At 62.1% G+C, this 41,146-nt stretch carries 35 protein-coding genes and 5 pseudogenes; 27 read left to right on the top strand and 13 right to left on the bottom strand.

Annotated features, from left to right (window positions below; genetic code table 11):
• From RT424_RS11875 to RT424_RS11865, 3 genes and pseudogenes are all read right to left on the bottom strand, one after another.
• Positions 1-136: pseudogene (locus RT424_RS11875) on the bottom strand (glutathione-dependent formaldehyde dehydrogenase); the annotation flags it as partial.
• Entirely contained in the window at positions 136-711 is a 576-nt protein-coding gene (locus RT424_RS11870; RefSeq protein WP_313438122.1) for an SRPBCC family protein, read from the bottom strand. The gene RT424_RS11870 and the pseudogene RT424_RS11875, both read right to left, overlap by 1 nt.
• A gap of 329 nt (positions 712-1,040) precedes the next feature.
• The gene (locus RT424_RS11865; protein ID WP_313438119.1) at positions 1,041-1,286 is read right to left on the bottom strand and encodes a hypothetical protein; all 246 of its coding nucleotides are present in this window, start codon (positions 1,284-1,286) and stop codon (positions 1,041-1,043) included.
• Positions 1,287-1,573: 287 nt separating this feature from the next.
• Here RT424_RS11865 and RT424_RS11860 point away from each other — a divergent pair, with 287 nt between their 5' ends.
• The gene (locus tag RT424_RS11860) at positions 1,574-2,344 is read left to right on the top strand and encodes a histidine phosphatase family protein (protein ID WP_313438131.1); all 771 of its coding nucleotides are present in this window, start codon (positions 1,574-1,576) and stop codon (positions 2,342-2,344) included.
• Positions 2,337-3,278, top strand: coding sequence for an NAD(P)H-hydrate dehydratase (locus RT424_RS11855; protein WP_313438117.1), 942 nt, complete (start codon positions 2,337-2,339; stop codon positions 3,276-3,278). The genes RT424_RS11860 and RT424_RS11855 overlap by 8 nt, the downstream gene beginning before the upstream one ends.
• 199 nt (positions 3,279-3,477) lie before the next feature.
• On the opposite strand, the gene RT424_RS11850 is transcribed toward RT424_RS11855, so the two are convergent.
• The 5 genes from RT424_RS11850 to RT424_RS11830 form a co-directional block, all read right to left on the bottom strand.
• The gene (locus RT424_RS11850) at positions 3,478-3,969 is read right to left on the bottom strand and encodes an SDR family oxidoreductase (protein WP_313438114.1); all 492 of its coding nucleotides are present in this window, start codon (positions 3,967-3,969) and stop codon (positions 3,478-3,480) included.
• A gap of 142 nt (positions 3,970-4,111) precedes the next feature.
• On the bottom strand, positions 4,112-4,234 hold the full coding sequence (locus tag RT424_RS11845; RefSeq protein WP_313438112.1) for a hypothetical protein: 123 nt from the start codon (positions 4,232-4,234) through the stop codon (positions 4,112-4,114).
• The gene (locus RT424_RS11840; RefSeq protein ID WP_313438109.1) at positions 4,231-6,474 is read right to left on the bottom strand and encodes a hypothetical protein; all 2,244 of its coding nucleotides are present in this window, start codon (positions 6,472-6,474) and stop codon (positions 4,231-4,233) included. The genes RT424_RS11845 and RT424_RS11840 overlap by 4 nt, the downstream gene beginning before the upstream one ends.
• Positions 6,467-6,721, bottom strand: coding sequence for a hypothetical protein (locus RT424_RS11835; protein WP_313438107.1), 255 nt, complete (start codon positions 6,719-6,721; stop codon positions 6,467-6,469). The genes RT424_RS11840 and RT424_RS11835 overlap by 8 nt, the downstream gene beginning before the upstream one ends.
• Positions 6,714-6,941: a hypothetical protein gene (locus tag RT424_RS11830; RefSeq protein WP_313438104.1), complete on the bottom strand. Its 228-nt coding sequence runs from the start codon at positions 6,939-6,941 to the stop codon at positions 6,714-6,716. Before RT424_RS11830 ends, RT424_RS11835 begins: the two co-directional genes overlap by 8 nt.
• A 304-nt stretch (positions 6,942-7,245) precedes the next feature.
• Here RT424_RS11830 and RT424_RS11825 point away from each other — a divergent pair, with 304 nt between their 5' ends.
• The 5 genes from RT424_RS11825 (at position 7,246) to RT424_RS11805 (ending at position 10,213) form a co-directional block, all read left to right on the top strand.
• On the top strand, positions 7,246-7,773 hold the full coding sequence (locus RT424_RS11825; RefSeq protein WP_313438103.1) for a hemerythrin domain-containing protein: 528 nt from the start codon (positions 7,246-7,248) through the stop codon (positions 7,771-7,773).
• A gap of 104 nt (positions 7,774-7,877) precedes the next feature.
• On the top strand, positions 7,878-8,621 hold the full coding sequence (locus tag RT424_RS11820) for a Crp/Fnr family transcriptional regulator (RefSeq protein WP_313438129.1): 744 nt from the start codon (positions 7,878-7,880) through the stop codon (positions 8,619-8,621).
• Positions 8,621-8,821: a hypothetical protein gene (locus RT424_RS11815; protein ID WP_313438101.1), complete on the top strand. Its 201-nt coding sequence runs from the start codon at positions 8,621-8,623 to the stop codon at positions 8,819-8,821. Before RT424_RS11820 ends, RT424_RS11815 begins: the two co-directional genes overlap by 1 nt.
• Positions 8,822-8,864: 43 nt before the next feature.
• Positions 8,865-9,521, top strand: coding sequence for a DUF6766 family protein (locus tag RT424_RS11810; protein ID WP_313438098.1), 657 nt, complete (start codon positions 8,865-8,867; stop codon positions 9,519-9,521).
• 134 nt (positions 9,522-9,655) lie between these two features.
• Complete coding sequence (locus RT424_RS11805; protein WP_313438126.1) at positions 9,656-10,213, top strand: PRC-barrel domain-containing protein; 558 nt, start codon at positions 9,656-9,658, stop codon at positions 10,211-10,213.
• Here the strand turns inward: RT424_RS11805 and RT424_RS11800 are convergent.
• Positions 10,179-10,559: pseudogene (locus RT424_RS11800) on the bottom strand (transposase); the annotation flags it as partial. The gene RT424_RS11805 and the pseudogene RT424_RS11800 overlap by 35 nt on opposite strands.
• An 815-nt stretch (positions 10,560-11,374) precedes the next feature.
• Between RT424_RS11800 and RT424_RS11795 the strand changes: the two are divergent.
• From RT424_RS11795 to RT424_RS11750, 10 genes are all read left to right on the top strand, one after another.
• Complete coding sequence (locus RT424_RS11795) at positions 11,375-13,507, top strand: TonB-dependent receptor (protein ID WP_313438095.1); 2,133 nt, start codon at positions 11,375-11,377, stop codon at positions 13,505-13,507.
• Positions 13,508-13,542: 35 nt separating this feature from the next.
• Entirely contained in the window at positions 13,543-14,226 is a 684-nt protein-coding gene (locus tag RT424_RS11790) for an ABC transporter ATP-binding protein (RefSeq protein ID WP_313438092.1), read from the top strand.
• Positions 14,223-15,620, top strand: a complete 1,398-nt coding sequence (locus RT424_RS11785) for a DUF3526 domain-containing protein (RefSeq protein WP_313438090.1) — start codon at positions 14,223-14,225, stop codon at positions 15,618-15,620. The genes RT424_RS11790 and RT424_RS11785 overlap by 4 nt, the downstream gene beginning before the upstream one ends.
• Complete coding sequence (locus tag RT424_RS11780; protein ID WP_313438088.1) at positions 15,617-17,110, top strand: DUF3526 domain-containing protein; 1,494 nt, start codon at positions 15,617-15,619, stop codon at positions 17,108-17,110. The genes RT424_RS11785 and RT424_RS11780 overlap by 4 nt, the downstream gene beginning before the upstream one ends.
• A 1-nt stretch (position 17,111) precedes the next feature.
• On the top strand, positions 17,112-19,037 hold the full coding sequence (locus RT424_RS11775; protein WP_313438086.1) for a TonB-dependent receptor domain-containing protein: 1,926 nt from the start codon (positions 17,112-17,114) through the stop codon (positions 19,035-19,037).
• A gap of 101 nt (positions 19,038-19,138) precedes the next feature.
• Positions 19,139-21,208: a TonB-dependent siderophore receptor gene (locus tag RT424_RS11770; protein ID WP_313438083.1), complete on the top strand. Its 2,070-nt coding sequence runs from the start codon at positions 19,139-19,141 to the stop codon at positions 21,206-21,208.
• Complete coding sequence (locus tag RT424_RS11765; RefSeq protein ID WP_313438081.1) at positions 21,205-23,400, top strand: TonB-dependent receptor; 2,196 nt, start codon at positions 21,205-21,207, stop codon at positions 23,398-23,400. The genes RT424_RS11770 and RT424_RS11765 overlap by 4 nt, the downstream gene beginning before the upstream one ends.
• Positions 23,400-24,599 carry an ABC transporter substrate-binding protein gene (locus RT424_RS11760; protein ID WP_313438078.1) on the top strand — a complete coding sequence of 400 codons (1,200 nt, stop codon included), beginning with the start codon at positions 23,400-23,402 and terminating at the stop codon, positions 24,597-24,599. Before RT424_RS11765 ends, RT424_RS11760 begins: the two co-directional genes overlap by 1 nt.
• Positions 24,596-25,630, top strand: a complete 1,035-nt coding sequence (locus RT424_RS11755; protein ID WP_313438075.1) for an iron ABC transporter permease — start codon at positions 24,596-24,598, stop codon at positions 25,628-25,630. Before RT424_RS11760 ends, RT424_RS11755 begins: the two co-directional genes overlap by 4 nt.
• Positions 25,630-26,397, top strand: coding sequence for an ABC transporter ATP-binding protein (locus RT424_RS11750; RefSeq protein ID WP_313438072.1), 768 nt, complete (start codon positions 25,630-25,632; stop codon positions 26,395-26,397). The genes RT424_RS11755 and RT424_RS11750 overlap by 1 nt, the downstream gene beginning before the upstream one ends.
• Positions 26,398-26,437: 40 nt before the next feature.
• Here RT424_RS11750 and RT424_RS11745 read toward each other — a convergent pair whose 3' ends face one another.
• Entirely contained in the window at positions 26,438-26,797 is a 360-nt protein-coding gene (locus RT424_RS11745; RefSeq protein WP_313438123.1) for a MerC domain-containing protein, read from the bottom strand.
• Between the two features lie 250 nt (positions 26,798-27,047).
• Between RT424_RS11745 and RT424_RS11740 the strand changes: the two genes are divergently transcribed.
• The 5 genes from RT424_RS11740 (at position 27,048) to RT424_RS11720 (ending at position 32,953) form a co-directional block, all read left to right on the top strand.
• Positions 27,048-27,692, top strand: a complete 645-nt coding sequence (locus tag RT424_RS11740) for a DUF1826 domain-containing protein (RefSeq protein ID WP_313438069.1) — start codon at positions 27,048-27,050, stop codon at positions 27,690-27,692.
• Between the two features lie 95 nt (positions 27,693-27,787).
• Positions 27,788-28,213: a transcriptional repressor gene (locus RT424_RS11735; RefSeq protein WP_313438067.1), complete on the top strand. Its 426-nt coding sequence runs from the start codon at positions 27,788-27,790 to the stop codon at positions 28,211-28,213.
• A 407-nt stretch (positions 28,214-28,620) separates the two neighbouring features.
• Positions 28,621-29,181 (top strand): PAS domain S-box protein, encoded by a 561-nt coding sequence (locus RT424_RS11730; protein WP_313438064.1) that lies wholly within the window; start codon positions 28,621-28,623, stop codon positions 29,179-29,181.
• On the top strand, positions 29,178-32,597 hold the full coding sequence (locus RT424_RS11725; protein WP_313438061.1) for a CheR family methyltransferase: 3,420 nt from the start codon (positions 29,178-29,180) through the stop codon (positions 32,595-32,597). Before RT424_RS11730 ends, RT424_RS11725 begins: the two co-directional genes overlap by 4 nt.
• Positions 32,594-32,953 (top strand): response regulator, encoded by a 360-nt coding sequence (locus RT424_RS11720; RefSeq protein ID WP_313438059.1) that lies wholly within the window; start codon positions 32,594-32,596, stop codon positions 32,951-32,953. Before RT424_RS11725 ends, RT424_RS11720 begins: the two co-directional genes overlap by 4 nt.
• 358 nt (positions 32,954-33,311) lie before the next feature.
• Here RT424_RS11720 and RT424_RS11715 read toward each other — a convergent pair whose 3' ends face one another.
• A complete protein-coding gene (locus RT424_RS11715; RefSeq protein ID WP_313438056.1) occupies positions 33,312-34,229 on the bottom strand; it encodes an AraC family transcriptional regulator in 918 nt (305 codons plus the stop codon).
• A gap of 60 nt (positions 34,230-34,289) precedes the next feature.
• Between RT424_RS11715 and RT424_RS11710 the strand changes: the two are divergent.
• A pseudogene (locus RT424_RS11710) lies at positions 34,290-35,231 on the top strand (oxidoreductase); the annotation flags it as partial.
• 171 nt (positions 35,232-35,402) lie between these two features.
• On the opposite strand, the gene RT424_RS11705 reads toward RT424_RS11710, so the two are convergent.
• A complete protein-coding gene (locus RT424_RS11705; protein ID WP_313438053.1) occupies positions 35,403-36,332 on the bottom strand; it encodes an AraC family transcriptional regulator in 930 nt (309 codons plus the stop codon).
• A 158-nt stretch (positions 36,333-36,490) separates the two neighbouring features.
• Between RT424_RS11705 and RT424_RS11700 the strand changes: the two genes are divergently transcribed.
• The 4 genes and pseudogenes from RT424_RS11700 to RT424_RS11685 form a co-directional block, all read left to right on the top strand.
• Entirely contained in the window at positions 36,491-37,258 is a 768-nt protein-coding gene (locus RT424_RS11700; protein ID WP_313438051.1) for an SDR family oxidoreductase, read from the top strand.
• A gap of 44 nt (positions 37,259-37,302) precedes the next feature.
• Complete coding sequence (locus RT424_RS11695; RefSeq protein WP_313438048.1) at positions 37,303-37,761, top strand: cupin domain-containing protein; 459 nt, start codon at positions 37,303-37,305, stop codon at positions 37,759-37,761.
• A gap of 46 nt (positions 37,762-37,807) precedes the next feature.
• Positions 37,808-38,254, top strand: a complete 447-nt coding sequence (locus tag RT424_RS11690) for a carboxymuconolactone decarboxylase family protein (RefSeq protein ID WP_313438045.1) — start codon at positions 37,808-37,810, stop codon at positions 38,252-38,254.
• A 466-nt stretch (positions 38,255-38,720) separates the two neighbouring features.
• Positions 38,721-39,788, top strand: a pseudogene (locus RT424_RS11685) (IS3 family transposase); the annotation flags it as partial.
• Positions 39,789-39,936: 148 nt separating this feature from the next.
• On the opposite strand, the pseudogene RT424_RS11680 reads toward RT424_RS11685, so the two are convergent.
• Positions 39,937-41,146 (bottom strand): annotated as a pseudogene (locus RT424_RS11680) (hypothetical protein); the annotation flags it as partial.

The following is a 41,146-nucleotide window of genomic DNA, read 5'->3' as shown; positions in this document are numbered from 1 at the left end:
CGTAGAGGTGAAGGTCCGATCCGCAGATCGCGGTCGAGGTGATCTTGATGATCGCATCGCGCGGGTTGAGGATCTCGGGATCGTCGACGGTGTCGACGCGGACGTCATGCTTGCCGTGCCAGGTGAGCGCGCGCATCAGGCTGTCTCCTCTAGAAGCTGGGCGCGGGTACGCGACGAGGTGGCGATTTCTCCCGTTTCCATGAGTTGCTTGAACCGCCGCAGGTCGCGCCGCGCCTGAATAGCGGGCTCACGCTGGAACATTTTGGCGATGAGCTTGCCCACCACGCCCGCCGGAGGATCGTAGACGATCGTCGCGGTGACGATCGTTCCCCGCTCGCCCGCGTCACGAAATTCGATACGGCCGCTGTTGGGGACGTCAGCGCCCTCGGTCGAGGCCCAGGCAATCAGTTCGCCTTCGGTCTCCTCAGTGACTAGCGCATCCCATTCGACGCTCTTGCCTCCCGGGGCCTTCACCACCCAGTGCGAGCGGGTCGGCGAAAGCACATCAACCCGCTCGACGTTGTCCATAAAGGTGGACAGCCGCGCGAAGTCGCGCCAGTAGGCGTAGAGTTCTGTACGGGGGCGGTTGATCGTTACGGTCCGCCCGATCAGCGCATCGCCCCGAGCTTGGGGAAACGTATCCACCGCAGCGTCGCGCGTCTCTCGCGACTTCGAGGTATTGGGTGGCGCGTCGTCGTTTACGGTTGCCATTCCTGCTCTCCATGTTTTCGGATGGGCCGCCGATCAAGTCGGACTCGGCTGCATTCAGAAATGAAACGATTGCCGCGCGCATAAAGACCCAGCACAGCCGAAAGATAATCCCGCTGGGAACACGTCCGGACGCAATAGGCCGTCAGTGTCCGAACGCGTTGAGCAGGCTTTCGACGCGCGCGATGCGATCAGCGTCGGCGGAAAGAGCTTCCGCAAGAAGCCAGCGTCCCTTGCTCTTGGCCAAGCCAATGGCAGCGAAGCTAACCGGCTAATCGCGGCGCAGCCCTAGGGCGACCGTCGCGGCCCCGCGATGCCCGGCGCCCGCGCGTTTAGGCGGATGCGGGCAAAGGCTGACAGTTGCGCGACCTTTTCGGGGAGGGAGCGAAGCCAACTACCAGCTCGTCTTCGAAAGCGTCGAGCGTGACCTTTTCCTTGATGCGTGACAGTCGGACGTAAAGCGAGAAGGTTGCCCGTAGATTAGGTCCTTCGCAGGTAGACTCGGTCTTAGCAGGGGTGGAGGGCACGTTCGCCTGGGTTTTGCCTGCAACGCCGCTGAAGTTAATGATGATGCTCAAGTGTATTCCCGCTGGGGAAGGAGAATCCTGAGCGACCACTTGGCTGTCATGTCACTCGCGCGATACTGCTCGGGACGTTTGGAGCGGATGCAAAGCATGAAGTTCGTTTGCGACTTTAAGGAAGGCGATAGAAGCTCGAACGACACTCAGGTCAAAGCGAGTGAGCGAGTGAGGGAGTGAGCAATTTTCGGGGGCCCCGCCGCACCTTGCCACTGGGAGGGTTGATGCTCAACCAAGAGGATGAGGCCATCTCTGGAACCACCCTGCAAGGCCTCCGTTTAGCGAAGATGGAAAGCTCGGCACAATCCCATCGTTGGCCCAGCGTGCTCTGGCTCATCCGCCATGGCCAGAGCGCCGGCAATGTCGCGCGCGATATGGCGCATGCGAATGGATTGCCTCGCATTGCGCTCGATCATCGCGACGTCGACGTGCCTCTTTCTCCTCTTGGTATGGACCAAGCCCGAGCGCTTGGACACTGGTTCGCGGAGGGCGAAGAAGGGCTGGGCCCCGAAGTGATCCTCTCCAGTCCATACTTGCGCGCGCTTCAGACCGGAGAGATTTTCCGCGAGGCGAGCGGATGCGCACCCGACCTCAGGATCTGCCTTGACGAGCGACTGCGGGAAAAAGAGTTCGGGATACTCGACGGGCTGACCACTGTGGGCATTCGCGAATTGCAGCCGGAGCAGGCGAATTTCCGCAAGGTACTGGGAAAGTTCTACCACCGTCCACCGGGCGGTGAGAGTTGGGTGGACGTGATCTTCCGCCTCCGCGCCCTGCTGGACACGGTTTCGCTGCATTACGCCGGGCGGCGGGTAATGATCATTGCCCACCAAGTGGTGGTGCTGTGCATGCGCTATGTTTTGGAAAACCTAAACGAAACGGAAATCCTGGCGATCGATGCGGAAGGGGACGTAGCCAATTGCAGTGTCACGCAGTACCGTTTCGATTCGCAAGCCGGACGTCTTGCATTGGAGCGATATAATGCCGTCGCCCCGCTGGAGCGCGAAGGCACTCCGGCTACGCATGAGCCTGATCCGATGATAGCAGCCCGTGGCTGAGCCGGTTGAGAACGGGTCGGATTGCGCCGCGCTCGACGCGTCTTGGCTGCGCGCACATCCCTTCCCGATGCCTTCCAACGAAGTCGATAAGAACGAGCGTGGGCGAGTTTTGGTTATCGGTGGCGGCCTGCAGGTACCGGGCGGTATCCGGTTGACGGCGGAGGCGGCCTTGCGGGCAGGCGCGGGCAAGGTGCGTATCGCCACCGTGGCTTCGGCTGTCATTCCCATCGGGACGATGTTTCCCGAAGCCGCCATGTTGTCTCTGCCCGAAGGGCCGACCGGCGAGATCGACGTCAAAGCCGACATGCTCACTCCTCATCTGGCGCGCTGCGATGCGGTCGTCGTCGGGCCAGCCATGACATGCGAGCACCACGCCTCGCGTCTGATGGGAGCGGTCCTCGACGCGATGCCGGATTCAAGGGCCGGCTCTGGGATGAAGGCCGGGGATTGCGGGCTGGTGATCGATGCATCCGCGCTGATGACTCTGGGCGATCACGCCGTTCGGTTGCGGGCGCGCGCGGCGCCGTGCGTCATCACACCCCACATGGGCGAGATGGCGGCCCTTCTCCAGTGCGACGTGAAGGATATCGAGCGCGACAGGGTCGCCGCCGCACGTCAGGCTGCTGCTCGGTTCCATGCCGTGGTCGTGTTGAAGGGCGCCGCAACGCTGGTTGCGGAACCGGATGGCAAATGTTTCGTCTACAGCGGGGGCGATGTTGGCCTTGCGACCGGCGGGTCCGGAGATGTGCTGGCGGGAATCGTCGGCGCTTTACTCTCTCGAGGCTCGCCCGCGCTCGAAGGTGCGCTTTGGGCGGTCTGGGCACATGGAGCGGCTGGCCAACATTGTGCGGAGACGACCGGCCCGGTGGGCTATCTTGCCCGCGAATTGCTGGTGGCCATCCCACGAATAATGGCGTCACCGCCCGACGCGTAAGTCTGTCTGGTCGATGATTTCGGTTTCCCAGCGAATGGCATGGACAAGGTCGCCGCGGATAGCACGTCGCGAGGCTTACGCGACCCGCATCATGATCAGCAGATTGCCGTTCGCCAGCCGCATCATGCCGGGCGTGAAGGAGCCGAGCACTTAGGCCCCGACACCAAAGTGTGTGGCAATAGGTAATTGATGTCGAGGTTCATTCCTTGTCCTGCATGCGCGGAGCGATGGTCAGCTGCTGGACGACGGCTCGCCGCGGCTGGGTCAGGAGATAGTGGACGCCAACGGCAACATCCTCGGCGCGCAGCATCGTCTCCTCCTCGATCATCTCGCGCTGCTTTTCTGCGGGGATATCGGGATACTGGAAGTCGGCACCGGTCTTACCGGGCTCCACTAGCGCCACCTTGATGCCCTTGGGGCCAAGCTCCTTGCGCAGCGCTTCGGAAAAGCCTGCGATACCAGCTTTCATTCCGGCATAAACGGTGGAGCCGGGGCCAAGGATGTGCGCGGACATCGACCCTATCAGCACGATGTCGCCCTTATCCTCGAGCAGTTTCGCTCCGGCATTGGCGCTCATGACATAGGCGGTGAAGTCGGTAGCGAGTGAATAGCGCAGCTCCTGGTCGGTCATTTCCGTCAGGCCCTTGGCGGGAACCGCCGCATTGACGACAACGATATCTGCCTGCGGCACATATTCGCGGGCTGCGCGAAGAACCGGTCCACGCCGTCGGTCTCGGCGAGATCGAGCGCAATCCCGTTACCTTCGCCGACCTCTCGGATTCGCGCGAGCGCATCGTCAAGGTGTTCTGGCGTGCGGCCGCAAATGAACACTTTCACGCCTCACTGGCGAGCAGAGCCGCGATGCCGCGGCCAATCCCGGTCGTGCCGCCGGAGATGATCGCCTCACGCCCTTGGAGGCTTGGCATTGCGGTGTGTGCGTCTCTCGTCTCGATCATGTTTGGTCCTTTCCTTTGGTCCAGCGGATCGTCACGCGGCCGCTGGCCGGGATGGTGAAGTCGATCTGATCGATGGCCTTGTGCGAAGCCCGGACACGGTCGCCGCCTGAGGCTTCGACAATAAATTCCGGCAGCGGCTTGCGGCCGCGGCGCACGAGCGCGAGCCGCGCTTGGCAGCCCTCGCCGCCATCGAGGCGCACGGTCATTGATGAGGCACTGTTGCGCTCGCTCGCCATTAGAAAATGATCGCAGTATATCTGGAAGGTCTCACCCTCGACCGCGTGGAAAGCGCGGCTTGCGAAAACCAAGGCTGCGCCGGCACCGTAGATTTCCTGGCCAACCTGACCTGCGGGCTGGCCGTCGTGATAGAGATCTTCGAGCGGGAAGGAGAGCGCCGGGTCGATATGGCCGTTGCGGATGTCCTTTGCGATGATGTCCTGGGGTAGCGCGTCTGGATAATAGAACCACGCCCGGTGCAAGGCGTAGCGACAATACTCGCTGATCAGCATGCGTGCGGCAGGATCAAGGTCGGGCCCGCTGTCCTTCAGATATCGCTCGAAGGCAGTGAAGCTGTCAAAGCATTCGTAAATAGCCATATAGGGAGCATCGTGGAGGCAGGTGACGCCCAGGAAATTGCTGTAGTGCGGGGCAGCCTTGATCTGCGATTCCCAGATCGCCGAGTTGTGAAAGAAGCTCGCCAGATAGACGTAGCTGTGGCGCAGATAAAACTCTTCGGCCGTGATCCGCCATAGTCGCATGCAGGCAGCTGCGCCCCAGGCGGTGAGGTTGGCCTGATAATTGAGTTCGAACCGCATATCCTTGGCGGCATCGATTGCGGCGCGTGCCTCACGCAGATATTGCTCCTTCTTGGTCAGCTCATAGGCCTGGAGCATGACATAGGCGTAAAGGCCGCCGACGTCGGTCTGGCCCAGACCATCATCGTTGCGCGCCTCGACGATCACGGAAAAGTCATTGACCTTGAACTGGATCGGCCAAGCGTACCGAAAATGGTGTGCAGCCTTCATCGCATAGCCCAGCGTTCCGAGAAACATCCGCTTGGCGCGGGCTTCGCCGCCAAGCGCGAGCCGGCCAAGGTTCAGCATCGGATGATAGAGATACCAGCTATCGACCGCGTTCTTGTCCTTGTCCTTGCCGACATTGGGAAGGTAGCGGCGCAGGGTCTTGAGCTTGGCATCGCGGAATTTGCCCAGGCCGGCGAGAAACTCCGCTTCGAGCGGGATCGGCTTTTCCCGCCAGACTGCGAAGTCGTGCAGCGCCGCGATCAAGGACATCTGCACCATGATGTCGGGATATTCGGCTTCCGTATAGGGATGGGCGTATCGCTTGCCATAATGGCGGATTGTGGCTTCTTCAGCTTGGTCGAGGTCTCGCAGCGTGCGGTCGGCACGGACGACCCAGTCGCGAAATTCCGTGGCGGGCAGTTCGAGCCGGCGATAAGCAGCGCCCAGCATCTGGATGAAGCGGCGGCCCATGTCTTGGCCATCGGCAGCGACAGCGTCATGAAAGACGATGAGCGCATCCGAGATCGTTGTTTCGCTGCCTTCAGTCAGCGGCTTGTTCGGCGGCGTACCGCTTTGCGGCGGCGTGGGCGGCAGATAGCCGAGTTCGGGCCATTCGCCGCCGACCGCCCCGTCGGGCGTTGTATCGGTTGCTTCGAAATAGTCGGCGAGCGCGGTGAAATTCTGGAAATAGAGTACGCTGCCGAAGGCAGGCTCATCGAGATGGAAATAGGCGAGGCCGGTATTGAGGCCGCGCTGCGCGGCTTCGACGCGGCCGACGGCGCGGATCGGATCATTCTTTTCCCCTAACGGGTAGAGATCGCGGGGAAGGAAGGGGACCAGCAGCGGCGTAGCGGGGGTGAGCTTAGTCGTTATGCGCAGGGTGGGGAGCTCTGCATCCACCACGTCGAACGAGACGGTTTGCGCGCCGATGGGGCCTGCAAGCGCGACGCGGCAAGTCTCAGTCTGATGGGCGCGAACTTTCCGCACTTTCGTCGCGCCGCCGGGGAGATGCGCCGCGCGGATCGCGAGGCCGCCCTTGCCGTTGCGCCGCACGATCGCCCAGAGGGCGTCGCGACCTTCCAGAACCTCGACCGAGCGGCCAGCCAGCACGAACGTGGCGACTTCGCGCATCGAACCCCGGACCATTTCGTCTCGCAGTGCGAGAACTTGCGGGCTGACGCCTGGCGGGGCCTTGGTGAGGATGCCAGCTTTAACCATCGAGTGCTTTAACTGACGAGGTTGCGATATCAAGCAATACTATCGCCGCGTTATTCCGGCAGTCGAGCGAGTTCGGACCGTTTCCGGACGCATCGGTGCACTCGATATCGGTGCCTGCACTCGCCAGTGCCGGGATCATGTTCGCGCGAGCTATCCGCGCCGCATCGAACAGCAGTTCCTGCAATGGCTCGGGCTTGAGGAGCAGGCGCTGCGCCCTGCTCGGCATGGGTTCGTCATGTTCAGGCATCGGGCTGCGCGAGGCGATTGATGGGCAGCTGGCGCGGCCAGTCGCGCACCTGCGCGCAGGCGGCGATGAAGGCATTGATGTCCTTGGACGAACCGAGCGGAAGATAGGCCTGATCCTGCGGCACGGTAATTATGGTTGCAAGTTCGGGTGTCGCTGATAGCTGGAGCGCCTTTTTGGCCGTCTCGCCGTCGGCTCCGAGCTTGTTCCGGCTTTTCGCCATTGTCGATCCTTGTCGTTCGGGTCAGATCGGTCTGGGCCAGTTCTGGCAGAAGGTCATATCGACATCGTTCTACACTTGCACCAGCAAGCGCCGAGGGCGCCGGAGGGTTGCTCCGGGCGTCGCAAAACTAATCTCGGTCAGGTCGATTGTTGACGAACGTCCGCGCAAGGCGACTTCGAATGCAGCGAACCTGCCAAATCGACTTGACCGAGATTAGTTCTCGTCTCGGCGCTGTCTCGAACAGGACGCTGGGCCGTTGTTGCAACGATCGATCCGCACGAGGTTGACCGACAAGGAGCGTCGCATGGCCGAAACCAAGACTGCAAGCAAAGCCAAGCCGAAGACCGGCTCGAAAACCACCCGGAAGACCCAGCGTGCTGCCGCCAAGCCTGCCGATGCGATCAAGCTCCTGAAAGCAGATCACCGCGAGGTGGAGGGCTATTTCAAGGAATATGAAAAGCTCGAGGACGAAAGCGAGAAGAGGGTGCTCGCCGAGCGCATCTGCCTGGCGCTTACGGTTCACACCCAGATCGAGGAAGAGATCTTCTACCCCGCCGCGCGCGAAGGCATCGACGACGATGACCTGCTCGACGAGGCAGAGGTCGAGCACGCCAGTGCCAAGCAGCTGATCGCCGAAATCCTTGCCATGGAGCCGGTCGAACCGCTGTACGACGCCAAGGTAACGGTGCTCGGCGAGTACGTCTCGCACCATGTCGAGGAAGAGGAGAGCGAAATGTTTCCCGAAGCCCGAGATAGCGACCTCGATCTCGAGGCGCTCGGCGTCCAGCTCGCCGAGCGCAAAGCCGCGCTGATGGCGGAGGCCGGACAGTAACCGCGAAGGTCGCGCTTTGCCGGGAACCCCTTGGGCGCCCCTGCTTTGTGGGGGCATCACAAGCGGCGCAATTTGCGCCGATCGGAAGAGCAAGTGAGGCGGTCATCTTCACCGAACGCTTTCTGAGAGACCGGCGCGGCATCGACCTGGAACCTGAAGAGCGCGCTGTGCTCGAAGCCGCCATTACGGAGGTGAGAACTGTCGCACCGCGCGAGACGATCGTGCGTGCCGGCGAGCCGCTCGAACAAAGCACGCTCCTCGTCGAGGGGTTCATGTCTCGTTATATCGATGATCGCCGGGGATTGCGCCAGCTGGTTGCTGCCCATGTGCCGGGCGACTTTGTCGATCTGCATGCCTATCCGCTGAAGACCCTCGATCATGATGTTGCAACGATGACAGCCGCCACCGTGGCGATCGTCCCGCACACCGCGCTCGATCGGATCAAGACCGAAATGCCCGCGCTGGTCGTCAAATTGTGGTTCGCTACCCTCATCGACGCCGCTATTCACAGGGCCTGGCTGTTCCGGTTGGGCAGGCTTGACGCGCTAGGCCGGGTCGCCCATTTCCTCTCGGAAACGAATGCCCGGCTCATATCCGCCGGGTTGAGCGATGGCAGGCGCTTCGCACTAGGACTCACTCAAAACGACCTTGCCGAAATTTGTGGCCTCACCAGCGTCCATGTGAACCGGATCATGCGGCAGTTGCGCGAAGAGCGGCTTTGTACGTTTCGATCCTCGCTCGTCGAGATCGCCGATCCCGAAAGGCTGGCTCGCCGCGGCCAGTTTGACCCCGCCTATCTCTATATCACGCCCGCGCTCGCGCCGGGCCAAGCATCGAAGGGGCAATGATGCGCGTTCCCGACAATGTTCCTCAGCCCGAAACCGAACCCGGCGTCGCCACAGCGGAGGCCGGCGTAGTGATCCTGGAAGGCCCCGACGGGGTTGCGGTCACGATGACGCCCGATGCCGCCAGCGGAACCGGCCAGAGCCTTCTGTCCGCCGCCGAAGCTGCGCGCGGCCAGAGCCGGCGAGTGAGCGACGACACTTGAACTGTCCGCCCTTCGTCGGTGAATGAACACAGAGAGGCCCGATATGCGGTTCTTCAAGAATAACGGGCTCACCGTCATTCTCCTGGCCTTGTTCGCGGGATCGATCCTTGGTCAGTGGCTCGCGGGCTGGCACGTTGCGATGGAAGACGCACGGCGTCACGGTCAGACCGTCCTCAGCCTATTCGCCTACACGGGCAGCCCGGAATTTCTGTCGAGCGTCTTCGAGAATTGGGAGAGCGAATTTCTGCAGATGGCGACTTATGTCGTCCTCACCGCTTGTTTTATCCAACGCGGCTCAGCGGAATCCAAAGATCCGGACGCGCCGAAGCGCGACGGCGACCTCGAGACGCAGGCGTACGAACCCGGGGCGCCTGCAATCTTGCGCTGGGGACGGTTTTGGCGGGCAATTTACGCGCGGTCCCTGGGGATCGCACTGGCAAGCCTGTTCTTGATCTCGTTCGTCATCCACTGGACCCAGAGCGCCCGGGTCGCAGGGCAGGACGCAATCGAGCACGGCGAAGCCGCGTCAACGGTCTGGGCCTATCTCGGCGACGCGCAGCTCTGGTTCGAGTCCTTTCAGAACTGGCAGAGCGAGTTTCTTTCGACAGCGGTGCTGGTGGTGCTATCGATCGTCTTGCGCCAGCGGGAATCTCCAGAATCGAAGGCCGTGGCAGCGCCGCACAGCCAGACAGGCGACTAATAACGTGCCTCGGCCAATCCCTGCTCTTGTTTGCGGCCAAGGCTCATCGCCACCACCGACCTCGCTTTGGTCGTCCGGAATGAAAGGATTTCAGTTTGGAAATGTTTGCTGGCTGGGTCGCTCCGGTCGCCACGATGATCGCCGCCATGATGACGGCCGCCAACCTCGGGGCGCGTGTAACCGGCTGGGGGTTCGTGATCTTCGTGGTCGGATCCCTTGCCTGGTCACTCCTGGGGTTTTTTACGGGACAGACCAACCTGCTGGCGACCAACGTTTTCCTGACCCTTGTCAATCTCATCGGTGTCTGGCGGTGGCTTGGCCGTCAGCGGGCCTACGAGGATGGCGGCAAGTCGGCTGAAACGGCCAGTCGTAACTCGCGTTATCCCAACCTTTTCACGGCCACAGGTATCAGCGGCATGCCCGTAGTAACCGCCGACGGTCGCCCTGTGGGCAAAGCGGTCGAGGCGCTCGTGGCTTGCGATACAGGATATGTCAGCTATGTCGTGGTGGCATCCGATGGCCTGGCTGGCATCGCCGAGACCCTGCGCGCGGTCGTGCGAGAGGATATCCGATTTACTTGCGAACGGCTTGAGTTGGTCTGCGATCTCGACCGCTTCGAAGCGCTGCCATCGCTAGGCGACGGCGACTGGCCGGCAGCGCCTGCCGGGCTTCAGGGGGCTCTATCGCTATGACGCAGGCGCGCGGCCTTGGCGAAACAGCCCTCATCTTATGGCAGGCGTTGACGTCGTGGATCGTGCGAAACAGCAGTCGGCGCACGAGACGGCGAAACCACCAATACACCGTCTGCCAGGGCGGGAAGTCGTTCGGCAACATCCGCCAGCCACCACCTGTTCGGGCCAGATAGCGCAGCGCATCGAGTACGTCACGCAGGTCCGTTTCTGGCGTGCGACCGCGCTTGGCTACACGCGGAAGAAACGGCAGAATGAACAGCCATTCTTCGTCCGTCAGATCGGTCGGGTAACGCTTCGATCACTTTTCAAATCCTGCCATCCGGCTACGGCTCGCTCGGCTCAACATTCCTAGCTTGAATCACGCCCGCGCCGTTGCATCAACCTATTCTCAAACGGGCTCTGAGTGTAGAATGCCTTGAGCTATCTCGTGACGCGGCTACCATCCGCTCGCATCTCATGCGCCAGTGCGTCGAGCCGGCCACGGGATATGTCGCTCGGATGAGCGTTTCGGAAAATCTGGCGTCGCTTCAGGCCGATTACCGACGCGGCAGCGTCAACCCGAAGCTCGCCACGTTCCACGCGCATCGTAACGAAGACGGCGATAGCTGTCCGTCATAAAGCTTCCTCTGAGAGGGCATACAGCCCGGAAATTTTCGGAATTCATACTTTAATTTAGAATCACCGATCGAGCCGATCGGCAGGTGTCGACCACCTCAAACCGTTCCGCGGCACGCACCTAAATGACCGTTCTCGCCGGAACGCGTCATCCCCATTCTTTTGAGCGGCCGGGCGGTAGTGCGCCCATCCAAGTCGTTCAAGTGGGCAAACGGCGCGCCTATAAGCGGTCAGTCCACTTATGACCGATCCAGGCCGGGGCTGGGACAAACCCGCCGTTCTCGAAAGCAGTGTCTAATGACAGATCCTGCCGAAACCCGCCTTTCGCCGTCTCTCGCTAAAGGAGACTGAGCGAAGATTGACAGCCGTTGTCCGGTAACGTTAGTGATGTAGGAGACGATATATCATCTACTGACTCGGGGGAAATTCATGACACACGCGGCCTTGACAGGTCTTAGCGCCATCGCGCCTGCCGAGGGCTGGTCGCCTACTGACCAAGTGAGCCGTGGAGATGGCAAATCTGCGAGCACCCGAATGGAAGTCGGGATGCGAACCGCGCTGCTGGCAAGTTTGACGTGCTTCCTATTTCCGTGCCCTGCTCTCGCGGAGGACGCTGACACCAGCGACGAAATCATCGTAACTGGTGTGGCCGACCGCCAGCTTCTGCTTGACGCAAAGACCGAGACCGGCAGCCGTCTCGGGCTCACCGCACGCGAAACTCCGGCCATCGTCGACATTCTGTCCGAGCGGCAGATGCGCGAATTCGGGGCACGTACCAATGTAGAAGCTCTGAACCGCGCGCCTGGTGTCACATCATCGGTCCCGGCGACCAGTCCCGGCGCTCCCACGATGCGCGGCTTCACAGGTGGATCTGTCGGTCTGCTTTATGATGGTGTCCGCGTCGCCACGCCCGGCATCTTCTCGCGCGCCAGTGACAGCTGGCTTTATGAGCGGATCGAAATCCTCAAGGGGCCGGCCTCTGTCCTTTATGGCGAAGGCGCGCTCGCCGGTGCGATCAACATGGTGCCGAAGAAAGCGACACTGGGGGAAAGCAGCGGCTCCGCACTCGCGAGCTACGGCAGCTTCGACACGCTACGCTTGGGCGGTGATCTCAACCTAGCGCTCAGCAAAAAAGCCGCCGTCCGCGGAGTCGCCAGCTATGCCCGGACGAGCGGCTACGTGGACGATACCGATTCCAGGCTCTTTGCTGCCAGCCTTAGCACGGAGGTCAGGCCAACAGAGCGTCTGACAATCAATCTGGCGGTCGATTACAGCGAAGACCGCTACGACACGGCCGACCTCGGCACGCCGCTGGTGCCGCTGGCGTCGGCTCGCGATCCATCGGACGCGGCGACCGGGCCAGGCGGATTGGTTATCGACCGGGCGCTGCGAAAGACTAATTTCAACGTTACCGATGCGGTGCTCGATAGCGACACGCTCTGGCTGCGCAGCCATGTTCGTTACGAACTGAGCGATGCGCTGACGTTCACCAACGATCTCAGCAAATATCATTCTGACCGTCAGTTCATCAACGCGGAGATGTTCACGTTCAATCCGGCCACAAGCCTGATTGATCGGACCACGGGCATCGTCACTCATGATATCGATTATTGGATCGAGCGGCCGGCGATCACAGGCGATTTCACCATTGGGGGGGTGCGCAACCGCTTCACCCTGGGCGGTGAGTTCAGCACGCTCGATTTCGCGACGCGGCGCTATTTCGCAACCACGACCTCGGTCGATCGGTTCAATCCAGTACGAGGCACCTTCCCTGGCGGCACGACGGCGCTTCCGCCGCCCAATTCCAACGCACGGGTGAAGACATCGTCGATTTTCGGCGAAGATGCGCTCAACCTGACCCCCGACTGGCTGCTGGTCGGCGGTGCACGCTATGATTGGATCGATTTCGATAGGAATATCGCCCCATCAACCGCTTTCGACAGGAATTATGGGGCGCTCTCCTGGCGAGTAGGCACTGTCTATAACATTCTGCCGAAGACGCAGGTCTTCGCCCAGTACAGCAAGGCGATTGTGCCGGTTGGCAACTTCTTGCTGCTGTCATTCGCCAATTCACAATTCGATCTGACCAAGGGCCGTTCGGTCGAAGCTGGCATCAAGAGCAGCTTCTGGGACGATCGAATCGACCTGACGCTGGCTGCCTATCACATCGCCCAAAGCGACATCGTCACGCGCGATCCAGCCAATCCCCTCAACAGCATTCAGGGCGGCAAGCAATCCTCACGCGGCGTGGAGCTCTCCCTGTCGGCTGCGGTGACGCGGCAGCTGCGCATCGACGCCAACTGGACCTGGCTGGATGCAAAGTTCGACGAATTGATCGAAGCGGGCGGCGTCAGCCGGGCGGGTAAGACGCCGCCTCGCATTCCCGAAACCGTCGCCAACCTGTTTGCCTTCTATAGCTTCGAGGGCCTGCCGCTCACTCTCAGCGCGGGACTGCGTCATGCCGGTCGCTTCTACACCGACAATGCAAACAGCATCCGCGCGCGCGGCTACACGACCGTCGATGCCGCCATCGGCTACAAATTCGGTTTTGGGGAGCTGACACTGCGCGGTCGGAACCTCACCGACGCCTTCTATGTCGACTACACCGACATGCTCCCCACCCAGTTTCAGGTCGCGGCGCCGCGCAGCGTTGAGCTGAGGCTGCTCACCCGCTTCTGAGGAGAACACCCATGTCCGCTCTTCGGATCGACGATGTGTCGATCGCCTTCGACGGCCATCGCGCCGTCAATGACCTCTCGCTCAAGCTTGAGCTTGGCGAGGTCTATGCCCTGCTCGGACCCAATGGGGCCGGTAAGACGACGACGCTCAACATGATCCTGGGCTTCCTTCAGCCCGACAGCGGATCGATCCATGTCGATGACGTCGATGCGACGACCGATCCGCTCGCCGCGCGGGCACGTACCGCCTATTTGCCCGAAACAGTGATGCTGCACCCCGCGCTCACCGCGATCGAGAATCTGACCTATTTCGCGCTACTCGCCGGACGGAAGCTCGATGCGACGACGGCCCGCGGACTCCTCGGCGATGCTGGTCTGCTGGCCAATGCCCATGATCGACGCGCCGGCGGCTTCTCCAAGGGCATGCGGCAGAAGGTCGGCGTCGCCATTGCGCTGGCCAAGGATGCCCGGCTGCTCCTTCTCGACGAGCCCACCTCCGGTCTCGATGCGAGCGCGGCCAATGATCTTTCAGATGTGATCCGCAACGCCTCGCAGCGCGGCCTCGCGGTGTTGATGGCCACGCACGATTTGTTCCGCGTGAAGGATGTTGCCCACCGGCTCGGCATCCTGCGCGCCGGGCAGTTGGTCGATGAGCGCGATGCAGCGAGCATCGGCCCGGTGGAGCTGGAACGGCTGTATCTCGATCGGCTTGCGGCATGACGAGATCGCTCGTCAGCCTCGAACTCGCGATCCTGCGGCGCGATGCCAGGGCCTGGTGGTCGCTGATCGCGCTTGCCCTGCTTGTCTTGCTGTCGTTCGCCGCGATCACCCATGATGCGGCGCGCGCCGATCGAGAAAAGCAGAGCGTGGCAGCGGCTGAGCGCGCGCGCTGGGTCGGACAAGGCGAGAAGGATCCGCACAGCGCGGCGCATTACAGCATCTTCGCGTTCAAGACTGCGCCCGCACTGATCGGCCTCGACTCTGGCGTAGAGTCTTTTGTCGGCCAGACCGTCTGGCTTGAGGCGCACCACCAGAACGACATGCTCTATCGGCCGCAGCAGAACGCCTCACTGCTCCAGCGGATCGGCTTCGCCAGCCCCTCGGCGCTAATCACCAGCTTTGGCCCACTCATCGTCTTCCTGCTCGCTTTCACCCTCGTGGCGCAGGATCGCGAACGCGGGACGATGCGCCTCGCGCTTGGAGCAGCGGTGCATCCGCGATCCATTGTGCGGGCAAAGGCGCTGGCGGTCTGGTCGGCGGCCTTCGTTCTGCTCGTCACGCCAGTTACGCTGGCAGCGCTGCTCTGGGCGGGCATCAACGGCGGCCTGACCGGGGACGTGCTTCTGCGAGCGCTGCTCTGGGCAACGCTGATGGCGGGCTATCTTGCCCTGTTGTCCGCCATCGGCGTCGCTATCTCGCTGTGGATGGGCAACGCCCGCATGGCGCTCGCCGCACTGTTCGGCCTGTGGATCCTGTTCGCGCTTGCATTGCCGCGCGTCGCCAGCGGGACGGTCGATGTGCTGCGCCCACTGCCGTCCAGCCAGTCGATCCGGCAGCAGATGCTGGAGGAGGCGCCAAGCTTCTGGTCCGACGCTGACAATGCCCGCAATCGAGCGGCATTGCTGGCCCGCTATGGCGTGAAGCGGATGGAGGACATTCCCAATCCGCGCATGGCTGAACTCGATCTGCGCGAACGGCACAGCCATCGCGTGTTTGACCGCATCCTCGGCGGTTTCTACGGCAAAGTGGCGGGCCAGGACCGCCTCTTCGCGACGTTGGGCTTCCTGTCCCCGGTCATCGCTGCGCAAGCTTCGTCGGCTTCTATCGCAGGGAGCGATTTCAGTCATCATCGCGCCTTCATCGATGGCGCGGAGCAGTATCGGCGCGATCTGGTCAATGCGATGAACGCCGACGGAATGGCGCACAGCGCGCATGGCGCCGAGCGTCACAAGAACGATGCCAGGCTCTGGTCGGAAATACCGGAGTTTTCCTATAGCTCACCGCCGCTTGGCGCACTTTCCGCCACCGCGCTTCCCGCGCTTGCGGCGCTGCTCTTCTGGCTCGGTCTTTCCGCCCTGCTTCTCCATTTCGCGTCCCGGAGGCTTCGCCCATGAGCGGCCCGCGCTTTCTGGATCTCTTCGCCTGGGAGTGGCGACAGGTCGGCCGTTCGCGGCTGCTGTGGCTGGTGCTGGCGATCCTGTCGGCGAGCTTCGTCTGGGGTGCGCTCAATACATCAGCGCTGCATGACAGCCAGACCGCCGCGCTTGAACGCGCCCGCGCTGCGGACATCGCCTGGGAGCAGCGAACGGCACAGCTTGCTCGCGATTTCCACGGTCCGTCGACCCCAGCGAATGGGCAGGTCGCCTATTGGCAGGACCCGACCAATATCGGCGGCTACAGCGAGTATTTCGTTCGCAAGACCGCACTCAAACCGCATCTGCCGCTCTCTCCGCTCGCCGCGGGTGTCAGTGATCTCGCGCCCAGCCGACTAGAGATTAAACTGAACACCCCGTTCGGTTTCGCCGACACCTACGACTTCGAGAACCCGCGTGGCCTCGCGCTCGGCCGCTTCGATCTCGCCTTCGCGATCGTCTTCGTGCTGCCGATCGGGTTGCTGCTGCTGTTAGCGCTTCTCGTCACCTTCGAAAAGGACCGAGGCATGCTGCGACTGGTTGCGGCACAGGCTGCGAGTCCGCGGCTCTGGATCGGCGCGCGGGTCTCGGCCATCCTTGCGTGGGTCGCGCCGATCGTGCTCCTCGCTATAATGCTTGCCCTGGCGACGGCAGGCGTACCGATCGGTGCGGTGCCGGGTGCGCTGGGTACGGCGCTGTTCCTGACCTTGCTCTACATGCTCTTCTGGTCGGGTATCGCGCTGCTGGTGCTGGGAGGACAGCCCGGTGCGGGAACGGCGCTTGGCCTTCTCGCCGCGATCTGGGCGGGTATCACCATCGGTCTGCCGCTTGCCGGATCGGCCCTGGCCGGCGCACTCGACCCGGCGTCCTCGGCCATCGGCTATGTCGATGCACAGCGCCGCACCAACGATGCCATCCAGACGGATGCCACGTCGATTATCACTCGCGCCATGCAGGCTCGCCCCGACCTGCGCGCTCATGTCGATCGTATCGCGACGATCGACCATGCGACCAAGCTCAGCTTCCTCGTGCCTGAAACGGAGCGGCGGCTTGCGTCGCTGAAGACCGAGATCGAAAATCATCGCGTCCGGCAGGAGGCGACGGCGCGGACCGCCGGTTATCTCATCCCGCCGCTCGGGCTGGAAGGCGCTCTCGCATCGCTCGCCGGCACCGACGCCGAGCGCCAACGCGCCTTCGAAAAGCAGGCGCGCGAATATCAGCACCGGTTGCGCGAACGGGTCCAACCACTGGTCCATCAACGGATCACGCTGCCGCCTGCGCCTGAGAAGCGCGCCACGCGGGGAGTTCTGGACCTACCGCAGCCACTGAAGCTGCCGAGCTTTGCCCAGGCCGAGCGGCCGGCCTCGGATATAATTCGCGATGTCCTGCCCTTCGCCGGTTGGCTGTTCATTCTTGCCGCTCTAGCGATCGGGCTTGGTCTCTGGCGCATCCGCAGCTGGAGGGTGATCTGACATGCACCGCTATGCCATAGTTGCCGCTCTCGGCGCGGCTAGCATGCCCGGCGTGGCACACGCCCAGCGTGCCAGCGACAATGCGGTGACTGCCGCAGAAGACGCGTTTGGCACTTCGATCGGCAATGAGACGATCGGCCTCTACAGCGCCAGCCAGGTACGCGGCTTCTCGCCGGTGACGGCGGGCAATGTGCGCATCGAGGGCGTCTATCTCGACCGGCAGGGGTTTATCGCGGACAGGCTGGTTTCGGGTTCTGCCATCCGTGTCGGACTCACCGCGCAAGGCTACCCATTTCCCGCACCGACCGGGATCGTAGATTACAAGCTGCGTGGCGTGGGCACGCGCCCGCTGGTCAGCGTGGTGGGCGGGATCTTTGCCTATGGCGCACCATCACTGGAGGTCGATGCGCAACTGCCGCTGGGAGAACGCTTCGGCGTGGCCTTCGGCGCGTCGTATGATCATGAGGAATATTATGACGGCGCGGACGCTCATTATGTCCGCGCCGCGATCATCCCGCGCTGGCGGCCATCAGACACGGTCGAGATCATTCCTTTCTGGTCAATGACCATCGGGAAGGACGAGGAAGTCGCGCCGACCGTCATATCGGCCGGCGCCTTTGCACCGCCGGAGGTCCGCCGGCGGCATTACTTCGGACAGGATTGGGCGGCCAAGGACAGCCGCAGTATCAATGCCGGCGTGATCGCCAAGGCACGGATTGGCGAGCATTGGGCGATCGTGGGCGGCGTGTTCCGTTCGACCTTCACCAATGAGGAAAATTTCGCGCAGAACTTCGTCGAGACCACGCAGGATAGCCGTACTCGCGCGGAAGTGATCGCCGATCCGGGTCAACGCTATGCGTCGACCAGCGGCGAACTGCGCGTCAGCCGCAGCTTCACCGATGGGCCGCGGCTGCACACGCTTCACGCCTCGGTGCGCACACGTCGGCTCGACAATCGCTATGGGGGCGCGGCAACGCCGATCGATCTTGGCGAACGACAGCTTGGTGAGCAAATTCAAACGCCTGCGCCCGGCCAATTCGCATTCGGCGAGCGCACGCAGGACCATGTCCGCCAGACAACCCTCGGCCTGGCCTATGAGGGGCGCTGGAAGGATGTGGGGGAAATCAGCCTCGGCATACAGCGCGCGGACTACAGCAAGACGATCGACCTGCCTGGCGATCTTCCTACCACCCGCGCCGTCGATAAGCCCTGGCTGTTTAATGCCGGAGCAGCCGTCCATCTGACGTCCAGCGTCGCGCTCTATGCCGGCTATACGAAAGGTCTGGAAGAGAGCGGGCTGGCGCCCAACAACGCGGCCAATCGCAACGAGGCACTGCCTGCGATCCGCACGCGCCAGATCGATGCCGGAATGCGCTGGGCCATCGCACCGCGCGTTAAACTCGTCGCGGGGGTTTTCGATATTAGGAAGCCTTATTTCAACACCGATGAACGCAATGTTTTCGCGGTTCTGGGGGACGTGCGCCATCGTGGCGCGGAAATCAGCCTTACAGCCAATCCCACCGACCGACTGAACGTGATCGCCGGCGCCGTGCTCATGGAGCCGCGCGTGACAGGCGAGGCGGTCACGAGCGGCCGGGTGGGGCGCAAGCCGTTGGGTCAGTCGGCGGCGATCCTGTGCGGGAATGCGAACTATAAGCTGCCTTTCCTTGAAGGCGTTTCCCTGGACGTCGCGGCCTCCTGGTTCAGCAAGCGCGCCGCCTCTCGCGATAATCTGGTCTCGCTTGACCCGTATCTGCTGATGGATGTCGGCGCGCGCTATCAGTTCAAGCTGGGTCGATCGCCCGCCACATTCCGCATCCAGATGCAAAATATCACCGACACCTTCGCCTGGAGCGTCGTCGGCAGCAACAGCTACGGCCTGATGGACAAGCGTCGGTTCAACGCCTTCCTCGCGGTGGACTTCTGATGGCCAGCCCGACCCGGCATTCTTTCCAAGGATTTACCATGACATCATCCCCAAGGGCGCGTTTGCGTCCGCCGCCGCTTGCCATTGCCGGTCTGTGCGCGATGGCGCTCACATCCGAAGCTGCGTTCGCGCAGGAGACGGAGGACAGTCGTGAGAACGAGATCATCGTTCTGGGCACGCGCGAGCAGGGCTATCGCGCCACCGTCGCTCCGCAGACCAACAAGTCGGACACGCCGATCAAGGAAACGCCATTCTCGGTACAGGTGGTGACCCGCGAGCTGATCAAGGATCGCGGCATCACCACGGTCGGGGAGGCCTTGCGCTATGTTCCCGGTTTCAGCCCGCAGGTGGGTTTCGGCGCGTCGAACGACCGCTTCTACATCCGTGGCTTCATCACGCCCTATAATCTGAAGAACGGCATGCGGCGCTCGGCCTATGCGCCGGACGAGCAGCTTCAGAATGTCGAACAGGTCGAGGTGCTGAAGGGCTCGGCGTCCGCCCTTTATGGCCGCTTTGAGCCGGGCGGCGTGGTCAACTTCGTCACGAAAAAACCGCTCGATCGAACGTTTCTCGAGGCAGGAGCCCTGTACGGTTCGTTCGACCAGCGGCGCTTCACGCTCGACGTATCAACCCCGATAACCGACACGATCGGGCTACGTTTCAACGCCAGCCATGACGATCGTGACGGATTCCGCGATTTTACCTGGACCCGCGACACGTTCGTCGCGCCTGTTCTGCAATGGAAGCCCTCGGCAGACACAACCGTCACTCTGGAAGGCGAGTATGCCTGGAAGCGGGGATATTTTGATCGTGGCTTCGCCAACGACCCCATCTTCCTTCAGGCACCACGCGAGCGGCAGTTCGGCGAGGCCGACGCCCGATATGAGAACGAGGGCGGTGTCGCGAGCCTTTTCGTCGACCATCGCTTCTCGCAGGCCGTCTCCGCGCGTCTGGCAGTGGGCTATTCGGACTTCACGAAGGACGCCTTCTACTATGCATTCGGGTTCCCGTCGATCAATGCCAGCGATCCCTCGCGTCCACAGGTAAACCGACGGCCGAGCCTCGCCTACGACCGCCAGAAGGATCTGACGGCCCAGGCCGAAATCTATGCACGGTTCACGACCGGCACGATCGAGCACAAGGCGCTGGTGGGCGTCGAATATGGCTATGACCATTGGCGCTTCAACGTCATAAATACGCCATTCGGCGTCAACATACCGGTCGACTTCTACGCGCCTGTCTATGGTCAGCGCGCAACGCCGAGCGTGCTGACCGCCGACGGGGCGTGGAACAGCGATACGGTCGCCATCTATGCGCAGAACGAGGCTCGGCTCGGACAGGTCCGGCTGCTCGCGGGACTGAGGTATGACTGGAACGAGCTGGAGAATCGCGACTATCTCTTCGGCACGCCCGTCGAGGCGACCCGGCGGGGCGCGGCCAGTCCGCGAGTGGGCATAACCTGGACGCCTGATCCTGCAATCTCGCTCTACGCCAGTTGGGCCCGGTCCTTCCGCGCGCAGGTCGATGTCGGCCGACTTCGCGGCGGCGCTCTTCCCAAGCCGCTTATAGGGGAGAGCTGGGAGGCAGGCGTCAAGACCAGCCTGCTCGGCGGTCGCCTGACCCCGACGGTAGCGCTGTTCGATATCGAGCGCCGGAATGTCGCGGTTTCGGATCCGGTCGACTTCGATCTGGTGATCCAGATCGGCAAGTCACGATCGCGCGGCGTGGAATTCGAGGTACCGGCCGTCCTGTCGCCACGCTGGCGCGTCATCGCGAACTACACTTATCTGGATGCGAAGGTGCTTGAGGACAGCTTCGCGACGCCCGGCACCAGACTGGTCAATGCCCCGGAACATTCGGCTAGTCTGTGGACCAGCTATGACCTGGCCGGCCCCCTCAAGGGTGCGAGCGCCGGTGTCGGCGCGCAGCATATCGGTCGGCGCGCAGGCAATACTGAAAATACGATCTTCCTCCCGGCCTACACGCGCATCGACGCCAATCTTGCCTATGAGTTCGACGCGGGCTTCGGACCGATGCGGGCGCAGCTCAACGCGCTCAACCTGTTCGACACATTCTACTACGACAGCGGGGGTGCTTTCATCCCCATGTATCCCGGTGCGCCGCGCGCCGTCACCGTCAGTCTCAACTGGCGCATGGGAGGCGCCCGATGAGCCGGCCATTGAACGGCGCTACCGCGATGTGGCTCGTCTGCTTTCTTAGCGCGGGATCGGCGCAGGCGCAGACCGCCTCTGACGACGCGATGGCTGCCGACACGATTGTGGTGACGGCGACGCGCAGCGAGCAGGAGCTCGTAAACGTGCCTGCCGACGTGACCGTCAAGGACATTGAGCAGCTCCGGCGAGACGGCTTCACATACGGCACCGAGGAGTTCCGGGGAGTACCGGGGGTTTCCTTCCGGCGGGGTGAAGGCGACGGCGACGAATTCCCCTTCGTTTCGATCCGTGGCTCGACCGGCACCGAAGGCTATCTTCCGCTCATCGACGGCATTCCCTTCATCGGCAATGACGAGGAAGGCATCCTCAACATTGTCCCCTATCCGGCGCTGGAACGTGTCGAGGTCGTCAAGGGGCCGGTCTCGGCACTCTACGGCCGTGGTGCCCTTTACGGAGCAGTCAACTACATCACCCGTTCGCCGCGAGAGGACCGGATGGACCTTTCCGTTTCGGCGGGCAGCGACGATTATTATCGCGGCGAGGCGTCGATCTCGCGGAGGCTAGGCGATCGGGCGGGCCTCTTCGCTTCGGCCTTTTATGAGGATTATGACGGGTGGCGTGCGCAAGGTGGGCGCAAGCTCCTCAACCTGTTCGCGAAGCTCGATTTCGATCTCGGCGACAAGACAACCGTGACAGTCTACGGCAACTATGTCGATCGCAAGTCCGACGCGCCGAATGGCCTGCCAGTCGATGCCAATGGCCGGGTCATCGACGTCGCCGGTGGGCCACGCGCTTTCCTCGGGTTCGGATCGCCGCGCGTTGACATAGAGGGCGGCATCGCAGCCTTCCGCGCCGAGCATCGTGCAACCGACAGCCTCACCTTCACGGCAACCGGGCAGTGGCGGCGCTTCGACAGCGACGCCAGCCTCAACTTCTACGACCCCTACGGGTTCGACCCCTCCCGCGGCGTCTATGGCGTGAACGGTATCGCCTCGACGGGCCGTCAGGAGGTCTTTTACGGCGAGCTGACGGCCAACTGGCGCCACGGTGCCCACAATCTGATCGCGGGGATTGCCGGGGAGCGTGGCACATCCAATGCGTTCAAGCGCTGGAGCGGGGTCAATGGCTTCACGCCCGAGTGCGGGTTCAACTATTATCTCGTCGAGATAGACTGGCGAACGGGTCAGATCGCCAATCGTGATCATCCCTGTTTCGTCGTGAATGATCCCCAATCGAGCGACAATTTCACGAACAATTTCTGGGGCGCGTTCATCCAAGATGAGATCGCGCTGTCAGAGCGATGGCATCTGACGGTCGGCGGGCGATATGACAGTTTCCGGCGACGTGTCAGCTTCGACCCAATTACGGGCGTGACTGACGGATCGAATGCGCGAGCCAAGGCCGACGCTTTCTCTCCCAAGGCGTCGCTCTCCTGGCGTTATGATGGCGGACAGATCTATATTGCCTATGGCCGCGGGTACAATTCGAACTTCGGCAGCGGCTTCGAGTGGGACGCCAACCAATATGCCCGCCCGACCCAAAAGCCTTCGACTCTCGACAGCTATGAAATAGGCTGGAAGGGAAAAGCCCTGAACGACACCCTGCATTTCGCAACCGCCGCCTTCTGGTCGTTGCAGAAAAACCGTCGACAGGTGGTTCCCAATCCCGCCGCCGAGAGTGACTTCAGCGCGCCCTCCAATCTTATCACCTATGGCGACCGGTACGAGGCAAAGGGCGTCGAGGTGTCTCTCGACATTCGTCCGCGCGACGGCACCGCATTCCTCATCAACTATTCGCACATCGCCCCCAAGTGGAAGGAGTATGTGCTGGAAACGTCTTCCGGTCCGATCGACCTCTCCGGCACGACGCCTGTCGGGGTGGCACCGAACATCGTCTACATATCAGCAGAGCAAAGGGTGACGCCCTGGCTCACGGGACGGGCCGTCTTCGAATGGTATGACGACTACAAAGTCACGCAGGACAATCGCGTCGCAGCGGGCGGCTATGAGCTTCTCACCCTCAATGCCCGCATTCAACCAGAAACGTGGCGGGGCGTGACGCTTGACCTCACCCTGATGAATGCGCTCGACAAGGAATATTACTGGTACTTCGGTGGTCGAGCGGCGCCCTCCTACGCGACGCCCGGCACACCACGCCAGTTCCGCGCCACACTCAGGACGCAGTTCTGATGCGGGGCCTTTCGATCATGGCCGGGATCGCGCTGGCCATCGCCGCGACGCTGTCAGGATGCGGCGATCATGCGCCGGATGCATCGCAGAGCAGACAAGCGGTTGCCGGTCGCGAGATACCCATGCGCTATGCCACGACTTTCCGGGTCGTAGAGCGCGAGAGCTATCGCGTCATCGATATGAAAGCGACCGTCGTGAACTGGGGTGGTAATGCCGTCGGCGAAGAGCAGTTTCAGCGACTGGTGCTTGTTCCGCGCTCGGCGCCTGCGCCCGCTATGACCGGCGATCTCGCCGGCGCGACCCTCATCCGCACGCCAGTCATGCGGATCGCCAGCAATACCGGCTATCATGAGGCGATCACGCGCGTCCTTGGCATCAACAACCGGTTGGTGGCCGTGGGCGGCATCAAATCCTATGATGACGAGCTGCGGAGGCAGGTTCGGGCAGGCGCGATCCGGCAGATCGGCTACGGATGGCATTCCCCACCGGAGCTGGACGCGCTGATTGCGTCGAAGCCCGACGTCCTGCTCATGTCGCTGGGCGATATGGCCAACGTCGGCGCGAAGCCGCGCATCGAGGCGCTGGGGATCCCCGTGGTCCCCATATTTCTCGACAATGAGCCGCATTATATGGGCCGTGTCGACTATGTCCGACTGATTGGCATGCTCGCAGGCCGGGAAAAGGAAGCGGACGCGTTCGTGGCCATGGTCGCCGACAAGGTCGACGACCTGAAGAAGGCGGCGGCGGCTCAACCAGCCCGATCCGTCATCTCCGCCTGGTTCGCCGGCGGGGACCGCTGGATGCCGACTATCCGCAATGCCGACGCCAAATTACTGCGGGACGCCAATGGCCGGAACCCGTTCGAAGCTGCCGACGATCCGCAGAAGGACAGTTTCAATCGTGTCAGCACCGAGGAGCTGATCGCGCGCGGGCGGGACGCCGACTGCTGGATCATGCGGGATTCGCACTCTCAGCCTTTCAAGGACGTTGCCACCCTTCGTCGTTTCAAGGCCTACCGGGACGGGTGTCTCTTCGCCGCCGATGGGATGACAAAACCCGAGGCCGACGCCTTCGATTTTTACGAGACAGCGGTCATTCGCCCCGACCTGGTGCTCGGTGATCTCGTTCGGATGCTTCATCCCGCCCTACGCAGCGAACCCTTCCGCTACATCCGTCCCGACGGGAAGGTCATTCGATGACAACCAGCCTCCGCGCCTCGAGCGGCAGCGTCCTGCTGCTCATCGCCGTCATCCTTGCCAGCCTTTTCGGTCTCGGCTTCGGCATGATCGGCATCGGTCCCATCGACGTCGTCGCAAGCCTGCTGGGGTCTGGCGATCCGATGCACGCCCAGATCGTCGTCGAGCTCCGGTTACCGCGCGTTATAACCGCCATCATCGCAGGCGGCGCGCTGGGCATCGGCGGCGTGCTGATGCAGGCCCTGTTCCGCAATCCCATGGCGGACGCCTGGTCGCTCGGCCTCACCGCAGGCGGTCAGCTCGGCGTTGCTCTGCTGGTGACGGCCGCCGCTTTCTCCGGGCCGTCCGCCATCGCCTTTCTGCGTGCTTTCGAAGGCATCTCGATCACACTCGGCGCGATGCTCGGCATCGGGCTGTTCGCGCTCGCCATGGCGACGCTCGCCCGCCGGGTGGGAACTGTCACGCTCCTCGTTGTCGGGCTGATGTTGGGGTTTACGGTACAGGGCATCGTCAGCCTGGTCATCCACTTCGCCAACCGTGTGGGCGGCCGCGTCTTCTCCGGCTGGAATGACGGGAACTTCGCCAGTGTCACGTCGGCAGACCTACCCCTGCTGGTCGCGCCAGTGATCGTCGGCATCGCGCTGGCGCTGGTAAACGCCAAGCCGCTAACGGCACTACTGCTGGGCGAAACTTATGCGCGCAGTCTCGGCACCGATGTCACGAAGCTGCGGCGGCTGACGCTCGCCGCCGTGGTGCTGCTGGTCGCGCCAGTGACCGCATATTGCGGACCGGTGACGTTTATCGGCCTGATCGTCCCTCACTTCGCGCGAGCGATCGCGGGGACGGCGCGCATCCTTTCGCTGCTGCCGCTAGCTGCGCTAGCCGGGGCCTTGCTCGCGCTGGCTGCGGATATCGTCGTACACGCGCCTTGGGAGCAGCACTTCCTGCATCTCAACGCCGTACTCGCGGTGGTCGGGGCGCCCGTCGTGATCGCGCTCTTGATCTTTTCGAAATCGATGCGGGGACAGCGCTGATGCTCAAGCTTGAAAACCTGTCTGTCGGATATCCCGCGCCACGCGGCGTCGTCCTGGCGGATTTGGACGTGAAAGTTGAGCCTGGAACCTTTATCTGTGTGCTCGGGCGAAACGGTGCCGGCAAGTCCACGCTGATGCGCAGCCTCGCGGGTCTTCAGCCCGCCCTAAACGGTGCGGCGGTGCTGGATCAGGAGGACATCGCTCGCATGCGGCCGCAGATGCGTGCGCGACGCGTCGCAGTGGTGCTAACGGAGCGCACTGCCAGTCCGGGCCTGACGGTCGATGATGTTGTATCCCTCGGACGTCAGCCATTCACCGGTTGGCAGGGCCATCTTACCAGCGAGGACCGCACTGTTCTTGCCGATGCCATGGAACGCACCGGAGCAAGCGTATTCGCCACACGCCTATTCGATGATTTGTCCGATGGCGAGCGACAGCGGGTGATGGTCGCGCGCGCAATCGCACAAACGTCCCGACTGATGGTTCTTGACGAGATCACTGCTTTCCTCGACCTGCCCGGCCGCGTTGAGATCATGGCACTGCTTCGAAATCATGCACGCCAAACTGGCGCAATCGTATTGCTCTCGAGCCATGATCTCGACCTATCGTTGCAACTTGCGGATGACGTCTGGCTGCTTGACGGAAATGGCGGGCTTATCGTGGGGACACCGGATTCTCTCATCGCGAACGGTCACATAGGACGTGCATTTGATACCGAAGCCGTAAAATTCTCGATCCCGCTAGGCCGCTTTGAACTGGTGCGCTGATCAAACCGCACACTTGGTTGGAGGGGCAGGCACGAAACCCTTATGCGACGGGCTGCGCTCGAGGCCTTATACGTTGGCGCCAGTTCGCGATATGAGCAGCCGCGAGAAGGACGCTGCCGCTCACCGTCAGGACGATCTCTGCAACGTCGTTGCCAGAGAACAGAATGCCGCTCGCCATTAGAAAAAGTCCTAAGGCTCCTGCCACAAGGGGTCGGTGCGCACGATGCTTCCGCCAGCCGGACAAGAGCGCAAAGGCGCTCGTCGGCGTTGCGAGAATGAGCATAAGCAAATGGAAGCCCTCACCAGGATCAATTCGGTCCGCCACTGCCGGAAGCGCAGCCAGTAAGATTGGCAGGCCGAGGCAATGGACCATGCATAAAGTGGAGGCGGAAATCGCCATCCCATCGAGCCAGCCGTGCGTTTCCCTGTCCTTATTTGCGAGCGTCATCCGCGATCGACCTAACCGACTTGACCTTAACCCTCTCGCGGAGGCAATGTAATTGATATGATATCACATCTCATGATTCGCAAGGGCTGAGGATGCAGAAAAACAGCGATTATCTAGGTGATCGCGTTCGCCTTCCAGTCACGGTTCTGTCCGGCTTCCTGTCCTGGCAACCGCAACCGCAACCGGTGCTTGGGGAAGCACGATGAGTGGCGCGATGGTCGCGGACCTATGCGTCGAACCGGTCGTCATAGGATTGCAGGAAAGCATCCTCTCCACAATCACTGATCGCGATGTGCACCTTGCCTTGTGGGACCGAACCCGCCCAGCGGCGCTCGCCTGGCTCGATCATCTCCCATGGGACGAAATCGATGACATCGATCAGGTGGTGGAGAAAGCGGCGGCTCCATCAGCTATCGCGAACGCGCTCGAAGATGCGGGCTACCCGGCCGGCGCTGACCGTCAGGCATTACATAGCGAGATCGTAGATCGTGCGGGCTTCTTCGCGCGCCTCATGGACTGCGAGCGCTTGCGCTGGCGGCTCGAGGTGATCGAGACCGATGCCTGCCGGAAGTTTCACGCTGATATGGTGATGGTGCGTCTTCTGATGTCGCTGTCAGGGCCAACGACCCAATGGATCCATGCCGACGCGCCTGACGATATTCGCGCGATGCGTCTCGGTGCGGTCGGCTTGTTCAAGGGGCGGCTGTTGGCGGAGCATCCCCGAATCCTACACCGGTCGCCGCCTATCGCGGGCACCGAACAGACCCGGCTTCTGCTCGTCATCAACCCGGCGCTCGCTGCCGATGCGCAGGAGGCTGCAGGATCACCGCCTGTTTGCCGAGCGTGATGCCTTGATCCCTGTGCCAGTCAATATCGAGAGAAATGATTTGAGAAGTTTCGCAGAGGATACCGACAGGTTCGAACTGAGCCGGGGATGAGGCCATGCGCAGCAGGAAGACCGTTTCGAACCCACGACGGCGCAAAGGGGAGATTGACGCTCTTGTCCTCGAGTTTCTCGCTCAGGCCAATGCGCCTCTCAGCGCTTATGACATCTCGGCTCGCGCTGCGCTTGTCGGAATCAGCATCGTCCCCAATCAGGTCTATCGCACCGTCGCCCGGCTTATCAACGAGGGCCGCGTCCGTAGGATCGAAACGCTGCAGGCTTATGCTCTTTGTCAGCCCGATGCGCGCGCCTGTCTGGTTTGCCTCGGATGCCATTCCGTCGTGACCGTAGCCGCCTGGCCGGTGGAGACCGAGTTGGAAAGGGAGGCTGCTATGACCGGGTTTGAATTGCGGCGTGGCACTGTCGAGGCACGAGGCCTGTGTCCGGACTGCCGACAGTCAGATGCCGCGCCGTTACGTTTTTGAAACACGCACGCAACTCCAACCGTTGCCTCTTGGGGGTCAATCGGTGCTTCGTGAGCAGGCGGCTGGCGCCCTGGATCGGCAAGATTGCCCAGTTAGGTATGATACTGCTTTGGTAAGCGGCGAATGACCGATTTTGCAGAAAGCCGCCATATCCTTCCCAAATCTGTATGACGTTGTTTGGTCGGCTGCCGACGCCGCAGGAGCGTCCGCTATCCCCCCGACACGGCTCCGATCCGGACATTCTCCTTACGGCCAATATGTCCTTCCCGAACCTCACTTGCCTATGGGCAATTCCCCTCTCGGCTCGACCTTCGGCAACAGATGGTGCAAAGAGTCGTTGCTGTCTTGCCCGCATGGCCGGAACGAACGACCACCTTACCTCATACCCGATGGCCGGGAGTAACGACTTGTCCGATCTGACTATTCCCGACGAACTGCGCACCTTCTTCGAGAATTCGCCGGTAGCCCTGGCCCTGGGTAGTCCGGATGCGGACAATCCGCTGATCCTGGTGAACGGCCGCTTTGCGGAACTGACGGGCTATTCGCAAAAGGACCTTGCAGGTCGCAATTGCCGCATCCTGCAGGGGCAGGCAGAGGATCATGAAGCCCGAGCTAGACTGCGCACTTTCCTGGGCGACGATGCCGCGGCCAATGTGCGCACCCCGATCCTCAATTTTCGGAAGGACGGAACGCCTTTCGTGAACCTGCTTTACATGTCGAGGCTGCGCACCCTTTCCGGCACAACGCGCTACATTTTCGCGTCGCAGTTCGATGTCAGCCGCGCCCAGCCCGATCGGCTCAAGGCATATGACAGCGACCTTGGCCTGACGCTGACGCGCCTCAGCCCGGTGGCCGCCGAGAGCGGCATCATCCTCGAGGGCACCTTGACGACGATCGCGAATTCGGCCGCGACGATCGCCCAGGCAAGGCTGACCCTGGCCGGTCTAGACGACGGCGCGATCCTTTGAGCAGCGACGAACGGACGCGAGGTATCCCGATCGTCGGGATCGGCGCATCGGCGGGCGGGCTTGAGGCCCTGCGTGAGATGCTCTCGGTGGCCCGACTGCCTACTGAAATGGCATTCGTGGTCGTCCAGCATCTCGACCCCAACTACGAGAGCATGCTGGCCCAGCTGCTGGACCGGGCTAGCCCGCTCGACGTGCTCCAGTGCGAGGGCGGCGAAGAAGTGCTGCCAGACCGCGTGTACATCATACCGCCGGGCCGCGGTCTCGCGCTGCAGGACGGCAAACTGCAGCTGACCGATTTCGCCCAGCCGCGCGGGCTTCGCCGTCCGATCGACGATTTCTTCATCTCGCTCGCCGCCGAGAAGCAGACCGATGCCGCCTGCGTGATCCTCTCCGGTACGGGAGCCGACGGATCGACGGGATTGCGTGCAATCAAGGAACAAGGCGGGGTCTGCGTCGTCCAGACACCGGAAACCGCGCGCTACGATGGGATGCCCGTATCCGCGGTCGGGACAGGTCTCGTGGATTACGTCAAGCAGCCGTCGGAGATCCTCGATTGCCTCGGCGCGTTCTTCGCCCGACGCCGAGGCGAGCCCCACGAACGCGAAGCCGAACTTGTCGCCGATCATGTCGATGACCTGTGCGCCACCTTGCGCAAGGCCGTCGGTCACGATTTCTCGGGCTACAAGCGCTCGACGCTGGTGCGGCGCGTCGAGCGGCGCATGCACGTGCTGAACATCGATTCGGCCAGTGGCTATCTCCAACGCGTGCAATCGGATTCAGGCGAATGCGAGGCGCTGTTCCGCGATCTGCTGATCAATGTCACGCGGTTCTTCCGCGACCCCGAGATGTTCGACGCGCTGCGCGAGAAGGTGATTGAGCCGCTACTGCGCTACCGTTCCAGCGACGACGACATCAGGGTCTGGATCCCGGGCTGTTCCAGCGGGGAGGAGGCATACAGCATCGCCATGCTGTTCGCCGAGACGGCACGGCGCATGAATTTCGCCAACCCGGTGCAAATATTCGCCTCGGACATCGACGAGCAGATGCTGCAGATCGCGCGGGAGGGAATTTATCCCGCCTCCGCGCTGGCTGATATCCCTTCGCCCATGCGCGAGCGGTGGACGACGCCGCATGGGGAGAAATTCGCAATCTCGAACCAAATCCGCGATCTAATCCGGTTTTCCAACCACTCAGTTGTAAAGGATCCGCCGTTCTCGCGGATCGACCTTGTTTCTTGCCGCAACCTTCTGATTTACTTCGACGATCGCCTGCAGCAATCGGTAATGCCGATCCTGCATTACGCGATTCGGGAGGGCGGATACTTATTCCTCGGGCCTTCGGAAAGCATCGGCCGCTTCGACCATCTGTTCCCGGCTCTAGATCATCACGCCCGCATCTTCGAGCGCGCCCCCGGCAACCCCCAATACCCGATCGACTTGCCGGGCGGAGAGCGAGGCCTTCAGCGTCACCGCGAGGATAGCAGCAATCGGGATGTCAGGCGCAAGCAGTCCGACGCCGGCATAGCCGTCCAGCGCCTGGTCGATCGCTATGCGCCGCCTGCCATGGTACTCAATCAGGACGGCGCGGTGCTTGCCGCCTATGGCAAGTTGAGCCGCTATTTCGATTTCCCGGTAACCCGCACGGGCGGCACCAGCGCGATCTCGCTAGCCAAGCCGGGCCTGCGCGACGTGCTCGGCCCGCTCGTGCGCCAGGCCCGCGATGCCCGCAAGAAGGTGGTGGCCCGCGAGGTCGAGGTGCGTTCGGATTACGGCATCCAGCCTGTCGAGGTGATCTGCGAGCCGTTGCCTGACAACTCGCTGTTGCTTATCCTGCGCGATCGCGGCCCCTTTCAGCCGTTCGACGGGCCGGACTTTACCGAGATCGAAAGCGGCGACGATCACATGGAAGCGCTGGAAGAGGAACTTCGCCTCACCCGCCACAAGCTGCGCACCGCTGTTGAGGAACTGGAGACAGCGAACGAGGAGTTGAAAAGCTCCAACGAAGAAATGATGTCGATGAACGAGGAGCTGCAGTCCACCAACGAGGAGCTGTCCACCGTCAACGACGAGCTGAAAAGCAAGGTGGACCAGCTTACCGTCGCGAATGCTGACTTGCGCAACTTCTTTGAGTCCACCGAACTGGCGGTGATCGTGCTCGACGGACAGCTTCGTATCCGCAGTTTCACCGAAGCGGCGACTGCCATTTTCCCGTTGCAGCAGACCGATCGGGGGCGCCTGTTGGCAGACGTCGCAACGCGCCTGGACGACAGCACCTACCTCGACGACGCGCGGCGCGTGGCGGGCAGCGGCGAGCCTCTCCACCGCCGGGTTCGCACCCGCGACGGCGGCCGAACCCTGTCGCTGCGCGTTCTGCCCTATCGGACCCAGCACGGGACGATCGATGGCGCCACGCTGGTACTGAGCGACATCACCGTAGCCCTGCTGATGGAAGACGATCTGGCTGCCGAGCGCGAAAGACTCGATCTGGCCGTGAAGACCGGCGGAATCGGGGTCTGGGAGTATCGTCCGGATGAAGACGACGTGATCCTCGATACCACGAGCCGTAGCCAGCTTTCGTTGCCGGCCAATGGCAATGTGAGTCTCGGCCATGTGCTGGCGAAGGTACATCCCGAGGATCGCGCCTCGCTCGAAGATTGCATCGCTCATACCCTTTACAGCGATCAGGACATGGAAATCGCCTTCCGGGTGTGCGCCGCGGAGGATGCCGCCGCCTGCCGTCAGCTCAAGGCTTACGGCCGGCTCATCGGTTCGCGTCCGCGCCGCTTGGTGGGGGCAACGATCGACCTGACGGCCGAATACGCAGTCGCTGAGACGCGCGGCCTCATGCTGCGCGAAATGAACCACAGGGTGAAGAACCTGTTCGCAGTGGTCAGCGGCATTATTTCGGTTGCCGGTCGGTCTCACAACGACGTTCGCAGCTTTGGCGCGGATCTGCGCGAGCGCATCGCGGCGCTGGGCAGGGCACACTCCCTGGCATCGCCTTCCGGCGACGAGCAGCAGACATTCTCGCTTGGTACCCTCATCGAAACGACGACGGCCGCCTACGCTGGGCAATCCGGGATTCTGGTCGAAGGCCCGCAGATCGACATCGATCGCAACTGCCTCTCCCCTCTTGCCCTCATCCTGCACGAATGGACGACCAATGCCGCAAAGTACGGCGTCCTGGGGCCGCGCGCGGGAACTCTTCGAGTGCGCTGGACGTTGAGCGCCGACGGGATTGACTTGCTGTGGGACGAAGACGGTGACGACACGATTGATGTGGGCGAGGGATCGGGCTTCGGGACATTGCTCGTCACCACTTCCGTGCGGCAACTTGGTGCCCGGATTTCCCGTGAACTGCGCGATGGCCATTTTGCCCTTCGATTATGGCTGCCTGGCGGTGTGATGGTTCGATGACCGACACCGTACTGATCGTCGAGGACGAACTGTTCGTCGTCCTCGATTTGGAAGATTTGATCGCCGAAGAGGGTTTCGCTGTCTCCGCGCATTGCGGCACTGTTGCCGCCACCATGCAGGCGATCGAGCGTCAGCGACCAGTCTGCGCTATCCTCGATGTCCGCCTCCCAGACGGAGAAGTCTTCCCGGCGGCGGATCGAATGCAGGAGATGAAAGTCCCGCTTATTTTTCATTCAGGCCACGCTAACGAGAATGCTCTGCGCACTCGCTATCCGGATGCGCAGATTTGCCCCAAGCCCAGTTCTCCTTCCCACCTGCGCGAGGCATTAAAGAAGGCCGTCGGCAGAACAGCCTGATCCAGCACATATGGATTGGGGCTAGACCACAACTGGGATCCAACTGGCATTTCCGCTACGACGTCGGAATGGAGTATGTTGATGATCTATCCCCCCGCGAGTGGCAGCTATCCTAGCATTCCCGGTCAGGACCGGACAGTCGCGTCTCGGCCAGCCTTGGGCATCCAGAATGGGGAAGCTGCGGGTCCGCACCTGGAAGCGTAAAAATGGGTGCTGAACGACCGGGAAGGGTCGAGGTCATCCTTTCGCGCCCAATGCAAACCTGCGGATTTGTCGAGGTATGCGGGATGACGGAGCCTGCATCTACAGAAGGCATCTCAATCTGGGAAATCACAGGGGCGAGCAAATGAATTACGCTTTATGGTCGACGAAGTTTTCGTCGATATGCAACAGGCGATAGGCCCATCTCGCGGCGAAAAGCGGCATGGAAGGCGCTGTCGCTGAGATAACCTGCCTGTGCTGCCACGGCGCTGACGGTCGTCGTGCTTGCGGCAAGCTGGCGCGCGGCCACCCGCATTCTCCAGTTGGTGGCATAGCTGACCGGCGGCATGCCGACGCGGCGCGCAAACCGCTCGGCAAAGGACGATCGTGACAGGCCGGCGAGCGAGGCGAGTTCGTCGAGCCGCCAATGGCGTGCCGGATTGGCATGGATGTCATGCAGCGCCCTTGCGACCGGAGGATCCGACAGGCCGCCAAGCCAGCTGGGGATTTCCGTCCTGGCACCGAGTTGGCTGCGAAGGGTCTGCACGAAGAGCAGGCGGATCATGTCGTCACACGCGGCTCGGGCGCCGGGCAGATTGCTTCGCCATTCGGCGTCGAGTTGGGCGATCAACCATCCCATCGGCGTTGCGGAGGCCTGCTCGGCATCGATCAGCAACAGGCCAGGTAGCAGCGGTAGCAGCAAGTCCGCTTGGGCGTCGTCGAAGTTCACGCTCCCGCCGAGGATCTCTGTTTCCGCAGCCGCTCCTACCTGGTCACGAGTGGCATCATCCTCGAACAGCAACGATGCATCGATCGGCTGCAATGTTGGATCGCTGGCCAGCACGAAGGGTGTGCCCGCGACCATGAAGTAATCGCCGGCCGACAACCGCCGGGCGGAGCCTTCAGCCAAAATCCAGCAGGTGCCGGAACGAATGACGTTGAACTTGACGTGCGTGGGCGAAAACCGCAGCGCCCATGCTCCGCCCGCGGTGAAGCGGACGGTGCATGCCGCGCGCGCTTGCACCAGACTAAGCACATCGGACAAGGGATCTGCCGGCGCTTCCTGGACGATCACGACATGATTTCGGATGAATGAGGGTCGATCATCCGATCGGCTTACTTCAGAAATTGGCTCATGACGAGCTTGCAAAAACCCATCGGATCGCCCTTCGGCGCCGCCTCCACCGCGGGCGAAGTAATCGCCGGCCTCGACCTTTCCGGCCGCACCGCCATTGTCACCGGCGGCTATTCCGGCCTCGGCCTTGTTACGACAAAAGCGCTCTCCAGTGCGGGCGCAGAGGTGATCGTGCCTGCGCGCGACCTTGAACGGGCCGAAGCCGCGCTCGCGGGTATCGAGCGGGTGGAAATCGCGCCCATGGACCTGATCAACGCCCCATCAGTTGCCGATTTCGCCAGTGCCTTCATCGCTCGCAGGCAGCCGCTTCACCTGCTGATCAACAGCGCAGGCATCATGGCCATACCCTTGGGGCGCGACGCGGCCGGCCATGAGGCGCAGTTCGCGACAAACCATCTCGGCCATTTCCGGCTTACCTGCCATCTCTGGCCGGCTTTGGCGAGCGAGGGTGCCCGCGTCGTTGCCGTATCCTCGCGCGGACACCAGATTGCGGGTGTCGATTTCGAGGACATCGATTTCGAACGCCGCGCCTATGACAAATGGGTAGCCTACGGACAGTCCAAGACGGCTAACGTCCTGTTCGCCCGTGCTCTGGACCAGAGGGGCGAGGGGCAAGGAGTTCGCGCCTTCTCGCTGCACCCCGGACAGATCATAACCGATCTGGCACGGCATCTCTCGAAAGAGGAATTGGCAGGGTTCGACGCATTCGACGCGCAAGGCATGCCGATCATCGACCCTGCGCGCGGCATGAAGACCGTCGAGCAAGGCGCGGCAACGGCCCTTTGGTGCGCTACGAGCCCGCTTCTTGAGGGCATGGGCGGCGTCTATTGCGAGGATTGCGACATCGCCGGCATCAATGCCGAAAAAACCGGCCGCAAAGGCGTGGCGCCTTGGGCTATCGACGATAAAGCCGCTGAGCGTCTCTGGTCAGTCTCCTCGCGATGGACGGGGGTGCTGCTTCTAGATCATCGCAGAGCGAGCCTCGCAAACGCGACGGATGGGCAGGTCCGCGCGGCGGCTCTTACCGGAAGCGTCGGTGCCGGGATCATGTTTGCCCCATGCTCGTTGCGCACGTTTCCACGGCTCGTTCTCGCGGTAGGCCGTGCGTCGCGATCATCTTGTCGACGTCTCGCGGCGGTAGGCGCTGGGTGTCATCTTGGCGGACTTGCGGAAGCTGGCGCTAAACGCCGAGGGGGTCTCAAATCCCACCTCGAGCGCGATCGTGATGATCGGTAACTCGGTTTGGGCCAGCAGGTCCCGGGCGCGGTTCATGCGCAGAGACGTGAGCCATTCATGCGGCGTCATGCCCGTCGCCAGCCGGAACGAGGTGGCGAAATGGAAGCGGCTCAGTTCGACGAGCCCGGCCAGTTCGTCGAGGCTGATCGCGTGGTCGAGATTGGCGATCATGTAATCGTTGATCCGCCGGACCTGCCAATCCGCCAAACCCCGGCGCGGCGCGACAGCCTGTGCGGCGCCGAAGCTGGAATGCGCACGGATAAGCTGCGTACAAAGAAGATCCACCGCTTGCTCGACGAACAGCGAGGCACCGGCATCGGACGAGGCTGCCTCCTTGCCGAGGATCGCCATGATCTGCGCCGATGTCGGATCATCGAAGCAGTTCCGGCCGATCAGTTCGACGCGGTGCGGCACCGCCATCGCTTCCGCCGCCGACTGAAGCCGCCAGTCGGGCAGGTAAACGTGCGAAACTTCGATGGGGCCCTCGACATCCCAGCGTCCGTCCTCGCCCTCCGGGATCAGGGTGATCGATCCTCGGCGCGTACGCGATTCCACGCGCTTGCCGCCCTGCCGCCAGGTCGCCTGCTGGGCGGTGCCGTAGTACGTCATGACAACGTGGGTATCCAGGCCCGGAAGCGCTGCGTGGAGCGCGCCATGGGTCCAGGGCCGGGTGAGCCGGGTGCCGCCGCGCAGATCCTGGTCGGCCAGTACCGGCGGCGTATCGAGGATCTGCTCCATCTCCGCCCGCGTGGACGCGCGTTCGCCCGCTGAAGGAACATTCGCTGTTTCGGACAGGGAAGCGGCCATCGTTCATCCTCGGCGTGTCGCTCGACACTATCCGAACGCCGTGCCGCATCAACCGCAATCTGGCGACAGTCGCCGCAACCCCGCGACAGAAGCTACCCGGGCAATCCCGTAAATCTCTTCTCACAGGAGGCGCACACCGCGCCCGACAGGAGGACAAGATGGACAGGAAGAAGATCACGATCATCGGCGGTACCGGCCTTGTCGGTGCGAAGCTGGCTCGGCTGTTCGCGGTGGCAGGGCACGACGTCGTCGCGGCCTCGCCCGGCACCGGGGTCAACAGCGTCACCGGCCTGGGGCTCGACGAGGCGCTCGCCGACGCCGACATCCTCGTGGACGTATCGAATGCCATGTCGTTCGATCCGGCCGAGGTGCGCGCCTTCTTCGACGCCTCCGGCCGCAACCTCATCCGCGCCGCCGCTGCCGCCGGTGTGAAGCACCATGTGGTTCTCTCCATCGTCGGCGCCGACCGCATGCCCGGCAACGGCTATTTCGACGGCAAGCTTGTCCAAGAGCGGATCGCCGCCGGCTCCGGGCTGCCTTACACCATCGTCCGGTCAGCCCAGTTCTTCGAATTCCTGGCCGCCATCGCCGACGGCTACACCGCCGATGGTCGCGTAAGGGTCAGCGGCGCGCAGTTTCAGCCGATCGCTGCCGACGATGTCGCGGCGAACCTCGCCTCGGTCGCGCTGGAGCCACCGGTAAACGGCATCGTCGAGATCGCCGGGCCGGAACGCAGGCCCTTCGATCTGACCATCGGCCGCTATCTCAAGATGCGCGGCGATGCCCGCCGCGTCGAACGGGATCCCGATGCCGACTATTTCGGAGGCCGCGTCGAAGATCTCTCGCTCGTCCCGCTCGGCCTCCACCGGCAGGGCGAGCAGGATCTCACCACCTGGATGAACGCACAGGCCACGCCCACCGCGTGAGGCCGGTCGAACTCTTCACAATCCGCACGCGAAAGGACAGTCCCATGAAAACCCTGATTTCCACGCTCGCCATCGCCGCCGCTTTCGTGGCACTTCCCCCGGTCGCCCACGCGCAGGCCCACGATCACGCCGCGGCCCGCGAGACGGCTCCCGCACCGTCAGGCGTCAAGGCGACGCTCGTCTACCAGCATGCGATCCCGGAGGTCCCAGGCAAGAGCGTCAAGGGCGTGCTCGTCGAGTATCAGCCGGGCGGCTCCAACGGATCGCATGTCCACGCACGCTCGGCGCTCATCTATGCCACCGTCATCCAGGGCGCGGTCGTCAGTCAGGTGAATGGTGGAGAGATCCGCACTTTCAAGACCGGCGAGAACTTCACCGAACTGCCCGGCGACTTCCACAACATCAGCGCCAACGCCAGCAAGACCGAGCCGGCCAAGCTGCTCGCGGTCTTCATCGTCGACACCGACGATGCCGTCCTGACGACACCAGCAAAGCAGAACTGACCCGCGCTCCCACCATCACGACACCGAGACATAGAAAGGATATGCCATGAACCGCCTGAACTGGTTTGAAATCGCTCCCGACGGCGCAAAGGCCTTGATGGGCGTCCACCACTATATCACCAAAGGCACCAGCCTGCCGGAAGAGCTCATCCACCTCGTGTTCCTGCGCGTATCTCAGATCAACGGCTGCGCCCACTGCATCGATCTGCATACCCGCGATCTGCTCAAGACCATGCCTATCGACAAAGTGGTGCTGGTGCCGGTGTGGGACGAGGTTCCTCATCTCTTCAGCGACCAGTATCGGGCGGCACTGGCGTGGGCCGAGGAAGTGACCAACCTCAGCGAAACCCATGCATCGGATGAGGCTTATGCAGCAGTCGCGGAGGTGTTTGAGCCAAAGGATCTCGTCGATCTTACATTAGTGATTGCCGCTATGAATGCCTTCAATCGGCTCGGCGCGCCGTTTCGCCTTCCCGTCGCCGCAAAGCCCTGATTCAGAGCGACAGTTCAAGCTTTGTGTTGACTGACAGGAGATTAATCGAAACGCGAGAAGTTAAATGGTGGGAGGCAAGCCGCTCTTCCACCATTTTCTCTGAATCGGCGCACATTTCGGCCAAGATGTTGTCGAATAAGCTTGCACAACGGATTGCGGTCGGGTTGGAATATCTATCTGCGGCAGGCAATAGCCTACTTTGGCTGGCTTCCTGCCGGACTTGGCGCCGACATTCGAATAACGCTTGCAGAAGCATGGTGGACGCTTGGCCCGATGATCGAGCGAGTGATGGCAACGGGAGATGCGAACTGGACACCGGCCTTACCCCTCGAGATGGATCGCTCTGGATATCGGGGAGAGGCCTACTTTTCGGTGAGCTACGCTGACCTGCTCCCCGTAAACTGGTCCGAATTTGGTGAGAAATTCTCGGTTGGGTTTGGCGAACGCCGAACAAGGGAAACCGTGGATGAAAACGTCGAGATTCAGCGAGCAACAGATCGCGTTCATTCTTAAGCAGGCTGAGGACGGAACGACCGTTGAGGAGGTGTGCCGGAAGGCGGGTATCTCAGTTCAGACCTATTACCGATGGCGGAGCAAATATGGCGGCTTGATGCCGTCGGAGATGAAGCGGCTGAAGCAACTGGAGGAGGAAAATGTCCGCCTCAAGCGCCTTGTGGCGAACCTGAGTCTGGACAAGGAGATGCTGCAGGATGTCATCCCCCGAAAAATGTAAGGCGTGATCGAGCTCGGGAAATCGTCAGCTATCTGCAGACGAGCTACCAAGTGAGCGAACGGCGGGCCTGCAGCGCGTTTCCGATCAACCGATCGACCCAGCGCTACCAGTCACGTCGCTTCGATCAGGCCGGCCTCAAGATGAAGATCAGGGAGCTGGCCGCGACCCGTGTTCGCTACGGGTATCGGCGGATCCATGTCCTGCTGCGGAGAGAAGGATGGGAGATCAACCACAAACGGACGCATCGGCTGTACCGCGAGATGGGCCTGCAACTGCGCAACAAGACTCCTAAGCGCAAGGTGAAGGCGAAGCTGCGTGACGACAGGGCACCAGCGTGGGCGCCTAACGAATGCTGGTCGATGGACTTTCTGTCGGACCAGCTCTTCGACGGTCGTAAAATCCGTGTTCTGTCGATCATCGACAACTTCAGCCGGGTATCGCCGGCACTTGATGTCAGGATGAGTTACCCCGGTTCCGATGTCGTCCAAACCCTTGAACGGGTTGCGGCTACGCACGGCGACCGCAGCGTATTCGTCTGGCAATGGGCCGGAATTTATCTCGAAGGATTTGGATCTTTGGGCTTGGACGCACGGTGTCGTCCTCGACTTCAGTCGCCCCGGAAAACCGACGGACAACGCGTTCGCCGAGTCCTTCAACGGCCGCGTCCGGGCCGAATGCCTCAATGCCTTTTGGTTCTTGAGCCTGGACGATGCTCGGGTAAAATGTGAGGCTTGGCGGATCGATTACAACGAGGTCCGTCCGCACAGCTCCCTCGGCAACCAGACCCCGATGGAGCACGCTTGTTGGATCAGGGCAGGCATGCCTGCCCTGATCCAACAAGCAGCCGGCTTTTCTCACAAAGGCCGGACCAGTGTTGGGGTGAGGGTCATCATGGTCCAAAATAACAGAGATTTTGGACCACTCAGAAGGGGGCAGATCAGTGAGACATTCAGGTTCCCGGATTTGGCTGACTGAAGACTTTGCCATTTAGCTTAGTGACAAGCGTGCCCTCCAGTGGTTCGCCGAGCGGACTGACGACGAACCCGCCTGGCTCCGAAGTCTTTTTCATTCCGATCTGAGCCCCGCTGGAATGCAAGTCAGAGTGCCAGACTATCCGGGGGCGATCTTCCTGCATCACCAATTCGGCGCTCTCGGTTCCGTCTATGATGTGAGCGCCATCGTCGGTGAATCCGGTGTATTTTGCCGACACATAGGAAATTCGGCCATTCTCGGCCTTGCGGATTTCAACCAGAGCCGTGCCGCCCTTCCAACCATCCATCGTGAACTTTCCGGCAGGAGCGGAAGGATAGCGCTTCGGCATCGAATCTCCTGCGCGGTATCGGGTTCCCCAAGGTACAGAGAGTGCAACTGGTGAAACCTTGCGACCAAGGGGTAAGGGGGAGCGCTCGGGCAATCGCGCGATCATCAGTCGCGTATGCCGGCCGTCTGGTTCGTTCGAGATCGGGCAGGGTAATGGATTGCCGCCGCCGCAGTCCGGTGCAGTCACCAGCGCCTGCCAATAGACGACATTCGTGCCATCGGGTGACCATGCCGGATCAGCGCGCGCGTTCCAGTTGGGATCGCTGGGGCCGCCGGGAGCACTGTCGCCGGCATTAAGCTGTTGACCGCGATACTCGCCTCGATCGCCCCACCGGTCGATGAGGATCGGCTGGAAGAAGCGGCGCATGCCATTGCGGTAGCCATAGCGCGCACTGAGCATGACCATACGTGTCAGCTCATCGGTTAGTGGCGGGATACCCTGCATGGCACCGTAGTACATGTGCCGATCGACCGTGCGGTTATCGAAGACCACGAACCATTGGTCGTCGGGGGACATCAGGATGGGATCGGCATAGCCGGGCGCCGATGTCAGCCGTTGGGACTGGCCGGATTGGAGGCTGGTGATGAACATGTCCACGTTGCCAGATTCGGGGATGCCCATGCCGACGGCGTTTCTTCCGTCACGCGTCCATCCTCGCGCCTCGCCGATCGCGCCTTTGGGGGGATTATGGATCAGGCGGCCCGGATTTTTGGGGTCCTCGCGAAACGGAGCGAAGTCCGGCAAGGTGGAATTGGTCAAGACCCAGACATCGTCAAGCTCGTAGCGCGGTGCCAAAGGCCGGCCACTGCGCGGCGCCGGGTTGAATCTGAGCTTACCG

The sequence above is a fragment of the Novosphingobium sp. genome (assembly GCF_032093395.1).
Classification (GTDB): Bacteria; Pseudomonadota; Alphaproteobacteria; order Sphingomonadales; family Sphingomonadaceae; genus Novosphingobium.
Note: the sequence above shows the minus strand (reverse complement) of the source record. Positions and strands in the feature narration are given on the sequence as shown.

What these genes read in the sequence shown, in the direction of transcription:
- RT424_RS11870 (WP_313438122.1), bottom strand. Translation starts at nt 711, where the DNA reads ATGGCAACCGTAAACGACGACGCGCCACCCAATACCTCGAAGTCGCGA.
- RT424_RS11860 (WP_313438131.1), top strand. Translation starts at nt 1,574, where the DNA reads ATGGAAAGCTCGGCACAATCCCATCGTTGGCCCAGCGTGCTCTGGCTC.
- RT424_RS11845 (WP_313438112.1), bottom strand. Translation starts at nt 4,234, where the DNA reads ATGATCGAGACGAGAGACGCACACACCGCAATGCCAAGCCTCCAAGGG.
- RT424_RS11840 (WP_313438109.1), bottom strand. Translation starts at nt 6,474, where the DNA reads ATGGTTAAAGCTGGCATCCTCACCAAGGCCCCGCCAGGCGTCAGCCCG.
- RT424_RS11835 (WP_313438107.1), bottom strand. Translation starts at nt 6,721, where the DNA reads ATGCCTGAACATGACGAACCCATGCCGAGCAGGGCGCAGCGCCTGCTC.
- RT424_RS11830 (WP_313438104.1), bottom strand. Translation starts at nt 6,941, where the DNA reads ATGGCGAAAAGCCGGAACAAGCTCGGAGCCGACGGCGAGACGGCCAAA.
- RT424_RS11825 (WP_313438103.1), top strand. Translation starts at nt 7,246, where the DNA reads ATGGCCGAAACCAAGACTGCAAGCAAAGCCAAGCCGAAGACCGGCTCG.
- RT424_RS11815 (WP_313438101.1), top strand. Translation starts at nt 8,621, where the DNA reads ATGCGCGTTCCCGACAATGTTCCTCAGCCCGAAACCGAACCCGGCGTC.
- RT424_RS11810 (WP_313438098.1), top strand. Translation starts at nt 8,865, where the DNA reads ATGCGGTTCTTCAAGAATAACGGGCTCACCGTCATTCTCCTGGCCTTG.
- RT424_RS11805 (WP_313438126.1), top strand. Translation starts at nt 9,656, where the DNA reads ATGATCGCCGCCATGATGACGGCCGCCAACCTCGGGGCGCGTGTAACC.
- RT424_RS11795 (WP_313438095.1), top strand. Translation starts at nt 11,375, where the DNA reads ATGCGAACCGCGCTGCTGGCAAGTTTGACGTGCTTCCTATTTCCGTGC.
- RT424_RS11785 (WP_313438090.1), top strand. Translation starts at nt 14,223, where the DNA reads ATGACGAGATCGCTCGTCAGCCTCGAACTCGCGATCCTGCGGCGCGAT.
- RT424_RS11780 (WP_313438088.1), top strand. Translation starts at nt 15,617, where the DNA reads ATGAGCGGCCCGCGCTTTCTGGATCTCTTCGCCTGGGAGTGGCGACAG.
- RT424_RS11775 (WP_313438086.1), top strand. Translation starts at nt 17,112, where the DNA reads ATGCACCGCTATGCCATAGTTGCCGCTCTCGGCGCGGCTAGCATGCCC.
- RT424_RS11770 (WP_313438083.1), top strand. Translation starts at nt 19,139, where the DNA reads ATGGCGCTCACATCCGAAGCTGCGTTCGCGCAGGAGACGGAGGACAGT.
- RT424_RS11765 (WP_313438081.1), top strand. Translation starts at nt 21,205, where the DNA reads ATGAGCCGGCCATTGAACGGCGCTACCGCGATGTGGCTCGTCTGCTTT.
- RT424_RS11760 (WP_313438078.1), top strand. Translation starts at nt 23,400, where the DNA reads ATGCGGGGCCTTTCGATCATGGCCGGGATCGCGCTGGCCATCGCCGCG.
- RT424_RS11755 (WP_313438075.1), top strand. Translation starts at nt 24,596, where the DNA reads ATGACAACCAGCCTCCGCGCCTCGAGCGGCAGCGTCCTGCTGCTCATC.
- RT424_RS11750 (WP_313438072.1), top strand. Translation starts at nt 25,630, where the DNA reads ATGCTCAAGCTTGAAAACCTGTCTGTCGGATATCCCGCGCCACGCGGC.
- RT424_RS11745 (WP_313438123.1), bottom strand. Translation starts at nt 26,797, where the DNA reads ATGGCGATTTCCGCCTCCACTTTATGCATGGTCCATTGCCTCGGCCTG.
- RT424_RS11740 (WP_313438069.1), top strand. Translation starts at nt 27,048, where the DNA reads ATGAGTGGCGCGATGGTCGCGGACCTATGCGTCGAACCGGTCGTCATA.
- RT424_RS11735 (WP_313438067.1), top strand. Translation starts at nt 27,788, where the DNA reads ATGCGCAGCAGGAAGACCGTTTCGAACCCACGACGGCGCAAAGGGGAG.
- RT424_RS11720 (WP_313438059.1), top strand. Translation starts at nt 32,594, where the DNA reads ATGACCGACACCGTACTGATCGTCGAGGACGAACTGTTCGTCGTCCTC.
- RT424_RS11705 (WP_313438053.1), bottom strand. Translation starts at nt 36,332, where the DNA reads ATGGCCGCTTCCCTGTCCGAAACAGCGAATGTTCCTTCAGCGGGCGAA.
- RT424_RS11700 (WP_313438051.1), top strand. Translation starts at nt 36,491, where the DNA reads ATGGACAGGAAGAAGATCACGATCATCGGCGGTACCGGCCTTGTCGGT.
- RT424_RS11695 (WP_313438048.1), top strand. Translation starts at nt 37,303, where the DNA reads ATGAAAACCCTGATTTCCACGCTCGCCATCGCCGCCGCTTTCGTGGCA.
- RT424_RS11690 (WP_313438045.1), top strand. Translation starts at nt 37,808, where the DNA reads ATGAACCGCCTGAACTGGTTTGAAATCGCTCCCGACGGCGCAAAGGCC.